At 60.3% G+C, this 57,671-nt stretch carries 51 protein-coding genes and 2 tRNA genes (1 of these 53 running past the window's edge); 5 read left to right on the top strand and 48 right to left on the bottom strand.

Annotated elements, in window-relative coordinates:
- Positions 1 to 52: 52 nt before the first annotated feature.
- The 7 genes from DWV58_RS04070 to ileS all read right to left on the bottom strand — a co-directional run bounded on the left by DWV58_RS04070 (position 53) and on the right by ileS (position 9,234).
- Positions 53 to 1,402: a replication-associated recombination protein A gene (locus tag DWV58_RS04070; protein WP_197032187.1), complete on the bottom strand. Its 1,350-nt coding sequence runs from the start codon at positions 1,400 to 1,402 to the stop codon at positions 53 to 55.
- A gap of 60 nt (positions 1,403 to 1,462) precedes the next feature.
- Positions 1,463 to 2,710 (bottom strand): deoxyguanosinetriphosphate triphosphohydrolase family protein, encoded by a 1,248-nt coding sequence (locus DWV58_RS04075; RefSeq protein WP_117776277.1) that lies wholly within the window; start codon positions 2,708 to 2,710, stop codon positions 1,463 to 1,465.
- Positions 2,711 to 2,741: 31 nt separating this feature from the next.
- Entirely contained in the window at positions 2,742 to 3,164 is a 423-nt protein-coding gene (locus DWV58_RS04080; protein ID WP_117776278.1) for a prepilin peptidase, read from the bottom strand.
- Positions 3,165 to 3,245: 81 nt separating this feature from the next.
- Entirely contained in the window at positions 3,246 to 4,541 is a 1,296-nt protein-coding gene (locus tag DWV58_RS04085; protein ID WP_117776279.1) for a glycosyltransferase family 2 protein, read from the bottom strand.
- An 82-nt stretch (positions 4,542 to 4,623) separates the two neighbouring features.
- Positions 4,624 to 5,637 (bottom strand): RluA family pseudouridine synthase, encoded by a 1,014-nt coding sequence (locus DWV58_RS04090; protein WP_117776280.1) that lies wholly within the window; start codon positions 5,635 to 5,637, stop codon positions 4,624 to 4,626.
- On the bottom strand, positions 5,637 to 6,164 hold the full coding sequence (lspA, locus tag DWV58_RS04095) for a signal peptidase II (RefSeq protein WP_233540501.1): 528 nt from the start codon (positions 6,162 to 6,164) through the stop codon (positions 5,637 to 5,639). Before lspA ends, DWV58_RS04090 begins: the two co-directional genes overlap by 1 nt.
- A gap of 292 nt (positions 6,165 to 6,456) precedes the next feature.
- Positions 6,457 to 9,234, bottom strand: a complete 2,778-nt coding sequence (gene ileS, locus DWV58_RS04100; RefSeq protein WP_370448360.1) for an isoleucine--tRNA ligase — start codon at positions 9,232 to 9,234, stop codon at positions 6,457 to 6,459.
- A gap of 510 nt (positions 9,235 to 9,744) precedes the next feature.
- On the opposite strand from ileS, the gene DWV58_RS04105 reads away from it, so the two are divergent.
- Together DWV58_RS04105 and DWV58_RS04110 are read left to right on the top strand one after the other, a co-directional pair.
- Positions 9,745 to 10,827, top strand: a complete 1,083-nt coding sequence (locus DWV58_RS04105; protein ID WP_117776282.1) for an iron-containing alcohol dehydrogenase family protein — start codon at positions 9,745 to 9,747, stop codon at positions 10,825 to 10,827.
- A 514-nt stretch (positions 10,828 to 11,341) separates the two neighbouring features.
- Positions 11,342 to 11,944 carry a Type 1 glutamine amidotransferase-like domain-containing protein gene (locus tag DWV58_RS04110; protein ID WP_117776283.1) on the top strand — a complete coding sequence of 201 codons (603 nt, stop codon included), beginning with the start codon at positions 11,342 to 11,344 and terminating at the stop codon, positions 11,942 to 11,944.
- Positions 11,945 to 12,059: 115 nt separating this feature from the next.
- Here DWV58_RS04110 and DWV58_RS04115 read toward each other — a convergent pair whose 3' ends face one another.
- From DWV58_RS04115 to ftsH, 3 genes are all read right to left on the bottom strand, one after another.
- Positions 12,060 to 12,248 carry an IS3 family transposase gene (locus DWV58_RS04115; RefSeq protein ID WP_099431656.1) on the bottom strand — a complete coding sequence of 63 codons (189 nt, stop codon included), beginning with the start codon at positions 12,246 to 12,248 and terminating at the stop codon, positions 12,060 to 12,062.
- A 246-nt stretch (positions 12,249 to 12,494) separates the two neighbouring features.
- Positions 12,495 to 12,956 (bottom strand): DUF523 domain-containing protein, encoded by a 462-nt coding sequence (locus tag DWV58_RS04125; RefSeq protein WP_117776284.1) that lies wholly within the window; start codon positions 12,954 to 12,956, stop codon positions 12,495 to 12,497.
- Positions 12,957 to 13,032: 76 nt separating this feature from the next.
- Positions 13,033 to 14,925 (bottom strand): ATP-dependent zinc metalloprotease FtsH, encoded by a 1,893-nt coding sequence (gene ftsH / locus DWV58_RS04130; RefSeq protein WP_195520463.1) that lies wholly within the window; start codon positions 14,923 to 14,925, stop codon positions 13,033 to 13,035.
- Positions 14,926 to 15,017: 92 nt separating this feature from the next.
- Here ftsH and DWV58_RS04135 point away from each other — a divergent pair, with 92 nt between their 5' ends.
- The gene (locus tag DWV58_RS04135) at positions 15,018 to 15,503 is read left to right on the top strand and encodes a cob(I)yrinic acid a,c-diamide adenosyltransferase (protein ID WP_117776286.1); all 486 of its coding nucleotides are present in this window, start codon (positions 15,018 to 15,020) and stop codon (positions 15,501 to 15,503) included.
- Positions 15,504 to 15,590: 87 nt separating this feature from the next.
- Here the strand turns inward: DWV58_RS04135 and DWV58_RS04140 are convergent, their stop codons facing one another.
- The 4 genes from DWV58_RS04140 to thyA all read right to left on the bottom strand — a co-directional run bounded on the left by DWV58_RS04140 (position 15,591) and on the right by thyA (position 19,466).
- A complete protein-coding gene (locus DWV58_RS04140; RefSeq protein ID WP_117776287.1) occupies positions 15,591 to 16,940 on the bottom strand; it encodes an MATE family efflux transporter in 1,350 nt (449 codons plus the stop codon).
- Positions 16,941 to 17,065: 125 nt separating this feature from the next.
- Positions 17,066 to 17,980 (bottom strand): RNA methyltransferase, encoded by a 915-nt coding sequence (locus DWV58_RS04145; protein ID WP_117776288.1) that lies wholly within the window; start codon positions 17,978 to 17,980, stop codon positions 17,066 to 17,068.
- Positions 17,981 to 18,089: 109 nt separating this feature from the next.
- Positions 18,090 to 18,608: a dihydrofolate reductase gene (locus DWV58_RS04150; RefSeq protein ID WP_117776289.1), complete on the bottom strand. Its 519-nt coding sequence runs from the start codon at positions 18,606 to 18,608 to the stop codon at positions 18,090 to 18,092.
- Positions 18,609 to 18,617: 9 nt separating this feature from the next.
- Positions 18,618 to 19,466 (bottom strand): thymidylate synthase, encoded by an 849-nt coding sequence (gene thyA / locus DWV58_RS04155; protein WP_117776290.1) that lies wholly within the window; start codon positions 19,464 to 19,466, stop codon positions 18,618 to 18,620.
- Between the two features lie 166 nt (positions 19,467 to 19,632).
- Between thyA and DWV58_RS04160 the strand changes: the two genes are divergently transcribed.
- Entirely contained in the window at positions 19,633 to 20,397 is a 765-nt protein-coding gene (locus DWV58_RS04160; protein ID WP_117776291.1) for a DUF134 domain-containing protein, read from the top strand.
- A gap of 119 nt (positions 20,398 to 20,516) precedes the next feature.
- Here the strand turns inward: DWV58_RS04160 and ffh are convergent, their stop codons facing one another.
- The 27 genes from ffh to DWV58_RS04295 form a co-directional block, all read right to left on the bottom strand.
- A complete protein-coding gene (gene ffh, locus DWV58_RS04165; RefSeq protein WP_117776292.1) occupies positions 20,517 to 21,992 on the bottom strand; it encodes a signal recognition particle protein in 1,476 nt (491 codons plus the stop codon).
- Positions 21,993 to 22,002: 10 nt separating this feature from the next.
- The gene (gene ftsY, locus DWV58_RS04170; protein WP_117564147.1) at positions 22,003 to 22,920 is read right to left on the bottom strand and encodes a signal recognition particle-docking protein FtsY; all 918 of its coding nucleotides are present in this window, start codon (positions 22,918 to 22,920) and stop codon (positions 22,003 to 22,005) included.
- Positions 22,920 to 26,456: a chromosome segregation protein SMC gene (gene smc, locus DWV58_RS04175; RefSeq protein WP_117776293.1), complete on the bottom strand. Its 3,537-nt coding sequence runs from the start codon at positions 26,454 to 26,456 to the stop codon at positions 22,920 to 22,922. The genes ftsY and smc overlap by 1 nt, the downstream gene beginning before the upstream one ends.
- A gap of 10 nt (positions 26,457 to 26,466) precedes the next feature.
- A complete protein-coding gene (rnc, locus tag DWV58_RS04180; RefSeq protein ID WP_117776294.1) occupies positions 26,467 to 27,192 on the bottom strand; it encodes a ribonuclease III in 726 nt (241 codons plus the stop codon).
- A gap of 3 nt (positions 27,193 to 27,195) precedes the next feature.
- On the bottom strand, positions 27,196 to 27,438 hold the full coding sequence (locus DWV58_RS04185; RefSeq protein WP_055309519.1) for an acyl carrier protein: 243 nt from the start codon (positions 27,436 to 27,438) through the stop codon (positions 27,196 to 27,198).
- A gap of 124 nt (positions 27,439 to 27,562) precedes the next feature.
- Positions 27,563 to 28,582 (bottom strand): phosphate acyltransferase PlsX, encoded by a 1,020-nt coding sequence (plsX, locus tag DWV58_RS04190; protein WP_117776295.1) that lies wholly within the window; start codon positions 28,580 to 28,582, stop codon positions 27,563 to 27,565.
- Positions 28,583 to 28,669: 87 nt separating this feature from the next.
- Positions 28,670 to 28,849 carry a 50S ribosomal protein L32 gene (gene rpmF, locus DWV58_RS04195; protein WP_022094017.1) on the bottom strand — a complete coding sequence of 60 codons (180 nt, stop codon included), beginning with the start codon at positions 28,847 to 28,849 and terminating at the stop codon, positions 28,670 to 28,672.
- A 64-nt stretch (positions 28,850 to 28,913) separates the two neighbouring features.
- Positions 28,914 to 29,468, bottom strand: a complete 555-nt coding sequence (locus tag DWV58_RS04200; protein WP_055309521.1) for a DUF177 domain-containing protein — start codon at positions 29,466 to 29,468, stop codon at positions 28,914 to 28,916.
- Positions 29,468 to 29,965: an ATPase gene (locus DWV58_RS04205; RefSeq protein WP_040358176.1), complete on the bottom strand. Its 498-nt coding sequence runs from the start codon at positions 29,963 to 29,965 to the stop codon at positions 29,468 to 29,470. The genes DWV58_RS04200 and DWV58_RS04205 overlap by 1 nt, the downstream gene beginning before the upstream one ends.
- A gap of 68 nt (positions 29,966 to 30,033) precedes the next feature.
- Positions 30,034 to 30,531, bottom strand: a complete 498-nt coding sequence (coaD, locus tag DWV58_RS04210; protein ID WP_117716044.1) for a pantetheine-phosphate adenylyltransferase — start codon at positions 30,529 to 30,531, stop codon at positions 30,034 to 30,036.
- Positions 30,524 to 31,180 (bottom strand): 16S rRNA (guanine(966)-N(2))-methyltransferase RsmD, encoded by a 657-nt coding sequence (gene rsmD, locus DWV58_RS04215; RefSeq protein ID WP_117776296.1) that lies wholly within the window; start codon positions 31,178 to 31,180, stop codon positions 30,524 to 30,526. Before rsmD ends, coaD begins: the two co-directional genes overlap by 8 nt.
- Positions 31,177 to 33,354 carry an ATP-dependent DNA helicase RecG gene (gene recG, locus DWV58_RS04220; RefSeq protein ID WP_117776297.1) on the bottom strand — a complete coding sequence of 726 codons (2,178 nt, stop codon included), beginning with the start codon at positions 33,352 to 33,354 and terminating at the stop codon, positions 31,177 to 31,179. Before recG ends, rsmD begins: the two co-directional genes overlap by 4 nt.
- A 10-nt stretch (positions 33,355 to 33,364) precedes the next feature.
- Positions 33,365 to 35,026: a DAK2 domain-containing protein gene (locus tag DWV58_RS04225; protein ID WP_117776298.1), complete on the bottom strand. Its 1,662-nt coding sequence runs from the start codon at positions 35,024 to 35,026 to the stop codon at positions 33,365 to 33,367.
- A 27-nt stretch (positions 35,027 to 35,053) separates the two neighbouring features.
- Positions 35,054 to 35,443, bottom strand: coding sequence for an Asp23/Gls24 family envelope stress response protein (locus DWV58_RS04230; RefSeq protein ID WP_187361832.1), 390 nt, complete (start codon positions 35,441 to 35,443; stop codon positions 35,054 to 35,056).
- A 161-nt stretch (positions 35,444 to 35,604) separates the two neighbouring features.
- Positions 35,605 to 35,679 (bottom strand) — tRNA-Asn (locus DWV58_RS04235).
- Between the two features lie 34 nt (positions 35,680 to 35,713).
- Positions 35,714 to 35,788 (bottom strand) — tRNA-Asn (locus DWV58_RS04240).
- Between the two features lie 188 nt (positions 35,789 to 35,976).
- Positions 35,977 to 37,326 (bottom strand): RNA polymerase sigma factor RpoD, encoded by a 1,350-nt coding sequence (gene rpoD / locus DWV58_RS04245; protein WP_055286388.1) that lies wholly within the window; start codon positions 37,324 to 37,326, stop codon positions 35,977 to 35,979.
- 110 nt (positions 37,327 to 37,436) lie between these two features.
- Complete coding sequence (gene dnaG, locus DWV58_RS04250; protein WP_117776299.1) at positions 37,437 to 39,545, bottom strand: DNA primase; 2,109 nt, start codon at positions 39,543 to 39,545, stop codon at positions 37,437 to 37,439.
- Positions 39,538 to 40,545, bottom strand: a complete 1,008-nt coding sequence (gene ribF, locus DWV58_RS04255; protein WP_233540502.1) for a riboflavin biosynthesis protein RibF — start codon at positions 40,543 to 40,545, stop codon at positions 39,538 to 39,540. Before ribF ends, dnaG begins: the two co-directional genes overlap by 8 nt.
- A complete protein-coding gene (truB, locus tag DWV58_RS04260; RefSeq protein ID WP_117635119.1) occupies positions 40,542 to 41,474 on the bottom strand; it encodes a tRNA pseudouridine(55) synthase TruB in 933 nt (310 codons plus the stop codon). The genes ribF and truB overlap by 4 nt, the downstream gene beginning before the upstream one ends.
- A gap of 15 nt (positions 41,475 to 41,489) precedes the next feature.
- Positions 41,490 to 42,533, bottom strand: a complete 1,044-nt coding sequence (locus tag DWV58_RS04265) for a bifunctional oligoribonuclease/PAP phosphatase NrnA (RefSeq protein ID WP_117776300.1) — start codon at positions 42,531 to 42,533, stop codon at positions 41,490 to 41,492.
- On the bottom strand, positions 42,526 to 42,936 hold the full coding sequence (gene rbfA, locus DWV58_RS04270) for a 30S ribosome-binding factor RbfA (protein WP_006234038.1): 411 nt from the start codon (positions 42,934 to 42,936) through the stop codon (positions 42,526 to 42,528). Before rbfA ends, DWV58_RS04265 begins: the two co-directional genes overlap by 8 nt.
- Positions 42,937 to 42,947: 11 nt before the next feature.
- On the bottom strand, positions 42,948 to 45,662 hold the full coding sequence (infB, locus tag DWV58_RS04275; RefSeq protein WP_117776301.1) for a translation initiation factor IF-2: 2,715 nt from the start codon (positions 45,660 to 45,662) through the stop codon (positions 42,948 to 42,950).
- Between the two features lie 91 nt (positions 45,663 to 45,753).
- Entirely contained in the window at positions 45,754 to 47,001 is a 1,248-nt protein-coding gene (gene nusA / locus DWV58_RS04280) for a transcription termination factor NusA (protein ID WP_006234042.1), read from the bottom strand.
- A gap of 1 nt (position 47,002) precedes the next feature.
- The gene (gene rimP / locus DWV58_RS04285; RefSeq protein WP_117639296.1) at positions 47,003 to 47,497 is read right to left on the bottom strand and encodes a ribosome maturation factor RimP; all 495 of its coding nucleotides are present in this window, start codon (positions 47,495 to 47,497) and stop codon (positions 47,003 to 47,005) included.
- Between the two features lie 258 nt (positions 47,498 to 47,755).
- A complete protein-coding gene (gene leuS / locus DWV58_RS04290) occupies positions 47,756 to 50,332 on the bottom strand; it encodes a leucine--tRNA ligase (protein WP_117776302.1) in 2,577 nt (858 codons plus the stop codon).
- 259 nt (positions 50,333 to 50,591) lie between these two features.
- On the bottom strand, positions 50,592 to 52,103 hold the full coding sequence (locus tag DWV58_RS04295; protein ID WP_117639292.1) for an IMP dehydrogenase: 1,512 nt from the start codon (positions 52,101 to 52,103) through the stop codon (positions 50,592 to 50,594).
- Positions 52,104 to 52,296: 193 nt separating this feature from the next.
- On the opposite strand from DWV58_RS04295, the gene DWV58_RS04300 reads away from it, so the two are divergent.
- Positions 52,297 to 52,641 (top strand): winged helix-turn-helix domain-containing protein, encoded by a 345-nt coding sequence (locus DWV58_RS04300; protein ID WP_117776303.1) that lies wholly within the window; start codon positions 52,297 to 52,299, stop codon positions 52,639 to 52,641.
- Here the strand turns inward: DWV58_RS04300 and DWV58_RS04305 are convergent.
- The 7 genes from DWV58_RS04305 to DWV58_RS04335 all read right to left on the bottom strand — a co-directional run.
- Positions 52,631 to 53,623, bottom strand: a complete 993-nt coding sequence (locus DWV58_RS04305; protein WP_158564517.1) for a PLP-dependent transferase — start codon at positions 53,621 to 53,623, stop codon at positions 52,631 to 52,633. The genes DWV58_RS04300 and DWV58_RS04305 overlap by 11 nt on opposite strands.
- Positions 53,624 to 53,751: 128 nt before the next feature.
- Positions 53,752 to 54,723, bottom strand: a complete 972-nt coding sequence (locus DWV58_RS04310; RefSeq protein ID WP_233540507.1) for a LacI family DNA-binding transcriptional regulator — start codon at positions 54,721 to 54,723, stop codon at positions 53,752 to 53,754.
- A gap of 230 nt (positions 54,724 to 54,953) precedes the next feature.
- Positions 54,954 to 55,403 carry a hypothetical protein gene (locus tag DWV58_RS04315; RefSeq protein ID WP_117776305.1) on the bottom strand — a complete coding sequence of 150 codons (450 nt, stop codon included), beginning with the start codon at positions 55,401 to 55,403 and terminating at the stop codon, positions 54,954 to 54,956.
- A complete protein-coding gene (locus DWV58_RS04320; RefSeq protein ID WP_055251172.1) occupies positions 55,400 to 55,792 on the bottom strand; it encodes a helix-turn-helix transcriptional regulator in 393 nt (130 codons plus the stop codon). Before DWV58_RS04320 ends, DWV58_RS04315 begins: the two co-directional genes overlap by 4 nt.
- Positions 55,793 to 55,831: 39 nt before the next feature.
- The gene (locus DWV58_RS04325) at positions 55,832 to 56,239 is read right to left on the bottom strand and encodes a hypothetical protein (RefSeq protein WP_117776306.1); all 408 of its coding nucleotides are present in this window, start codon (positions 56,237 to 56,239) and stop codon (positions 55,832 to 55,834) included.
- 147 nt (positions 56,240 to 56,386) lie between these two features.
- The gene (locus DWV58_RS04330) at positions 56,387 to 56,920 is read right to left on the bottom strand and encodes a hypothetical protein (RefSeq protein ID WP_118384690.1); all 534 of its coding nucleotides are present in this window, start codon (positions 56,918 to 56,920) and stop codon (positions 56,387 to 56,389) included.
- Positions 56,921 to 57,277: 357 nt separating this feature from the next.
- On the bottom strand, positions 57,278 to 57,671 hold the 3' portion of the coding sequence (locus DWV58_RS04335; RefSeq protein WP_117776307.1) for an Abi family protein. It continues 539 nt past the right edge of the window; only the last 394 of its 933 coding nucleotides appear in the window; its start codon lies beyond the right edge, outside the window — the gene reads right to left on this strand; the stop codon is at positions 57,278 to 57,280.

Consider the following 57,671-nt stretch of genomic DNA (forward strand, 5'->3'; position numbering starts at 1 on the left):
GAACGGCCTATTTGCTCAATGTGTTCGGCTGAGATTGGAAATCAACCATGGCCTACTTGGGAGCGTTGCCGCTACGGTCGCGCTCGCTTTGCTCCACACGCCACTCTTCCCAACCGCGGCCGGCAGGCTGCCAGAACGCGCCGCGCTCCAACCCCTCGGGCAAATAGCGCTGATCGACCCAGCCTTCGGGATAATCGTGCGGGTACTTGTATACACCGTACTCGTCGCTGCCGGGACGGTGACGATCGCGCAGGTAGCTGGGCACCTCGCGAAGACCACTGCTGTGGATATCGGCCAGCGCCGCATCGATCGAAGCCTCACACGCGTTGGATTTAGGCGCCAAGCACACATAGAGTGCAGCCTGAGCCAGGTTAATACGGCACTCGGGATAGCCAATGACCTCGGCAGACTTAAACGCGGCATGCGCCACCAAAAGCGCCTGCGGATCGGCGTTGCCAACGTCCTCAGAAGCCTGAATCATAATACGGCGAGCGATAAACTTGGGATCCTCCCCCGCATCAATCATGCGCGCGAGCCAATAGATCGTAGCATCGGGGTCGCTACCGCGCATAGACTTAATAAACGCACTGATAATGTCGTAGTGCATGTCGCCGTTTTTGTCGTACGAAAAGCCACGACGCGGGTTGGCAATCTTTACGTCATCCACGGTGATGGGATAGCGCTCCCCCGCCGCCGGCGCTGGCGTTCCCTCCGTATCGGGACGCGTGACGGCAATCTCGCTCGCCAGCTCAAGTGTCGTCAGGGCCGAGCGTGCATCACCCGCAGCCAGCGTACAAATGGTCTTGACCGTATCCTCATCGGCCGAGAACTTACCGTTCAGGCCCTGAGGTGCCTCGAGCGCACGCTCGATAAGCATGGCGATATCCTCGTCCTTTAAATGCTCAAGCTCCACGACTCGACCACGTGAGAGCAGCGCCGAGTTGACCTCGAAGTACGGATTCTCCGTCGTAGCGCCAATCATAATGACGGTACGGTTCTCAACTGCATGCAGCAGGGCATCCTGCTGCGACTTAGAGAAGCGGTGAATCTCATCGATGAATAGAATGGTGCGGCGGTCGTACGTATTCAGGCGCGTCTTGGCCTCGTCAATCACGCGGCGCAAGTCCTTTACGGTGCCCGTCACGGCGCTGACCTCGACAAACTCGCTCTTGGTATGGTTGGCGATAATGTGGGCCAGCGTCGTCTTGCCCGTGCCAGCCGGGCCGTACAGAATCACGCTCGACAGCACGTCATGCTCAATCGCGGCGCGCAGCCACGAGCCCTTACCGACGGCCTTTTGCTGGCCCACATACTCGTCGAGCGAATTGGGGCGCATACGCACCGCAAGCGGGGCATTCTGAAAAGAGCGCTCGCGCGTCGAAGCAGAAAAAAGGTCGTCCATAGCCATCCCGTGCATCAATCAAAATCGTTGTTGACCAACAGTATACCGAAAGGATACGAACTACCGTTCGTTAATATAGGTGCGGTGCGGAAACTTTAGACCTGGGAACAATTTGCTCGTCAGCTCGCAGAAATAACCATCCGTCATGCTTGCGATGTAATCGACGACAGTCTGATCCTTGTCGTCCTGCCAAGCATAGATGCGGCCATAATAGGAAAGCTGCTGCTCAATACGCGAAATGTGGTGCTTAAAGATGTAGGAGGACTCGTCACCCTCGTTTATATCCTGCAGGCAACGGTCGTAGAGCTTTTCGAACGCCTCACGCAGCTCCTCCTCGGAATCGCCTTCGATACCGCCCTTGCTATAGATCTTCTCGTAGTTCTCGCGCTTGGCTCGGCGGATCTCCTCAAACAGGTCCTCGCTCATCTCGATACGCGGTTTGCCGTAGCTATGCTCAACGATATCGATGGAAGCGTGCGTGAGAATCCAGCTGTTATAGGCGCCGCCCCGACCATCGTCAAAAGCGTCGGGCGACAGCAGGCCCGCGGCAATGGCGTCCTGACGATCACGACCGACGTAGGCGAGGATATCCGAGATACGCACCACACAGCCCTCGAGCGTCATGGGACGCAGGTGCTCAATCGCGCTATAGCCTGTGGCAATGCATTCCTCGACGGTTCGGTCGAACTGGTCAAAGGAACCCATGTCCGAAAGCTCAAAAACACGCTGTTCGTACTCGCCGTTGTGGCATAGCACGCCGTCGAGCGTCTGGAGCGACACGTTGCGGCCATACAGGGCGTCGAGCACGCGGACCGACTGAACGTTATGGAAAAAGTAGCGACCCGTGCGCTCATGATAGATATCGTTGAGAAAACGCTCACCGGCATGGCCGAAAGGCGTGTGGCCCAAGTCGTGGCCCAGGCCAATCGCCTCGATCAGATCGCAATTGAGCCCCAGGGCGCGACCGATATCGCGCGCAATGCGGGAGACAAGCTGCACGTGCAAACCGCGGCGTGACAGATCGTCATTGCTACGGAAGCTAAAGACCTGCGTTTTGCCTGCATAACGGGTGTACGCCGGAAGATGAAGTATCTTTTCGGTATCGCGCATAAACGCCGGACGCATAAGCGTGCCTTTGTCGGAGGCGCGATCAATACGACGAATGACCTGATCGTCGTTGCAACGATACGGGTTAACATAGCCCGAAGCACGATCGGCGGCAATGCGCTCGAAAAGTTCGGGCGACAACGCCGAGGGAATACGGTCCATGCGCGCCTTAATGACGGCCGTTTCTTGATTAGTTGCCATGGCATGCTCCTTAAGAAGGATGCGCAATCGGTTACAAAGTGCAGCCCACAACCTCGATTATGGCAAAAATCGGCACCAAAAACGGGAGCAATGGCAAGGAGCGCGATTTTGTGATGAGGCAGGAGAGGGCAAGGACCAGGAGCGCGGCGGCAAATGCCACGATGCCACCCATAGGGTCGAGCGTGCAAAGCGCGAAGAGTGCCTTGGCATCTCCCATGCCGATGCCCGGGATTTGGCGAAGACGACGCCAGAGGAACTCAGTCAGAACGAGGGCAAGATACACGATGACGGCAAGACCTGCGTGGTCAAGCGTTGTGTTCAAACCGAGGTCGAGCCAAACGCCCGCAAACGCCGCCACGGCGCACGCGCCAGCAAGCTCATTGGGAAACCGCCGCTCACGGACATCAATCACCGCACCGGCAAAGGCGCAGATCCAAAAGGGAATATAGACCATTGAACACCTCCCGGGGCAGTCACTCAAAAGCAAAAACCACCACAGAGGTGCCTGTCCCCTTCGTGGTGGTTTTGGTGGTGGTTATTTAGCGCCCTGCATGACCTCGTCGAGGGTAACGCTGACGGCATGCTGCGTCGGGACCCAGTCGACCTTCAGGAACAACGCAGCCACCGTAATGGGGATATAGCTGAACATAAAGATCGGGAAGGTAAACAGGTTGGTCACCAGGCGCCACTTTTGCGCGCAATGGATGTGCTTGTACTCGAAGATAGTCGTGAGCAGCGCCAGGATAAAGAAGGTCTGATACATCATGACGAAGGTCATGATGAGCGAAGCGGCACACGCCTGCATCTCGACCTCGGTAGCCAAAAAGCCATGCGAAAGACCACCGACGATCAGGAACGTGGCGTTGGCGAGCATCGAAATCAGCGATAACAGCATACCAGGGGCAATCGTCATAAACATATCGTAGGCGGCAAAACGATGATAGCGGAAGGTCGACTTGACCAGATGCTTACCGTAGGTAAAGAACACCTGGTAGAAGCCCTTGGTCCAACGCATACGTTGCTTCCAGGACGCCTTAAACGTCACGGGCTGCTCGTCAAAGAACTCCGCCGGCGCATAGCCAATACGAATGCCGTGAATAGCGCAGAACGTGGTGAACTGAATATCCTCGGTCAGCGTATGGAACTGCCAGCCGTGCATGCCCTCAATAACGCTAGCCGAGATAAGGTAGCCCGAACCCGAGACAGCACAGGACGTCTTGCAGATGTTGCGCGCGTTGTTGAGAAAACGCGCCTCGCGCAGATACCAAGTGGCATTCGCTGCCGAGATCCACGAGCTTCCGAAGTTCTTGGAGTTACGATAGCTCGTGACCACATGGAAGCCCTGGTCAAAGGCATCATTCATCTTGGACACGTAATCGCGGGCGATAACATTATCGGCATCGAAGATAAAGTAACCTTCAAAGGTGTCGGGATACTCGTTAAGGATACGGTCGAAACCAAAGTCCATGACCCAGCTCTTGCCTTTACGGGCCAGGTCGTTTCGCTCGTACACGACAGCGCCCGCCTCGCGCGCGAGCTGCGCAGTGTTATCGGTGCAGGCATCGGCGACCACGAAGACCTCGATGAGCTCGGACGGATAATCCTGGTCCTTGATGGAGCGAACGAGGTTGGCGATAACGGCCTCCTCGTTGTGTGCTGCAATAAAGAAGGCATACCGGTGGAGTTTTTTGGCCTTGGGAGGCGCGACCTCGCCGCGGAGAGCGCCGATGACAAAGAAGACCACCTGGTACAAGAAGCAGACCGTGAGCAGCGTGACGACAATCTGGTTGAAGATCACGATGGGTGTGTTGGTTTGTAAAAAGGCGAGCATGCAGGCTCCCAGGAACGTGTTACGTAAACAACCGTATATCTTACCGCAGGCTTACCGAGTTCAAGAAACCACCTAATACTGGCTAGGGTTCGAGCAGGCCGAGCTGCGGTACGATTTCGTCGCCGGCAGCAGTGCGACCAAGCGAACGCGGGGCTAAGTCGTCGAGGACGGCGGCGAGATCCCACGGCAGCTCGTCGCGGCACTCAATGCGCTCTCCCGTCACGGGATGATCGAACGCCACGCGCCAGGAATGGAGGAATTGCCTGGTCAGACCCTGATCGGCGCGCGCATCGCACTTACCGTAGAGCGGATCGCCCACGCAGGCGTGGTTGATATGGCGCATGTGCACGCGAATCTGATGCGTGCGACCGGTAAACAGATGACACTCAACGAGTGTGTAGCCGTCATCAAAGCGCGTGGAATCAAAGCGCTCAAGGACCTTAAAGGTCGTGATGGCCTGGCGTGCAAAAGGATCATCGGAAACCGCCATCTTGACACGGTCACGTGTAGAACGGGCAATGCCGGTGTTAATGGTGCCCTCATCCATGGCGATATGACCGTGAACGAGCGTAATGTAGCGGCGGTCGAGCGTGCGCGTACGGATAAGATTTTGGAGCGCGCGCTGGGTTTCGTCGTCCTTTGCCGCAAGCATAAGACCCGAGGTATCGCGATCCAAACGATGCACGATACCGGGGCGGTCCTCGCCCTGCACGGTGCCCAGATGGTCGATACCGCAGTGATAGACCAGCGCATTCGCGAGCGTACCGTTCTCATGACCATGCGCAGGATGGCACACCAGGCCGCGCTGCTTGGAGAGCACAATGAGATAGTCGTCCTCGTAGCGGATATCGAGCGGGATGGCCTCGGGAATCACGTCGGTGGGATCGTGCGGCTCGGGCAAATCGACCGAAATACGGTCGCCGGCTCGCACGGCGTACTTTTTGGACAGGCAGGTCTCGCCATTGACTACTACGGCCCCGCCCTCAATCAGATGCGCGCAGGCAGAGCGCGTGGGGCAGCCGTCGTTGGCGCCCAGATAGGCGTCGAGACGCTGGCCAGCGGCATCGTCGGCAACAAGGATATGGATGTCGGCCATTAGCGCTCATTCCTTTCGCGAATCTTGCGGGCACGCTCCCCACGCTGCTTGGCCTTACGTTTGGCCCGGGCCTCGTCACGGGCGTTGAGCTCGGCGGTCGCATCGACCTCACGAGCGGCAGGGCTCAAGAACATGTAGCCGATGAGCGCCAGCACGACACCGACCGTAATACCGATATCGGCAACGTTAAAGACAGGGAAATCAATGAAGGTGGTGGCAATAAAATCGGTCACGAAACCAAAGGCCAAACGATCGATAGCATTGCCGATAGCACCGCCCGCAACCATCGCCATGCCCACAACCTCAAGATGGGCGAGCTGGGGTGCACGAACGAGGTACACGGCAATAGCGATAATGACCGCCAACGCCAGCACGGCAAACGCGATGCCATGCCCCTCGCCCATGCTAAAGGCAGCACCGATATTGCGGACAAACATAAAGTCGATAACACCGGGGATGACGGTCACATGCAAGGCGTCGCCCACGGCACGAACCGCAAGCTTGGTCAGCTGGTCAACAAGCAGCACAACCAGCGCCACCCCACCAGCAACACCCAACCGCCAACGCATAGGCGGCGTCATATCCGCACCACGACCCAAAGAAATCCCCTACCCTCAGATAATCAAATTCCGTTAAACGCAAATAACCATCTTATATTGCCACACGCAGAGCGCACGACACATTCGCTAACGTCAGATAAATAACCAGCATAAAAGAAAGCGGCATTCCGGATAACGGAATGTCGCTTTTCTTCAGCGGAGCAAATGGGCCGAAGGCGCCTAAATTCTCCCTATAACTAAAATGCCGAGTTACCGTGCCTTAAAGGGCATTCGCGCAGCGCTTGCAAATGTGAGCGTGGCCGTTGTACTCGCCGACGGTGGTGCGGTAGTTCCAGCAACGGTCGCAGCACTCGCCCTCGGCCGCATCGATGGCAACAGAAAGCTCCTCGCCCTGGGTAAGCTCAACATCGGAGACGATGTAGAACTCGGCCAGGTCGACGGCCTTGTCGCCGGTCAGCAGCGCATACATTTCGGCAGGAACGACCGCCTTGACGCGGACCTGCTGGCTCTTGGTGAAGGTGCCGGCGGAGCGGGCATCCTCAAGGGCCTTGGTCACGACGCTACGGAGCTCGAGCGAAGCCTCGAGCACGCCCTCAAACTCGTTGGCCTCGTCGACCGTGATGGGCGACTTGTACCAATCGAGCAGCGCGGCGTACTTCTGGTTATCGACGCAGCCGGCGGGCGCATAGGCCATGGCCTCGTCGACCGTATAGGACAAGATCGGCTGCAGGTCGCGCATGAGCATCGAGAAGAGCTCGGCGAGCACGGTCTGGGCGCTGCGACGCTCGAGCGAGCCGGGCTTCTCACAGTACAGACGGTCCTTCAGGGCGTCGAGGTACACGTTGGAAAGCTCGGTAACCACGAAGTCGTAAAGCGCACGGTAAGCGCGCGGGAACTCGTAGCAAGAGTAAGCATCGTCGACCTCGGCCTGGACCTGGGTCAGACGGGCAACCATGAGCTTGTCGAGCGGCAGCAGGTCGGCAAAAGCGACGCCGTCGGTCTCGGGCTCAAACTGGCCCTCGAGCTCGGAGAGCAGGAAGCGCAGCGTGTTGCGGAAACGACGGTAGGCATCGGACGTACGAGCGAGAATCTCGTGGTCGATGGAAACGTCGGAGCTGGTGTCGACCGAGGCGACCCACAGGCGGATGATGTCGGCGCCCATCTCGTCACAGACCTTATTGGGGTCGATGACGTTGCCAAGCGACTTGGACATCTTACGGCCCTGGCCGTCGAGGGTGAAGCCCTGCGAGACGACCGCCTTGTACGGAGCGTGGCCGTTGGCGCCCACCGAGGTAAGCAGCGAGCTCTGGAACCAACCGCGGTGCTGGTCGGAGCCCTCGAGGTACACATCCGCCGGATACTCCAGCTCGGGACGGTACTCGCAGACGGCCTTCCAGGAAACGCCGGAATCCCACCACACGTCGAGGATGTCCTTATCGGCCTTGAGGTGATGGCCGCCGCACTTGGGGCAGACGCAGGCCTCGCCCAGGTAGCTCTCGGGAGCGTCGGTGAACCAGGCGTCGGAGCCCTCATCGTGGAAGAGCTTGATGACGGCGTCGAGCGTGGCGTCGTTCATGACCTTCTCGCCGCAGTCGGCGCAGGTGTAGCTGGGGATAGGCACGCCCCAGTTGCGCTGACGGCTGATGCACCAGTCGGGACGCTGCTCGACCATGGCGCCAATGCGGTTGGCGGCATGCGCCGGATACCATTTAACGTTCTCGCGGACCTCCTTGCCAGCCTGCTCGCGCAAGCCAGTCTTGTCCATCGAGACAAACCACTGGTCGGTAGCACGGAAGAGTACCGGGTGCTTGCAGCGCCAGCAGTGCGGATAGCTGTGCGTGATCTTCTTCTCGAGGACCAGGGTGCCGCGCTCGCGCAGGAACTCGATGATATGCGGGTTGGCTTCATCGGTATCCATACCGCTGAAGGGGCCACCGGTACCAAACTCCTCGCCGGTGTAGAACTTGCCGTCGTCATCGACCGGCATGCAGATGTCGGTGATGCCCTCCTTGAGGCAGGCAAAGTAGTCGTCGACGCCGTGACCGGGCGAGTTGTGGACGATACCGGTACCGTCATCGACACCGACGTAATCGGCCAGCAGCGCCACGCCCTCGACACCGTCAAAGATCGGCTGCTTGTAGTGGATGTGGTGGAAGGTCTCGGCGGGAACCACATAGGGCTTGCCGTCGACCATGACCGGGGTGTACTCCCAGCCAAACTCCTCGCAGCACTTGGGAGCCAGGTCCTCGAGTATGACCTCGGCACGGCCATCGTGCTCAACGGCGACGTAGGCGGCGCCAGGCTTGAGGGAAACTGCCTGGTCGGAAGGGATGGTCCACGGGGTGGTCGTCCAGATGATGAAGTCGACCGGGCCGTCGAAGTTCTCGAGGCCGGCGGGCTTCGAAGTCATCTCAAAGCGAACGAAGATGGAGGGGCTCGTCTCGTCGGAGTACTCGATCTCGGCCTCGGCCAGTGCGGTGTGGCAGTGCTTGCACCAGTGAACCGGCTTGTGGCCACGATAGATCATGCCCTTATCGAACATGGCCTTGAAGACCTCGATGTCGGCGGCGTCATGCTGGTGATAGAGCGTCAGGTAGGGATTGTCCCAGTCGCCGAGCACACCCAGACGACGGAAGCCGGCCTTCTGCAGCTCGATGTTCTCGACAGCGAACTTGTTGCAGAGCTCACGGATCTTAGCCGTGGGGGTCTGGTTGAACTTCTCGGTGCCGAGCTTCTCCTCGACCTTGTGCTCGATCGGCTGGCCGTGGCAGTCCCAACCGGGGACGTAGGGAACCTCATAGCCCTGCATCATCCAGTAACGATTGATCATGTCCTTGGAAATCTTGTTCATGGCATGGCCGATGTGGATCGGGCCGTTGGCGTACGGAGGACCGTCGTGCAGCACGAACTTCTTGTGACCCTCGTTCTTCTTCAGAACCTGCTCGTAGACTTTGTTGTCCTGCCAGTCCTTGAGTCGCTTGGGCTCGGACTTGGAAAGACCGGCACGCATGGGAAATCCGGTTTTGGGCAGATTCATCGTCTGCTTGTACTCGTTTGCCACGGTACCCCTTTCATGTCATGGGCGCGCACGCCCTCTGGGCACCAAAAAAGCGCCCGTCCCTACAAGCTGGGACGAAGCGCCGCAAAACGGACTGTACGCCCGCAAAAGCTCTTCGCTTAACCACCCAGCTTAGATGCCCTCGCCCGCGTATTCGCGCGCTCGCATCCGTTACTCGGCTGGCCTGTATCGACGACCATCTCGGCGATATCTACTAAGACGAACCTGCGCGGCACGTCCGTTGGGACCGCAGCTCCGGGGTGATTTTCATCGGTCGCATGCACGGGTTCTCAGCGCTCCCCGCTCTCTGTAGCATGCGGACGGCCGACTACTCGTCCCCATCAACGCTTATGCGGAGTATGCTAGCACGTTCCGCGCCAGCGAAAAACCCTCAACACTGGTTTTATACGTTCGAAATTTCTTGCGGCCGTGGACTTTCTCCTGGAGCAAAATACCTGTAAGCACTTTATCTAACGAAAGAAGGCTGCTATGCGCACGATTGGAATGAGCGACTACACCGTCGGCGAGGACTGCTTTGACGAGCTGCCCGGCGCACTGGACGAGTACGGAGCGACCAAGGTCGCGATTATCGGTGGTAAACGAGCACTGGCAGCGGCGCTTCCCGGTATCGAAGCGGCGCTGGAGGGCACCGACATCGAGATTCTGGAGACACGCGTCTACGGCACCAACAGTACGCGCGCCAATATCGCCAAGGTCGTAAACTCCCCCGCCTGCCAGGAAGCCGACGTGCTCATTGCCTGCGGCGGCGGCAAGGCGCTCGATACCGTCAAGACGGCGGCCATCGAGCTCAAGAAGATCGTCTTTACGGTACCGACGATCTGCTCCAACTGCTCGGCCGCGACCGCCATTGCCGTTGTCTACAACGACGACGGCTCGCTCGAGGGCTATTCGTACCCCAACCGCCCCGCGCACATCTTCATCAACCCCAAGATCATCGCCGAGGCTCCGGCGGAGTACTTCTGGGCGGGCGTGGGCGATGCCCTGTCCAAGCAGCCCGAGGTCGAGTACGCCACGAGCGCCGGCAACCTGGAGCACACCGCAGGTCTTGGCCTGGCGCTCGCACACACCTGCTCCGAGCCGCTGTTTACCTATGGCGTGCAGGGTCTTGAGGACGTTCGCCAGAACCTGTCGACCGAAGCCGTCAAGCAGATCGCGCTCGATATCGTGGTCAACACGGGCTACGTCTCCAACCTGACCAACCAAAACGATTACTACTACAACTCGAGCGTGGCGCATGCGTTCTACAACGCCACCTGCAGCATTCCGCGCGAGGGCACCTACCTGCATGGCGAGGTCGTGAGCCTGGGCGTGCTGGTGCTGTTTGCCTACACGGGCGATACCGAGAACCTTGAGCGCTACTCAGCCTTTAACAAGCAGATGGGACTGCCCGTGACGCTTGAGCAGGTCGGGCTTTCCGAGTCCGATATCCCCGCCCTGTGCGAGTATGCGCACGCCACCAACGAGTGGAAGCAGGGAAACCCCGAGCCCTTCACCGACGAAAAGTTCGCCACCGCCATCAAGGCTGCCAACACCTACGGCCACACGCTCTAGGACTGGCCCAAAACCACCACAAAGGGGACAGGCACCTTTCTGGTGGTTTTTTATTGCTCCAGCATTCAGTTCGTACTCGAACCCGATTCTTTACGAGGAAGGGTTCGGGTACGTTTTTTGTTTATCGGAAATTCTGCGGAAGGACTACTCGGAACGGTAAACAGGAACGAACAGAGGCAGGGTATCATCGTGGTGATGGTATCCTGCCTTTTATTTTGCGGGATCAAGGTCGCTTTATGCGAACTTGATCGCCACTTATATGGCACATTGATGGCAATTGCTTCGTACGTGCATACCGGGAGCCTGTACACCTCTGGCAAGGCGTAACACACTAGACTTTGTTCCAAAGTCCGTGTGCCAAGGGGGCAGGCCCCTTAGAATTCCTGTGGAGTGTGTACGCACGTACGCAGGAAAACGGCAAAATTTCGCTATATCAGGGCGTTCTTTCATTGGAGAGTATGGTATACACGGCTTAGTTCAACAAATAAGAATTTATATATAAAGGAGAATATTGATGAAACTGTTTTTATGTTCCCACTTTTCAAGTGTAGGAAGTCTGATAAAGGAAGAAATTGAAAATAAAAAAGTCGCATTTATTCCAACAGCCTCGCTGCGTGAAGGCTACACCGGTTATGTCGGCTCGGCTCGAAAATTATTCAAAAAGTTGGGAGCAATCGTAACTGAAATTGATATTTCAACGGAGGCTTATTCAACGATACAGTCTCTTTTTGAAGATGCAGATGTGATCTATTTTACCGGCGGAAATTCTTTTTTCCTTATAGACCAGCTCCGTAAAACGGGAACGGATGAGCTGTTGAAGAAAGAATTGGAAAAGGGAAAACTGATGATTGGTGAATCGGCAGGTGCGATTGTATGCGCTCCAAGCATCCAATATATCGAGCAAATGGATGAAAAGCCGGAGGACTACTCGCAAGAAGATGATTCAGGGCTTAATTTGATTGATTTCTATGTTCTTCCGCATTTTCTTACAGCACCATTTAAGAAAGTTACCGAGAAAATAATGACTGAGTTTTCGGATTTGAATCTATGCCCAATTAACAACCGTCAGGGAATTGTAATTGATGGTGAAGGTTCAAAGGTAATTTGCAAAGACTAATTTGAAAATTCCAGTTTGCTGTACTCGTTCCTAGCAGGGCTAGGGGCAGGCACGCCCCAACAAGAAGCTGTCCCAAAGGGGCAAGAATGGGGACTGCGGACGATTTCTTGGACCGTTACGCGGCCCTTCCCAGCGCGGAGCGGAACTCGGCCGGCGTGCGGCCACCGAGCGCATCGCTGCGCCTCTCCGTATTGTATCGACCGATCCAGCCCCCGAGCTCCTCGATGAAGCGGGCGGGGGTCCAGTCCGACCAGTCCCTGCCGTGCCAGAACTCCTTCTTGAGCAGGCCGAAGAAGCCCTCCATCGCCGCGTTGTCCGGGCTTCAGCCCTTGGCGGACTGAATTGGCTACACTGATGTGGACAGTTCCAGGAGGGGCGCAAGAGACGGGAAGGCCGTGTGCGCGTTCCTGCGCGAGGGCCGCGGGGAGGGGCTGCCTGGGTACAGCGCCTGTCAACTCGGTCTACGTCTTTGATGACCGGGTCGTACTCAATATCAACTTCACGGATGATGCCAAAACGGTCACCCGTGAGGAAGTGTTGGGTTCGAGTGCTATGGACAATGTTCCAGCATGCTGGGATCGAATTCGCTTGCCGGGATCACGCGGTAGCCGTGGCGCAGGAGCAGGTCAACGAAGACACCGTTACCCGTTGTGAGCGTGCCGCTGAAGGATCCGTCGTAGATATGGCCCACGCCGCACGACGGACTGCGATCCTGCAAAATGCACGCAACAATCTCGGACGGGCCGCCCGCCTGTTCGCACATATCGAGCGCACGTTGGGCACCCAGGCGAAACTCGCGATCGACCGAAATGCCCTCGCAGGTACGGACCTCGCCGTTCACAATCTCGGACGGCTTGCGCGGCGTGGGCAGGCCGCCAAAGACCTCAGGGCACACCAAGAGTACCTCGGTCCCCGTGCATTCGCACGCTTCGACCAGCTCGCGATGGTAGTTATCGAGCCCGTTATACTTGCAGCTCTCGCCCATCAAGCAGGCACTTACCACGATTTTCATATTCAACTCTCCCCACGCAAAACACCCCATTTGAGATGGACACTCAAATGGGGCGATAGACACTGCGCAACCAGTATTACTGCTGCTTTGGCATCAGCGGATTCTCGCGCGTGAGGAGATTCATGAACTCCTCGCCCGTGATCGTCTCCTTCTTGTACAGATAACGAGCCAGCTCATGGAGCTTAAACTTGTTCTCCTTGAGGATCTGCAGAGCGCGGTCGTGCGCATCCTCGATCAGCTTGGCGACGATCGCGTCCACGCGTTCGGCCGTACCGGGGGCGCAGGTGAGCGACGTATCCTGGTTGAGGTACGCATTCTGAACGGTACCAAGCGCCATCATGCCAAACTCATCGGACATGCCAAAGCGCGTCACCATGTTGCGGGCGAGCTTGGTGGCCTGCTCGATATCGTTGGCGGCACCGGTCGTCATCTCGCCAAAGATAAGCTCCTCGGCTGCACGGCCACCGCAATAGACAGCGAGCTTGTCCAGGACTTCCTGGCGCGTGGTCAGGAAGCGCTCATCCTCCTCGACCTGCATGGTGTAGCCCAGAGCACCGCTCGTACGCGGCACGATGGTGATCTTGGTAACCGGCGCAGAACCCTTCTGGCGGGCGGCAACGATGGCATGGCCGATCTCGTGATAGGACACGACCTGTTTCTCGTGGTCGGACAGAACCGTGGACTTACGCTGCTGGCCGGCGATGACGACCTCCACCGACTCCTCAAAGTCATCCTGAGTCGCGCGCTTGCGACCCTCGCGGACGGCACGCAGCGCGCCCTCGTTGATGATGTTGGCCAGGTCGGCGCCCGAGGCACCGGGCGTGGCGCGGGCAATCGCGGTCAGGTCGATCGGCGGCTCCGTCTTCACGCTCTTTGCATGCAGCTCGAGGATGTTCTTACGTCCGGTCAGGTCGGGCAGCTCAACGGGGATGCGACGGTCAAAACGACCGGGGCGCAGCAGGGCCGGGTCAAGGCTGTCGGGACGGTTGGTAGCAGCAAGAACGACGATACCCTTGTGGTTATCGAAGCCGTCCATCTCGGTCAACAGCTGGTTGAGCGTCTGTTCGCGCTCGTCGTTGCCACTAAAGCCGCCGCCATCGCGCTTCTTACCGATGGTATCGATCTCGTCGATAAACACGATGCACGGGGCCTTTTCCTTGGCCTGCTTAAACAGATCGCGAACCTTAGCGGCGCCGCGGCCAACGAACATCTCAACAAACTCAGAACCAGAAATACTAAAGAACGGCACGCCCGCCTCGCCGGCCACAGCCTTGGCGAGCAGGGTTTTACCGGTACCCGGAGGGCCGACAAGGAGAGCGCCGCGTGGCAGTTTGGCGCCGATCTCCTCGTAGCGCTGCGGCTTCTCCAGAAAGTCGACGACCTCCTTGAGGGACTCCTTGGCCTCTTCCTGGCCGGCGACATCCTTAAAGGTCACGCCCACGTCCTTGGAGGCGATCACGCGCGCGCCGGACTTGCCCAGTCCACCGCCGCCAAAACCACCGCCGCCAAAGTTCATCGACGGACCGTCATCACCCATGGCCTTCTTCATGCGTCGGTTGAGCCACCAGCCAATCAGGAAGAAAATCGCCATGGGAAGAATGAGGGTGAGCAGGTAGTAGGTCATCAAACCCGAGTTCTTGTCGGGAACGACCGATTCCAGGGACGCACCGGATTCAAGCACGCGATCGGTAAAACCCGCATCATTCGGCACACCGGTCGTCTTGTAGGCGATGTTCTCGTCCTCGCCCTTCTTGGTGTAATAAATCGTGTAATCGTCCGTGTTGTATTCGACCTTGTCGACACTCTTCTTATCGAGCGCTTTGACAAACGTCGAGTAATCGGTCTTCGTAATCTGCTGCGTGTGACCGATGTTGGGGAACAGAACGGTCGAGAGCACGAGGTAGACGACGAAGGCGATGAGCACGTAGAGGATCATATTCCGTCTACGTTTGTTGTCATCCATCTCCATCTGCTTGAACTCCATCTACTGGGGTTGATAATGCTATCTAGAATACCCAACCCGAACGGCGATAAACCGACGCCGGGCACGAAAGGACAGAGATGGCATCACTGGAAGTCGGCAAGGTTCAAATCTATACGGGCGACGGCAAGGGCAAGACGACGGCTGCGTTGGGGCTCGCGCTGCGCGCCACGGGCTATGGACTTAACGTGCTCATGCTTCAGTTTGCCAAGAAGCTGCACTGCGCCGAACATGACGCAGCACCTCGATTGGGGCTACGCATCGTACAAGCCGACCGCGATACGCCCGAAGCCTGTGCCGCACAGATCATGGAGCTGGCGCGCGAGCAGATTTGCCAGGTCGACGTGCTGATCTTGGATGAGCTGGGAGAAGCCATGCGACGGGGCTTTGTGACGCGCGAAGATGTCGAAGCGCTGATTGCGATGAAACCGACCACCACGGAGCTCGTGCTCACCGGCCGCGGATTGCTGCCCCTCGCCGACCTTGCCGACCTAGTAACCGAAATGCGCCCCGTCAAACACTACTTCGACGAAGGCCTCCTAGCCCGCCAAGGCATCGAATACTAATTGATCCGAAGGGGACGAAGGAAAACGAATCATCGACATCGCGACGGAGAGCAATGAGCCGTTTTCCTCCGTCCTCCCCAGGGATCATTAGGCAGTGGCGCGGCCTAGCCAGTTGCCGCTGTGGTGGTAGACGGTAAACATCGTGGCGGTTATTACCCAGGTTACGGGGTAGACCAGCAGAAGATGCTCGAGCGAGGGGTCGAGCGGCATAATCGCGAACACCCACGCCACGCGGAGCACGACCGTGCCGAATATCGTGAGCATCATAGGCTGGAAGCTCACGCCAGCGCCGCGGATGGAGCCGGACGCGTTTTCGATAATCGAGAAGATCGCGTAGAACGGCGCGATGAAATGAAGAATCGTCGTGGTGTAGGCCGAAATTGCGGCATCGTCGATAAACAGACGCGAAAGCGGGCCCGAGAATACCAGCAGCACGGCAGACAGGCCACCGATAAGCACAAATGAAAGCACGAGCGACGTGTGGTATCCCTTTCGCATGCGATCGTAATTGCGCGCACCAAAGTTCTGCGCCGAGAACGTAGTAATCGACACACCAAGCGCCTCGGTCACCATCCAGATAATGCCGTCCAGGCGACCGGAAAGGCCCCAAGCGGTCGTGACATCGGCTCCAAACGAGTTGACCGACACCTGAATCAAAACGTTGGAGATCGAATACGCCGCAGACTGAACGCCCAGCGGCAAACCGCACGAAAGCATGCTCTTGCAAATGCTGCGATCGATACCGAGCTTGGATAGCGACAACCGCCACGCCCCCGGAGCGCGCATCATGCGGATCACAATCATCGTGGCATTGGTGCAGATAGTCAGCGCCACCGCGATGCCGCAGCCCAGCGCTTCCATGTGCAGCACGGCGACAAAAAGAATGTCGAATGCCACATTGACGAAGCAGCCGGAGGCAATAATAACCGCCGGACCGCGCGTGTCGCCCACGGCGCGCAACAGCGCCGTCCCCATGTTGAGCAGCAGCGCCGCAAACATGGCGGCAAAGTAGCAACGAGCATACGCCACACCCTCGGCCAGCAGCTCATGCGGCGTATTCATCAGCACAAGCATCGGCTCGACAAACACCATGCCCAGAATGGAAATGACAATGCCGCCCACCAGCGCGAGCGTCATGGCCGTATGGACCGATCGGCTCAAGCGCTCGTCATCGTGCTGGCCAAAAAACTGGCCCGTAATGACCGCACAGCCAGCACCCACACCGACGCAAAAACCAATGCAGAGCTCCGTGAGCACCATCGTGGCCTGAATGCCACCCAGCGCGAGCTTGCCGCCAAACTGACCGACGATATAGGTACCGATAAGCGTGTAAGCCTGCTGAAAAAACGAGCTAAAGAAGATGGGAACGCACAGCGACAGCAGCTGCTGCCAAATAACGCCATGCGTTACATCGATAGCCGTAGATTTCTTAGCCACACGCCCTCCCCACCAGCGTACGTCATACAACAAAGCGGCATTTTAAGACCAAAGCCAATACCAGCTTAGCACCGACCGGCGTAGGCCGAAACGCCCCGAACCAGAGTCCGGTGCGAACTATCTGCCTAGTGATACAGCCCCGGCTGGTAGTGGTACTCGTTGCTCACATGCGGGCACAGCTGCCAAAAGGCGACAGCACTTGCCGCGGCCACGTTGAGTGAATCGACCCCATGCGCCATCGGAATACGCACGGCGCGGTCGCAGCCTGCAATGGTCTTGGCGCCCAAGCCAGCACCCTCGGTGCCCATAAAGATTGCCAGGCGGTCAATCTCCTGGAGCGCGGGATCGTCCAGCGACACCGAATCATCCGTCAACGCCATGGCAGCACACGAAAAGCCGGCATCGTGCAGCGCCGCCAGCCCATCATGCGGCCATACGCGCGCCTCGCTGCCAATGCGCGTCCAGGGCACCTGGAACACCGTGCCCATGCTCACGCGGGCCGAGCGGCGGTACAGCGGGTCACAGCAAGTGGGGCTCACCAAAATACCACCGACGTTCAGTGCAGCCGCCGAGCGGAAAATCGCGCCGACATTGGTGTGGTCGACAATGCCCTCGAGCACGCACACGCGCACCGGGCGCTCACCCGCCGCCTCGACGACGCCACTCAAGAACTCGGCTACCGGAATCTGTCGAGGGCGACGAAATGCCGCGAGCGCACCGCGCGTCACATTGAAGCCCGTCAGCTGCTCCATGAGCTCCATGGAGGCAACGAACACAGGAACCGGACCCGCGCCCTCGCGCACAACCAGGCGCTCAAACAGCGGCACCATCTGATCGAGCCAGCGTTCGCCCAAAAGAAAGCTCACCGGCTCGTATCCGGCGCGCACCGCGCGCTCGATGACCTTGGCACTCTCGGCGATAAAGATGCCCTTTTGCGGCTCCAGCACGCAGCGCAGCTCGCGCTCGGTCAGTCGCACGTAGGCATCGAGCCGCTCGTCCTCGAGCGAATCGATTCGCAGCACCTCAACGGCATCAGTCATAGCAGCCAGCCCGCACCCTTCTTTACAGCACATCTATACCAAACGAGGCGACGCTAAGCGCCGCCCCATGCATTCAAACAATCCGATGATACCGTTCACGCCGGACGATTTACGCCTCAACGCGACGATACGTTACGAACTCATAATCGACACCCTCGTCGCCCTCGCCCGAGGCAATCGTGGCAACACCGCCACGCCACGCAATCTCCCACGCGGGATCGGCATCCAGATCGGGAAAGTACGTATCCACGTCATGCACGCAATGGTTATGCGTAACCTCGGCCTCGGCGCAATACGGCAAAAACTGCCGATACACCTCGCCGCCACCGATCACCCACGCAACGGGCTCATCGGCTACCGCGGTGAGCGCTTCGTCGACGCTATGCACCACGTCGACGCCCTCGGGAGCAAAGTCCTCATCGCGCGTGAGCACGATATTACGACGGTTCTTGAGCGGACGCCCGCCGGGAAAACTCAGCAGCGTCTTGCGTCCCATAATGACCGGGCAACCCTTGGTGCATGCCACAAAATGACGCATGTCGGCACGGTTGGACACCACCATGTCGCCCTCGCACCCAATACCCCAGTCATCGCACACGGCGACAATGGCAGAAAGCTTACACGTCATGCGCGTCACCTACACCGCAATGGGGATGTTCTTGACCTGCGGGCCGTGCTCATAGCCCTCGACAATCAGGTCGTCGGTCGTAAACGCATAGAAGTCATGCACATCGGGGTTAAGCGATACCTTAGGCGCGGCAAACTGCGGACGCTCGATAAGCTCGCGGACGATATCGACATGACGGTCGTAAATGTGGGCATCGGCGATCACATGCAGCAACTCGCCGGGAATCATATCGACCGACTGCGCGACCATCATCAGCAAAATGGCGTACTGGCACACATTCCAGTTGTTCGCAGCCAAAATGTCCTGGCTGCGCTGGTTGAGAATCATGTTGAGCGTCGGTTTATCATCCTGCGGGCGCTGCGTCACGTTATACGTCACGCTGTAGGCGCACGGATACAGGTGCATCTCGGACAGGTCGCTAAACACGTAGGTATTCGTCATAATGCGGCGGCTGTACGGCGTGTTCTTAAGGTCGTACAGCACACGGTCCATCTGATCGAAGTCACCCTCGGTATAATGGCTCTTCTGACCAATCTGATACCCGTAGGCCTTGCCGATGGAGCCAGTCTCGTCGGCCCACTCATCCCAAATATGACTGTTGAGATCATGCACGTTATTGGACTTCTTTTGATAGATCCATAGGATCTCATCCATGGCAGATTTGAGGGCCGTACGACGCAGGGTAAGCGCCGGAAACTCCTCACGCAGGTCATAGCGTGCCGTGACACCAAAGTTTTTAATGGTATAGGCAGGGGTGCCATCCTCCCACACCGGGCGGACCTTTTGGCCCTCGGTGGTGGTGCCATGGTCCAGAATATCGCGGCACATGGTTAAAAACTGTTGATCAGCCTTGCTCATTGACCCTCCTGTCAGTCGCCTATAAGCGAGATTCATTGTAGCCCAGGCGCATGCGGCCCCACAGCCCAAACATAAGCCCTCATTTTCTGACATATGCCAAAAATACCTTGCTCTGCGGAGCACACGCGTTATTCTATTGTTGACATATATCAGATAAGGAGTGCACATGGCAGGAAGACGCGAGAAACTGCGCCGCGTCGGGATCATCCCCGAATACCGCGGCTTCACCCCCGACGGCCTTGCCAGCGGAAACGCCATCGATATGACGGTCGACGAGCTCGAAGTCCTGCGGCTGTGCGACCTGGAAGGCCTTAACCAAGAGGCAGCCGCACAGCACATGGGCATTGCCCGTGCCACGGTGGCGGCTATTTGCAGCCGAGCGCATCGCAAGGTGGCAAACGCGTTGGTCAATGGTCGGGCGCTCATCATCGAAGGCGGCAATATCGCGTACTCCCCCATCACCACAACGACGGCCGTATGGCCAGCAAAGGAGATCGGTACCATGAGAGTGGCAACCACGTATGACAACGGCAACATCTTTATGCACTTTGGCCGCAGTGAGCAGTTCAAGATCTACGACATTCAGGACGGCAAGGTGCTCAACGAGCAGGTCGTGGGCACCGGCGGCACCGGCCACGGTGCCCTTGCGGGCCTGCTCGCCAACGGCGGCGTGGACACGCTCATCTGCGGCGGCATCGGCGGTGGCGCTATCAACGCGCTTGCCCAAGCCGGCATCACGGTATACGCAGGTGCCCAAGGCAGCTGCGACGCTTGCGTCAAGGCCCTTATCGCCGGCACGCTCGCACAGAACGGCGAGGCCACGTGCAGTTGCCACGGCCACGACCACGAGCACACCCACGAGCATGGCGATTCCTGCGGCTGCCACGGCCACCACGAGCACGAGGGTCACGAGGGTTGCAGCTGCCACTAACGGCACGACACGCGACCTCGGGGCGCGACGCTGAACGCAACCCAACAATCAAAGCCAACAACAAAGGCCACCCGGTAGCTTCCGAGTGGCCTTTGCCATATCAAGCTGGAATTACAGCTCTATTTGTTATTACGCATCTGCGCTTCCATCTGGCGCAGCAGCTCCATATCGGACTTGGGACCGCCCGTACCCAGGCCGCCCATGCCGCCCAGACCCATAGCGTCCAGGCCAGGGATATTGGGCATGCGTATCTTCTTGCCCTTCTTTCCCTTTTTTCCCTTTTTGCCGCCGGCCTGCGCCTGATTGGCCATTGTGCGCATGCGGCCCATCATCTTATTCATCTCGCCCCACTGCTTCATAAGGCTGTTGACCTCGGTGGGGGTTACGCCGGCTCCCTTGGCAATGCGGGCGCGGCGCTGGCCGTTGATGATAGAGGGGCGCAGGCGCTCCTCCTTGGTCATCGACATGATGATGGCCTCGTTCTTATCGAAGATGCCCTCGTCCAGGTTGCCGCCCATCTGGTTGAGTGCACGCTGACCACCGGGGAGCATGCCCAGAATGCCCTTCATGCCGCCCATCTTCTTGACGGCCTTCATCTGGTCGAGCATATCGTTCATGGTGAAGCCCTCGCGCAGCATACGCTCGGCAGCCTCGAGCTGCTCGGCATCGGCGGCCTCCTGGGCCTTCTCGATGATGCCGACGACATCGCCCATACCCAAGATGCGCTTGGCCATGCGGTCCGGGTAAAACGGCTCAAGCGAGTCGGGCTTCTCGCCCATGCTCACGAACTTGATGGGCTTGCCGGTCACCTGGCGCACCGAAAGTGCGCCGCCGCCACGGGCGTCACCGTCGAGCTTGGAGATGATCACGCCGTCAAAGTCAGTGCGCTCGGCGAAGGTCGAGACGACGTTGACGATGTCCTGGCCGGTCATGGCATCGACGACCATCAGCACCTGGTCGGGCTTGACGGCCTTCTTGATGTCGACCGCCTCCTGCATCATCTGCTCGTCGATCTGAAGACGACCGGCGGTATCGACGATGACCACGTCACGCAGGTGGTCGACGGCCTCCTGGATGGCGCCCTTTGCGATGTCGATCGGGTGCGCTCCGTCACCGCGGAAGACCGGCACGCCGATCTCGCCACCGAGCGTGGCCAGCTGGTCGGCAGCGGCGGGACGGTAGACGTCGCACGCGGCGAGCAGCGGCGAGCGGCCCTGCTTCTTGAGCAGGTAGGCCAGTTTCACGGCCGCCGTGGTCTTACCGGAGCCCTGCAGGCCCACGAGCATGATGACATTGGGAATGCGGTTGCTAAAGACGAGCTTGCTCTCGGTTGAGCCAAGCATCTCGGTGAGCTCGTCGAGCACGATCTTGACGACGTTTTGCGCCGGCGACAGCGACTCCATGACCTCGGCGGTCATGCAGCGCTCCTTGGTCTTGGCGACGAACTCCTTGACGACCTTAAAGTTAACGTCGGCCTCGAGCAGTGCCATGCGAATATCGCGCATGGCCGAAGTAATATCGGCCTCGGTCAGCTTACCCTTGCCGCGCAGGCGGTCAAATGTGTCGTTGAGGCGATCGCTCAGGGAATCAAACACTGGTTACTCCTTAGTTGGACTCGCCCACCAGGGCGCGGCAGAAATCTTTGGCGTTAAACTCCTGCAGGTCATCGACCTGCTCGCCCACGCCGATGCGCAGGATCGGGAGCTTGAGCTTCTCGGCCACGGCCATGGCGATACCGCCCTTAGCCGTGCCGTCGAGCTTAGTCATGATAATACCGTCCAGGCCCAGCGCCTCGTTAAACTCGAGCGCCTGGTTCAGACCGTTCTGGCCAGTGGCGGCATCGATTACAAGCACGACCGAGACGGGCATGGGGCCGGCGGCCATATTGGCGGCGCGCTTACGCGTCACGTTGACCACCTTGGCGAGCTCGCGCATGAGCTCGGGGCTCGTGTGCAGACGGCCGGCGGTATCGATGAGCACCAGGTCGCTGCCGCGCTTATCGGCCTCGTCGAGCACGTCATAGCACACGCTCGCCGGATCGGAGCCGCGGTCACGCTTGATAACCGGTACGCCGGCACGCTGGCCCCACACATCGAGCTGCTCGATGGCGGCGGCGCGGAAGGTGTCGGCCGAACCGATCACCACGTTCTTGCCGCGGGCGGCCATGGCGCTTGCAATCTTGCCGACCGTGGTGGTCTTGCCGGCGCCGTTGATGCCGACAAACAGCACACAGCTCGGCGTATCGGAAAACGGATCGCGCTCAACAGGCACAAAATGGCCCTCGAGCTGCTCGGCCAGGGCGCGGCGAAGCTGCGGGGCGGTCTTGAGGTTCTTCTTGGCCGCGGCGTCGCGCAGGTCATCGGAGACCTGAATGGCGACCTCGGCACCCATGTCACCCATGACGAGGGTGTCCTCAAGATCCTCCCAAAAATCCTCGTCGACCTCGCCGCCAAAGTAGAAGACCTCGTTGAGGGCCTCGCGGCTGCGCTCAAGTCCGCGCGAGAGTGCATCAAAGAATCCCATTATGCATTCACGACCTTTCCGGTTTCGCGATCGAGTTTTTGCGAGACGACGCGACTGACGCCGTCGGCTTGCATCGAGACGCCATAGAGAACGTCAGCATCCTCCATAGTACGGCGCTGATGCGAGATTACCAAGAGCTGCGTATCGGAACGCAGCACATCGAGGGCGCCGATGAGCTTGGACAGGTTGGCGTCGTCGAGTGCCGCCTCGACCTCGTCCAGCACATAGAACGGCACCGTGCGCGTACGGTATACGGCAAAGAGCAGGGCGAGCGCCGTCAGGCTCTTCTCGCCGCCCGACATGAGCATCATCTTGGTGATGCGCTTGCCGCGCGGCTGCGCCACGACCTCGATGCCCGTCTCGGCCGGATGCTCGGGGTCGGTCATCTCCAAATGTGCCTGGCCGCCCGGGAAGAGCATGGCGAAGATCTCGCGGAAGTTCGCATCAACCTTCTCAAACGTCACTAGGAACGCCTTGCGCATCTTGCGATCGATCGCCACGGTGATCTTGGTAAGCGCCTTGCGCGCGCTCTCCAGATCGGCAAGTTGCTCCTCGATGTAATCGGCACGGCGCTTGAGCTGCTCGTACTCCTCCATGGCGACTTGGTTCACAGGGCCCAGGTTGTTGATCTGGCGCACGAGCTGGTTGAGCTCGCGCTCGGCGGCGTCGCGGTCGGTAGGCGCAGGAAGCATGAGCGCTTCCTCGAGCACCGTGGTGCCATCGGCGGTGATGGCCTTGATGGCAGCCTCGACCTGTACCTCGAGCTTGCCGCGCGCCACCTTGAACTCATTTTGCGTCGTGGCGGCAACATCGACCCGCTCTTTGGCGCGGGCGACCTCGGTCTTGGCGTCCTCGATGGTCTTCTTGAGCGAGGCCGAGTCCGCCTCCTCGAGCGACGCCTGGTCGCGCAGGCGCGCAGCCCAATCCGACGCGCGCTCCAGCAGGGCCGAATAGCGCTCGTGCATGGGATCGACGCGAAGGCGCAGCAGCTCGAGCGAGCGCGAGGCCTGACGCGTCCCGCGGATACGACGGTCGATACCCTCCATACGATGCTCAAGATCGGGCACGCGGCCCTTCAGCGAACGCAGGCGCTCGCTCGTCTGAGCCAGGCGTACCTTAGCGTCGGCGAGCTTACCGGCGGCCTCGGAATCGTCACGGCGCACGCGGTCGAGCTCGTCATTGGCCTCGGCAATCTGCAAGCCTAAGTCGCTCGCCTGCGCACGGGCCTCGTCACGCGAACGGGTAAGTTCATCCACGCGCGGGCGTGCGGCACGAACGGCCTCGGCAGCCTGCTCGCGGCGCTTGGAAATACGCACGCGCTCGACTTCGCCATTGTTGGCGCTTTGCTCCAGACGGCCGATCTCGGACAACAGGGAGCGACGCTCGCCCTCAAGACGGGCGATCTCGCCAGCGGCATCGCCCTCGGCGGCACGGGCCTCCTCGACGGCGACGTTGGCCTCAACGACTTGGTCCGAAACATGCTCAAAGATAGCAGCCAGATCGGGCTCCAAGCCCTCGAGCTCACGGATGCGGCGCTTGCGCTCCAAGGCACCCGAAGCCTCGCCGGCATCGAGCCCCACACGCACCAGGCCACCACAGCTCACGCGGGCGCCATCGGGCGTCACGTAGGTCACACCGTCAACGACGGGCGCGGCCAGTGCGGCAGCCAAGTCATCGACAACGTAATAGCCGCCGAGCAGTGCCTCGACGACCGGACCGTAGCCCGCACGCACGGACAGGCAATCGACCAGGCGGGAACCGGCAGCGCCCTTAGCGGCAGCAGAGGCGCTCACACCGCGCGCGACCAGCAGCGCCTCGCCCGAGGCCTTCTTCTGGTCCAGAGCGGCACGACCGGCACGCTCAAGCGCGGACGCATCGTCGAACAGCAGCGCATCGATATCGCCGGCGAGCAATTGCTCAACCAGGCCCTCAAGCTCACGCGGGGCCTCGAGCACGTCGCCCAGACGACCCGAGACATCGTCGCCCAGCGCACCCATCAGACGGCTCACCAGCGGCGAGCTGTCAGCCATGCGGGCATCGAGCTTCTTTTGGCTGGCAAGCTCCGAGCGCACCTCGGACAGTTTGTTGCGCGCCTCGCTCTCGCGGGCACGCAGGTCCTTAAGGGCTGCACGGGCGACCTCGGTAGCCTCGCGAGCATCAATCTGGGCTTGACGGGCCTGATCAAGTGCACTGTCGAGCTCCTCAGCGCGGTCGCGACGGCTCTCGAGTGAGGCCGTGACTTCCTCGAGCTGCTCGTCGATCTGCTCCAGGCGTGAGGCGTACATGTTGTCCTCGACCTCGGCGTTGCTCAGCGAGTCCTTCACCTTGGCGAGTTCGAGCGCCGCGTTATCGGCCACACGCTGCACATCGCGTTGCTCACGCGTAAGCTGCGAAATCTGATTGTCGAGCGCCACGCGCCGCTCGTGGAGCTGAGCGGCGGCAGGACCAGCGGCGTCAACGTCCTCCTGGGCCTGCATGTGCGCGCCGGTCACTTCCTCAAGCTGCGCACGCGCGTCCTCGAGCTCCTCTACCACGCGACGACGCTGATGCTCGGAGCTCGAGATCTGGCCGCGCATGTCGGACAGGCGCGACACCATGTTGTGGCCCTTTTCCTCGAGCAGGCGCATATCGGAGTTAATGCGGCCGACCACGTCTTGCATATGGCGGCGCTGCTCGCCCAGATCGCCCACAAACAGGCCCTTTTCCTCGAGCATGACCTGGAGCTTCTCGAGCTCGCGTTCCTTTTCGCCCAAGCGGTACTGCGCAAGCTCCAGCTCGGCGGCACCTTCCTTGGAGCGGCTCTCCAGGTCGTTCCACTGCGACTGCAGCGAACGCAGCTCGTCGACGGCTAGCATCTGCGTAAGCTCGTTCGCGCGCGAGGAAAGCTCTTTGTACTTGCGCGCGCGATCGACCTGACGCTCCAGGGGTCGCAGCTGACGGGCGATTTCCTTATTGATGTCGCGGGCACGCGTCAAGTGCTCGTCCATCGACTTAATCTTTTTGAGCGCACGCTCCTTGCGGCGCTTGTGCTTGGAGATGCCGGCAGCCTCCTCGATGAGGGCACGGCGCTCCTCGGGGCGGCTCTGCAAAATGGCGTCGAGCTTGCCCTGGCTGATGATGGAATGCGTATCCTTACCCAGACCCGAATCGTGCAGGATGTCCTGAATGTCCATCAGGCGGCACGGACTCGAGTTGATGAGGTACTCGCTTTCGCCCGAGCGATACATACGACGGGTGATGGCGACCTCGTCAAAGTCGACGGGCAGCATATGGTCCGAGTTATCGAGCACCAGCGTGACCTCGGCGACACCCACCGGCTTGCGCGCTGACGAGCCCGAGAAGATGACATCCTCCATGGCCTGGCCGCGCAGCTGCTTGGCGCTCTGCTCGCCCAGGACCCACAGAATCGAGTCAGAGATGTTCGATTTTCCCGAGCCGTTGGGACCGACGATGACGGTCAGGCCCGGCTCAAACGTCATATGGGCGCGGTCGGCAAACGACTTGAACCCTTTGAGCGTGAGGGACTTGAGATACACGGTTCCTCGCTTAAACAGGCTTCTTGTTGAGAATCACGCCGTTGGTGGTGTAGCCCATGCGGTCAAGTGCCTCGAGTGCAGCGGCTCCCTCGGCTTCCTTCTTTGAGGAGCCGGAGCCGCGACCCTGGCGAATACCATCGATCAACACCACGGCGGTAAAGGTGGGCGCATGCGCAGGGCCCTCGGAGCCGACCAGCTTGTACGCGGGAGGCTCGTGGCCGTCGGCCTGCACGCACTCCTGCAAAAACGACTTGGGGTTTGCAGGATGCTCGGCACGCTCGGAAGCCAAATGCGGCTTGAGCGTACGGTGGATAAACTCCGCCGCGGCATCCCAGCCGGCGTCCAGATACAGCGCGCCCACGAGCGACTCGTAGACGTTCTCGAGCGCCGAGTGCAGGCCGCGCGCGCCGGTACCGGTCTCGGAGGCACCAAAGATGATGATGTCATCGATACCCAGCTCGTGCGACACCTCGGACAGCGTGGCGCCCGAGACAAGGGACACCTTCAGGCGCGTGAGCTTGCCCTCGTCAAACTCCGGATAGGTCACAAACAGGGAGCGTGCGACAACGGCGCCCAAAATGGAATCACCCAAGAACTCAAGGCGCTCGTAGCTTGCCGAGACTGGCTGGCCTTCGACGGCCGAAGGATGCGTAAGGGCCGCGCGCAGCAGCACCTTGTCATTGAACTCGTGGCCCAGAATCTCCTGGGCGCGCGTAAGTCGTTCGGATAAAGCCAAGACCTAAGCCTCCCTGGCGTTTTCGATCGCGTCGACGGCGTCGGCGACAGAGTTGAGCGAGAGCAGGGTCTCGTCATCGATCTCGAGATTGAACTCGTCCTCGATAGCCGTAACCAGTTGCAGGCGCTCGAGCGAGTTGGCATCGAGGTCGTCAAAGGTGGTCTCATCGCTAATTTCGGCAACATCGACGCCCAGAACGTCAGCAGCGACCTCGGCGATCTTGTCGAAGATTTCGGAGCGGTCCATAGCGCTTCCTCTCATAGTGCATGAATACCAAAAGAATGGTACCGCCCGGGCGGTACCAAGACACGGTTCTGATTCTACCCCACGAAGCAGGCCGCGAGGCACATAACAGCGCTCTAACTCGCTCTTACAAAACGATGCCGTCCATGGAGTTGGCAACGTTCTCGACCAGCCCTGCGCGCACGGCTTCGGCCGCCGCGAGCGTACCGTTTTTAACAGCCTCGACCGAGGTGGCGCCATGGCCGATCAGGACCACGCCGCGCAAGCCCAAAAGAATCGCGCCGCCCTTGGCGTCGCCCGAAAGCTTGGCCTTTATCTCGCGCATCTGCTTTTTAATGAGCAGCGCGGCGATCTTGGTGCCAAGCGAAGACATAAAGACGCCCTTGAGTTCCTGCAGCAAGAACTTGGCAGCACCCTCGGTGGCCTTGAGCGCAATATTGCCCGACATGCCATCGGCAACGACGACATCGAAGTTACCGGAGGTGATGTCCGTTCCCTCGCAGTTACCCACAAAGCCGGGAACGGCGGCTTTCATGGCCGGGAAGCACGCCTTGGTAAAGTTGGAGCCCTTCTCGTCCTCGGTGCCATTGGCAAGCAAGCCCACGCGAGGATGCTCGATGCCCAGGACAACGCGGGCATAAGCGCTACCCATCTGGGCAAAACGCACCATGTCGTCCACCTCGACATCGGGGTTGGCGCCCATGTCGCACAGCACCGTCAGGCCGCCGGCACGATTGGGCAGCGTATTGGTCAAACAGGGGCGCACCGGCTGCTTCTTGCCTTCGGCCATATATCTAAACGGTGTGACGTAGGCGGTCGCGGCAGCGGTCATGGCGCCGGTGGAGCCGGCGGAGAAAAACGCGTCCGCGTTGCCCTTTTTGATGGCGCGGCAGGCAAGCACGATCGAGGACTTGCGCTTGGTCATCACGGCGCGAATGGGATCGTCATCCATGGCGATAATGTCAGGGGCTTCCAGAGCCTCCACACGCGCATGGGCCGCGGCAAAGGGATTGACGATTTCGGCGGGACCGACTGCCAGGACCTCGATATCGGGATCGGCGGCAAGCGCAGCCTCGATACCATCGAGAACAACCTGAGGTTTCTCGTCTCCGCCCACAACGTCTACACAAACGCGAACGTTACTCATATACATACTCCTTATACAAAAATGGCCGACTCATTGAGCCGGCCATTGTGGTTCCATTTGGAACGGCATCGCATCCAGAGTATACCGTTACTCGGTAACGATAACCTCGCGGTCCTTGTAGAAACCGCAGCTGGGGCACACGTGGTGCGGAAGCTTGACAGCGCCGCAACGAGGGCACGTGGACTGAGCCGCAGCCGAGATCTTCATGTTGGCGGAACGACGGGTGTGAGTGCGGATACGACCCTGCTTTTGTTTAGGTACGGGCATAGTGACCTTCCTTATGAACTATCCAGTGTGGCGATTACGCGCAAGTAGCGATACTACCACAGTTTTACTCGTCGAGCTTGAGATTCTTCAATGCTGCAAATGGATTTTCCGTGGCAGCGGCCCATTCTGCCTCTGCCTGGGCGGCGCAATCGCATTGCTCGACGTTGAGATTGCAACCGCAAGTGGGGCACAGGCCGCGGCAATCGGGCTTGCACAGAACGACAAACGGCGTGTCCATGACGACCGCGTCGTTGATGGGCTCACCCAGATCGACGATGCGGTCCTCACCCAGGAGCTCGTAGCCGTCCTCGTAGGCCTCGGGATCCTCGGGCTCCTCGAAGAGGTAGAACTCCTCGATCTCGCCAGCGATATCAAACGAGGCGGGCTCCAGGCAACGGTCGCACTCGCCGGTGGCGTGCGCGCGGACCATGCCCGTGAGCAAGACACCGGTACCGGCATTGGTAAAGACAACGTCGTAGTCGATGCCGTCCTGTAGCTGGTACTCCTTCTCGCCCACCGTGTAGGTGGCAACATCGACCTTGCCGGTCAGCGGATACGAATCACCAGGAAACTCGAGCTGCTCAGAAAGATCGACGGTAACGCTCGGGAACTCAGCCATTACCACTGACCATTCTGTTGGGCGGCACCCTCGTTGAGCTGCTGACGGCAACGGGTAACGGTGCCGGTCAGGCTCTTGAGGTTCTCCTCCAGGTGCGTAAAGACCTGCTCTGCGTAGTCCTCGGCAGCATAACGCGTCTCGCGCTCGTACTGCTGGGCACGATCGCGGATGTCGTCGGCCTGCTGCTGTGCCAAGCGGACGATCTCCTGCTCACCGGCAATGGTGAGGGCCTGCTGCTGAGCGTCGGCGATGATGGAATCGGCCTGAGCGGCGGCGGAAGCCATAAGCTCCTCGCGCTCCTTAAGGATACGGCGGGACTTCTGCCACTCCTCGGGATAGCTCATGCGGATCTCGTCGAGGATGTTGAAGAACACGTCGGCGTCGATGACCTTGAACTGAGCGTTCTTGCCGAAAGGCGGCTTGGCTTCCTCGATCAGCCCTTCGAGCTCATCGACCAAGCTGACGATCCTATCGCCAGGAAAATTCTCGCCCGGCATCCAGTCTCCTTTCATAGGTAACATATCATCGTGCTAGTTTACCACATGCCACCAGGCAATAAAAAACGTCACGAAAAGCGGTGTCTGAGCGCTTCGACCACGTTGGGCGGGACAAACGTCGATACATCGCTGCCGAGCGAGGCGATCTGGCGAACGACCGAACTCGAGATATAGCCGTACTGCGGCGCACTCATGACAAAGATGGACTCCAACTCGTTATCCAAGCGATAGTTGAGGTCTGCCTGCTGCAGCTCGTACTCAAAGTCGGTCATGGCGCGCAGGCCCTTGACCACGGCCCCCGCCCCCTGCTCGCGAGCGAAGTCGACCAAGAGGCCGGTAAAGGGCAGGACCTCGACGCCGTCGATATCACCGAGCGCCTCGCGAGCCAGCGCCACGCGCTCATCGAGCATAAACGTGGTGCCCACACCGTTTTTACCCTGCGACTCGGCGACAGCGACGATCACGCTGGGAAAGATGCGGCGGGCGCGGCGGATGACGTCGATATGGCCAAACGTGATGGGATCGAAGGTGCCCGGGACGATCACGCGGTTGATGGTGTCACTCATGGGCGTTCTCCTGAACCGTCATGGCATCGTTGTTGTAAGCATCGGTGCCGGCGCAATCTTCCTCACTATCGTCATCGCCGACCCAACGAAGCAGGTCGACCGAGGTAATGCCGTAGCGCTTCTCGCGCACGATCTCAAAGCCTGCCGGATGCGCGCCCGCATCGGCGGCGGCATGCTCAAACAGGGCATAAGCGCCAGGTGCAAGCAGGCCCTGCTGAGCCAGGTTCTGCAGCAGTATCTCGACCGGCTCGGCACCAAAAGCATAGGGCGGGTCGAGCAGGACCAGATCAAAGGGGCCGCCCGGCACACGACCGCGCGAGGCGCTCGCCAGCATGTCGCCCGTTACCACGCGCCAACGCGCACGGTCACGGCAGAGCGACTCGATATTCTTGGTAATGAGCCGCGCGGCATTCCGATCGACCTCGAACGTCGTGAGTGAGCGGGCACCACGTGAGAGCATCTCTAACCCTAAGGCACCGGAGCCGCCAAAAGCGTCCAGCACGCGGACCTCGTCCAGATCGAAGTCGAATGCCGACATGACCATAGATGCGCATGCCTCGCGCACGCGATCGGTCGTGGGGCGGGTGACATCGCGACCACGGGGCTCCTCGATCTTACGACCGCGCCATTCGCCGCCGATGATTCTCATCCTCCGCTGACCTCCTTAAAAATGTGTCGATATCGCATGGCGACCGCATCGCGCAGGGGGCGCGTCGCCACGGAGTCAAGGTTGCAAGCATACCGCAAGAGCTCGACCGCGTCCAAATGGGCCCACTCGATCAGCTCCTCGTCGGCATCCAGGTCGACAAAGCGCAGAGTCACACCGCCATGCTGGCGGTACCCCAGGATTTCGCCCTCGTGGCGCAGACGAAGGTCCATCTGGGCGAGCGTAAAGCCGTCCGAGGTCTTTTCGAGCGACTGGAGACGCTCTTGCGCCGCCGAAGCGCCGCCGTTGCCCTTGGAGTGCGTCATGACCAGGCAGGTGCCCGACACGCTGCCGCGGCCCACGCGGCCGCGCAGCTGGTGCAGGGCCGCCAAGCCAAAGCGCTCACCGTTCTCGATGACCATGACGGTGGCGTTGGGCACGTCGACGCCCACCTCGACCACCGTAGTCGAGACGAGCACGTCGATCTCGCCGCGCTTGAAGGCATCGATAACCTGGTCCTTCTCCCCCGCTGGCATACGGCCGTGAAGGCGCTCGATGGCAAGGCCCGGCAACGCCAGACGCAGGCGATCGAGCTCGGTCGCCGTATCGTGCAGCGGCACGGGAACCGTCACGCGGCCCTCATCGTCGCGGGCAATACCGGGCACGTCTTCCAGCTCATCGACCGAGTCACTCGGCTCCACGAGCGGGCAAATCACGTAGGCCTGCTGACCCTTTTCATGCGCCTCGCGGATGGCGCCATAGGCAAGGTCGCGGCTCGACTCGGTAAGCACGCGTGTCATCACGCCAGCGCCAGGGACGGGCCGATGGCGGATGATGCTCGTGTCCAGATCGCCGTAGACCGAAAGCGCCAGCGTACGTGGGATGGGCGTTGCCGTCATAACGAGCAGATCGGCACCAGGGCCCTTCGCACGCAGGGCGTTGCGTTGGCCGACGCCAAACCGGTGCTGCTCATCGATGACCACGAGCGACAGATGCTTGAACGCAACGTTATCCGAAAGCACCGCGTGGGTGCCAAAGAGGACATCGAGCTCGCCCGATTCCAGCTGCGCATGGATCCGCTCGCGCTCGGCCGCCGGCGTGGCGCCCGTCAGGAGCGCCCAGGTCATGCCAGCCTGCGAAAGCAAGGGGCCGGTCTTATCGGCATATTGACGCGCCAGCACGCCCGTGGGCGCCATAACGCAGGCCTGCGTGCCGCTATCGGCAGCCACAGCCAGCGCGCAGGCGGCAACAGCGGTCTTGCCGGTACCGACATCGCCCAGCAGCAGGCGGTTCATCACGCGCCCGCCATCGCACATATCGCGCAGGATATCTTGGAACGCGGCCTCCTGCTCGTCGCTCAGCGAAAACGGCAGGGCCTGCTTAAGCGCGGCCAGGTGCTCGCCCGCGGCGTGGGCATAGGGCACCACATCGACCAGGCCGCCGTCGTTGCGCAGGCGCAGCGCCAGCTGCAGGTAGAGGCACTCCTCGTAGGCAAGCCGTGCGCGCGCGATATCGCGCTCAGCCATGCTCGAAGGAAAGTGGATCGATCGAAGCGCACGGGCATTGCTCATCAGGCGACGTTTAACGCGCAAGCGTGCGGGAATCGGGTCGAAGGGATTGCCGACGACCTCGAGCGCGCCTCTTACGATGCGGCGCATCCATGCCTGGCTCACGCCGTCACTCACATAATGGACCGGCAAAATGGTGCCCGCAGCACGCCCCTCATCGAGCTTTTCAAAGTGCGGCGAGGCCATCTGCTTAAAACCGTAGGCAAACTCAACCTTGCCCATCACGGCCAGGCGGTCGCCCTGCTTAAGCTGCTGGGCAATCCAAGGCTGACGGAAAAAGGCGACCTGCAGCACGCCCGTCTCATCAACGAGTGAGACCTCGGTCACCTGCATGCGCGGACGCGGCTTCTTTTGAACGATACGGTCGACCGTGGCGATGATGGTGCACACGGTACCAATGGGCGCCATCTCGATGGACCAGGAGCGCGTAAAGTCGAGGTATCGATGAGGGATATGGAGAAGGAGGTCCCCCACCGTCCGAATACCCAGACGGCGAAGGGCCTCCTCACGTTTACCCGAAACATATTTGAGTCGCGCGATATCCTCGTCGAGCGCATTGCTCTGGGCAAAGCGCTCCGAGACGCGCGGCACGGAGCACAGCTCGGACATGGGCAGTTGCCTACTCGATCGAGAAGATCACGGGATAGAGCGGCTGCTCGCCACGATGGGCGTCGACCTCCAAATCGGGCTGAGCCTCCTCAATGGCGTCGACGATCTCCTGGAAGGCTTCATCGGACAGCTCCTCGCCGGCCAGAATCGTCAGCGCGTCACCCTCCTCTTCCTCCTGCATGCGGTTGATGCAATCGAGCGTGACCTGCTTCACATCGGAGCCGACCACGTCAATGGAACCGGCAATGATACCCATGACGTCACCGGAGTGAATCGGCGAGCCGTCGGAGGCGCTGGAATCGCGCACGGCACGGGTGACCTCGCCATCGCGGACCTCGCTGATGGCGTCGACCATAGCGGCGACGGCATCCTCGAGCTCGGAATCGGGCAGGACCGCGAACAGCGCGGAGAAGGCCTGCGGGACGGTCTTGGTGGGAACGACGGCGACCTTCTTGTCGGTGCAGGCGGAGGCAGCGGCCTCGGCAGCCATACGGATGTTACCGTTATTGGGCAGGATGATGACCGAGGTCGCGTTGACCTGGTCAACGGCGCCCAGCAGATCTGCAGTCGAGGGGTTCATAGTCTGACCACCCGACACGATCACGTCAACGCCGAGGGACTTGAGGATGTCTGCCTCGCCGGAACCGGCGGCAACGGCGACAAAGCCCAGGGCCTTCGCGGGCTCGGCGGCCTTCTCCTGGTCCTCGTGGATCTTGGCGGTACGGTCGTGGGCCTCCATCTCCATGTTGTGGATAAAGACCTCGTAGATCTGGCCAAGCTGCAGCATGTGCTCGAGCACCAGGTTCGGGGTGTTGGAGTGCACGTGGATCTTGTAGTCGGGATATGCGCCCACGAGCAGCTCACAGTCGCCCATGGAACCCAGGAACTTAAGGCACTCGTCCTCGTCAAACGGGGCGTCGGCCTTAAACAGGAACTCATTGCAGTAACGGAATTCCGAGCCCTCCCAGTCGTCGTTAGCCTCGATCTCAACGCGGCCAAGAGCGGCATCACGGGCAGAGCCGGCGGAGTCAAACGTAGCGGAGAAATACTCGACAACGGTGCTGCGGCCAAGAGCGGCAGCTACGAAGTTCTCGAGGAAGATGGCAAAGCCAAAGGCGCCGGAGTCGACCACGCCGTTCTCCTTCAGAACGGGCAGCAGGTCGGGCGTGCGAGCGACGGACTGGTAGGCCTCGACGACGATGGCATCGAGCGCGTCCTCGGCCGAGAACTTCTTCTTTTCGCACTCGTCGGCCTTGGTCGAGACATCGCGCAGCACCGTGAGAATCGTGCCCTCGATGGGCTTACGGACGGCCTGGAAGGCGACCTTGACGGCGCGGCGGAACGCATAGGCGATGTTGGCGGACGTGATGGGCTCATCAGCAGAGACGAGACCCTCGGCCACGCCGCGCAAGATCTGAGAGGTGATGACGCCGGAGTTGCCGCGGGCACCCATCAGGGAGCCGTGGGTGATGGCGCCGGCGATGGCCTCCATATCGGCATCGGCGGGAAGGGCGGAAAGCTCCTTGGTCACCGAGGCGAGCGTGAGCGACATGTTGGTACCGGTGTCGCCGTCGGGTACGGGGAAGACATTGAGCTTGTTGATCTCCTCGGCCTTGTCGGAAACAGCAGCCGCAGCGATCGGAAAACAGGTGCGAATGGTCTTTGCAATCATGGGTATTTGAATCTCCGTTTTCGGATGCTAGTTCAGACGGCTCTTGAGCGCGTCGATGTGAATGCCGATCTTAAGGCTGGCGGGATCGATCTGGGCGATCTCCTGCAGGGTGAAGGCAACGGAGCTCGAAAGATTGTGGCAGACGGACTTCATGTTGACGCCGTTCTCGAGCACGACGTGAAGATCGACCGTAAGGCCGTTCTCGTCGGCGGAGACAAGCACGCCCTTGCGGAGGCGCTGACCGGCAAGCAGGCGCACGCTCTCGGCGCCTTGGAGCTGCTCAGCCATACCGACGACGCCATAGCACGTCATCGCAGCATAACCGGCAATATCGGCAATAACGTCGTTCGAGACGCTCAGGCTGCCGTTAATGGTCTCAGACACAAGAATCTCCTTATCTGGTGCTCGCGGCACCATGTCGTGGGAGCAATCATTGCAATATTCTACAACGACCGCGCCATGTTGAGGTGGTGGGTCGCGGGATTACATCCTCGACACGAAATGTTGATATGGCAACGTTCGAGTCAAGTGGTCGCGGCATGAAAAAACCCGCCGCATAAGCGACGGGTTCTACAACCTGGCTCCCCGGGTAGGACTCGAACCTACAACAGCGCGGTTAACAGCCGCGTGCTCTACCATTGAGCTACCGAGGAATTAAAAAGCCCAGCGTAATGGGCTGAGAAATTCTGGCTCCCCGGGTAGGACTCGAACCTACAACAGCGCGGTTAACAGCCGCGTGCTCTACCATTGAGCTACCGAGGAATAGGTGCGTGCTCTCAAGCAACGAAATTTATTATACGGACGAATCAGCTCAGGGCAAGAACTTTTTTAAGAAATTTTCCGCCCTAGTCATTGGGAACGTTCTTAAACGACTAGTCATTCAAGAACGTCCCCAATGACTACATGAAAGCGCCCCCAAGCGAATGTGCTTGAGGGCGCCTCTTGCTTGACTAGCTTTCGATATAGTCCTTTAGCTTGCTCGAACGGCTCGGGTGGCGGAGCTTGGCCAAAGTCTTGGACTCGATCTGGCGGATACGCTCGCGCGTGACGCCAAACTCGCGACCGACCTCCTCGAGCGTGCGGGGATGCCCGTCGACAAGGCCAAAGCGCAGCTCGATAACCTTGCGCTCACGATCGGCAAGCGAGTCGAGCACCTGAGTGAGCTGCTCCTGCAGCATGGAGAAGCTGGCGGCATCGGGCGGAACGATAGCCTGGGAGTCCTCGATAAAGTCGCCCAGCTGGGAATCCTCTTCCTCGCCGATGGGGGTCTCAAGCGACACGGGCTCCTGCGAGATCTTCTGGATCTCGCGGACGCGGTCGGCGCTCATGTCCATCTCGGCACCGATCTCCTCGGGGGTCGGGTCGCGACCCAGGTCCTGAAGGAGCTGGCGCTGCACGCGGACGAGCTTGTTGATAGTCTCGACCATATGCACGGGAATACGGATGGTACGGGCCTGGTCGGCGATAGCGCGCGTAATGGCCTGACGGATCCACCACGTGGCGTACGTGGAGAACTTGAAGCCCTTCTGGTAGTCGAACTTCTCGACGGCGCGAATCAGACCGAGGTTACCCTCCTGGATCAGGTCAAGGAACAGCATGCCGCGGCCGACATAACGCTTGGCGATGGAGACGACCAGACGCAGGTTTGCGCTGATGAGTGCCTGCTTAGCTTCGAGGCCGACGTTCTCAATGCGCGTAAGACGACGCATCTCGGCACGCGTGAGCTCGAGCTCGCCGGCATCGGCGGCCTCGAGTTTCTCGGTGGCCTCGAGACCGGCCTCGATCTTCATGGCCAAATCGACCTCTTCGGAGGCGGTCAGCAGGTCGACCTTGCCGATCTCCTTGAGGTACATACGAACCGGATCGCCGGTCAGCATCACCGTGGAGGCATCGATGCCACGCACGCGGGAGCGTGAACGGGACGTGCGCACGGTGCGCTTCTTCTTGCTCTTGGAAGAACCCATCTCGGCGTCGGCCTGACGGGCCATCTTGAGCTCGTGATCGTCGAGCGAGCCGGAATCGTGCTCGTCGTCGTCATCGAAATCGTCAGTATCGGTATCGTTATCGTCATCGTCGACGTCCATGGGGGCGTCGTCGTTTCCGCTCGCGGAGATAATCTGGATGCCGCTGTTGCGCAGCGCGGAATACACCGCGGTGAGCTGCTCGTCAGAAACATCGATATCCTTCAGGGCGACCTGAATCTCGTCCTCGGTTACCGAAGTCCTGTTTGAGCCGTTGCCCATGAGCTTTGCAACGTAGGATTCCAGCCCAGTACCCGTGCTCTCAGTCTTTTTTGGCACAGATTCTCCCTTCATAGTCCACAGGACTCAATACTTTAGCACACACATAGGCGTCTATACCCAAAAAGAGGACTGGATATAGGCGAGAATACGCTGGTTGACCACAACATCTAGGCCTGTTCGGTGCCTGCGGCCTCCAGGCCGATCAAACGGAACGGGTCCGCCACGCCGCCGATAGACTTTTGCAGCTCGCGTTGACGCTGCGAATCCTGCGCGGCCTGCACGGTCAGCGCGCGACGGGCCTCATCATCGAGCGAACGGTCCTGGCGCAGCTTGGCCTGTGCGGCACGCATGCGGCGCTTGATGGTGTAGAGCTCGAGCGTATCGAGCATGAACACGATGTTCGTCTCGGTGGGGTGCTTGCTCGTCGCGGAGATGCGCCCGGCACTCACAAGCGTTGCCGCCTCGGGACAGACCGAGCGCGCCGCATCCATGCAGGCTGCAGGATCGGTTCCCGGCGGCGTTGCCAGAACGGCCCATGCGATGGACTCGTGACGTGGGTCAACCCACTCGATAGAGCAGATGCGGTCGGCATACGTGCGGAACAGGTCGGGGTAGCTCGTGAGCATCGTCAACAGCTCGCGCTCCCCTGCCAAGGACTTGCGCTCAAGATCAGTAAGAACCATCGGCGCCGCCGCAGCCGGAGCGCCCGAACCATCAGTCACAGGCACAGCACCCATACCATCAGGCACATCGATTGGCGGCAGATCGTCGACGACCTCCACGGGCGCGGCACCGTAGGCATCGAGTGGGACGTAGTCGTACGGCTCTTCCTCGACCGGCGCGGACACCGACGGCGTCGCGCCCGATGCCCAAGCGCCGCGACCGGCATCGCGAGAACTCGACGCCCGACTGCCCGTCCCGCCGGACCGCTCAGCCTGTGCCCGCTGGCGCTCAAAGCTCTGCTCACGACGTCGTTCCGCATCCTCGCGCTTGGCGACATCGCGAAACACACGGCCCGAGCTCGCACGCACGGTCTCCAAATCCAAACCCAGCAGATCGGCAATCTGGATAAAGTACGTATCGATCATATAGCTGTCACGAAGCGGATAGATGAGCGTGAGCGCATCCTCCAGCGCCTTGGCGCGACCGCCCGGCGTGGTGATGTCGCTCGACTCCTGCAGCGAACGGTACACGAAGTCCATGAGCGGCTCGGCGGCGTCAATGCGTTTCTGCAGCTCCTCTCCGCCGTGGGCCGTGATGAACTCCATGGGATCGTTGCCGTCAGGCAGCACCACGCAGCGCAGGTCCATCGAATCCTGCTCGATAAACTGAATCGCGCGACGGGCGGCCTTCTGGCCCGCGGCATCGCCGTCAAACATATACACGATGCGCTTGGCAAAGCGGGTGAGCGTCTTGACGTGATGCTCCGTGAGCGCGGTGCCCAGCGTAGCGACAACGTTTTTAATCCCCGCCTCCCAACAGGCGATGCAGTCGGTATAGCCCTCTACCACGATGGCGGTATCCTGCGCGACGATAAACTCCTTGGCCCAATTAAAGCCGTAGAGGTTTCGCTTTTTATGAAACACGCTCGTCTCGGCGGTGTTGAGGTACTTGGGTTGGCCGTCACCCATGATGCGACCGCCAAAGGCGATGTTGTGACCCTGCTCGTCAAAGATGGGGAACATCACGCGGTCGTAGAAGCGGTCGGCAAGCTGCCCGCGCCCTCGACTCACGGCAACGTTGGCGTCGATCATCTCCTGCGGAGTAAAGCCCGCCTGCGACAGATGAGCCACCAGCATATTACGACCCGGCGCAAAGCCCAGGCAGTAGCGGCGGCAGACGTCGCCACCCATGCCGCGGCTGGCAAAGTACTCACGTGGACGGCCATCCTTACCGCGCATAAGCATGGTGTGGTAGAACTGGGCGGTCTCGGCACACAGATCGTAGATGCGGGCACGCTTGGTACCGCGCTCGCGGCGATCTCCGGTGTCGTGCAGCTCAATACCTGCACGATCGGCCAAATAACGGATTGACTCGGGAAAGCTCAGGTTCTCGCGCTTCATGATATAGGTGAAGACGTCGCCACCCTCGCCGCAGCCAAAGCAATGCCACACCTGCGTGGCGGGAATAATGTGGAAGGACGGAGTCTTTTCGCCATGAAAGGGGCAGCAGCCCCAAAACTCATGGCCGCGGGGCTTGAGCTCAACCGTTTCCTGCACGATGGCAACTAGGTCGGACGCAGCGCGTACCTGGTCTTTTTCCTCATCGCTAATCACGGATGCCCACCCCCTGCTCACCCAAGTTGTGACGAATGTCCTCGATATTACCCTCGACGGTCGCAATCAACTCATCCAGCGAATCGAACACACGCGAGGGACGCAGCCAGCGCGTAAACGCCAGCGAAACGGAAGCGCCGTACAGGTCGCCCGTATAACCAATTAAGTTAGCCTCGAGATGCGATGAAGCGGCATCGTCGGCATACGTCGGCGGCAGGCCGACGTTAACGGCAGCAGGCCATACGGTGTCATCAACGAGCACCAGGCCCTCATACACGCCATCGGCAGGCACCTGAATGCCGTCGGGAACCTGCAGGTTAGCCGTGGGAAAGCCCATGTCAGAACCCTCGTGACGGCCACGAATAACACCGCCACGCAGCATATACGGGCGGCCGAGCAACTCAGCAGCAAGCTCCACATGGCCCTGTCCCAGCTCATGACGAATGCGGGTGGCGCAAATGGCCTCACCGCCCTCGCAAAGCAGGTCGTGCCCGTATACGTCAACGCCGCGCTCGGCACCCCAGGTGCGCATCTCGTCAACACCAGAAGCACCGCCACGACCCAGCCTAAAGTCGCTGCCAACGCGAATCGAACGAATGTCGACCAGACGCGACACCAGCGAGAGAAAAGCAACATGGTCGAGTGCCGCAACCTCAGGCGTAAAGGGAACGGCCACCACCGCATCGACCCCGGTCTGAGCCAAGGCATGTAGACGGTCGGCCGTCGTCATCAATTTTTGAGCGGGCGAAGGACTCACCACAACGTCCGGATCGGGATCGAAAGTGACCACGACCGCCTTGCAGCCATGGGCACGGGCATCACGGACAAGCGCTTCGATGAGTTCCCGGTGTCCACGGTGAACGCCATCGAACACGCCAATGGCGATCGAGGCAGCACCCAAGTGCTCGCACTCATCAAACGCATCGGCAGTGACGATGCGAGCCTCGTCCGACTCGCCTTCAAAAAAGATACGCGCGAGCTCGCGAGCGGACAACATCATCGAACACCGCCGATTGCCTGCGGAAACACGTGCTCCATGACAAAGCGGCCACTTTCGATGCGGGCGAGCGCCTTGAGTCCCCCATCGAGCACCAGCGCAAACGGCGCTTTCGAAGCATCGAAATCGGCAAGCGCACGCTCAACGGGAATGCGTCGGCCGCAGAGCAGGTCTTCGGCAAGATTGCCCGGCAAGTCAACACGCGTGGCGCCCAGGGCCGCAATGGGATCCAGGGCAAAGCCAGGCGCGGACTCGGGAGAAAGCTCCTCGACCGCATGACAGGCGCCAATGGAAACAACACCGGAGGCCGTGCGGCGCAGCGCGGAAATGTGCGCGGCGCTCTCGCAGGCGCGGCCCAAGTCGCGAGCGAGCGCACGGATATAGGTGCCCTTGCTCACCGAGAACGCCACGGTCCACACACACGTATCACCTTCGCCTCCCACGGCGATCAGGCCGGCGGCATAGACCTCGACGGGGCGCGGAGGTAGGTCCACCGCATTGCCCTCGCGAGCAGACTTGTAGGCGCGAACGCCATTGACCGAGATAGCCGAAAACGCCGGCGGCACCTGCATCTGCGGACCCAGCATAGCGGCCAAGCGCTCACGGGCATAGGCAGGATCGCGGAGCTCGTTGGCAACAGCCACCGTGCGGACCGCCTCGCCCTCCGCATCATCGGTATTGGTCTCGGCGCCAAACGAAATGTCGGCGACATAGCTTTTGGTATCGAGGGTTAGCATGCCCAGCAGACGGGTGGCCTGGCCCACACCCACCACCATGACACCCGATGCCATGGGGTCGAGCGTGCCGGCATGGCCGACGCGCCGCTCATGGAGGGCGCGCCGGCATTGCGAAACCACATCGTGGGACGTGCAGCCCACCGGCTTATCGACGGCGAGCAGCATATTCAGTTGAGAAGGTGTACGACGAGCCATGTACCATCCAAAAAGTTAAAGCTCGATGGTCACCGAAGTGCGATCCTCCCCTACCAGTTCGGCCAGCATGGGAAGTGCCACGGTGAGCGTCTCGAGAATCGTTCCGTTGTTGGAAAAACCGGCGGCAGCGGGATGTCCGCCTCCGCCAAAGGCAGCAGCGATCTCGGACACGTTGAGGTCACCCTTGGAGCGCAGGTTGCCGCGCACCTTGGTATCGCCCTCAATGCCCTTCAGGAACAAGCAGACCTCCACGCCCATCACCGAGCGCACCACGTCAACCAGACCGTCGCACTCATCCGAGGTGACACCGCAGGCCTCAAGATCACTCTGGTACGCGTAGCTATACGCGACGCGCCCGTGGGCCACCGTCTTAATGCGGCCCATAACGATGGACTTGAGGTGCAAAAACTCAACGCGCATGCTCTGGTAAACCTCGAGTGCCACACGCGCCGGATCGGCACCGTGGGCAACCAGACGCGAGGCTGCATGGAACGCGGCGGCATCGGCGTTTTGGTACTGAAAACGGCCGGTATCGGTAACCAAGCCACACAGCAGGCAGGTCGCAACGCCATCACGTGCGACAATGCCGCAATTGTCCAAGAAGCGGTCGATGATCATGGCGCAGGCTGCAGCTTCGACGCGCCTCAGGCTGAGCTCGGCAAACTCCTCGCGCGCCGGATGGTGATCGAAGCACACCACATGCTTGGAGCGACGAAGCACCTCGGCGGAGTTGTTCAGGCGCTCGACGACCGGTACGTCCACCGAGATGAACAGCTCCGGATTGCCGGTGTACGCAGATGCCGGCACCAGGCGATCGGCACCCTCCATAAAGCGGTAGATGCGCGGAACCGGGTCATCGTCTGCCAGCAGCAGCGCAATGTCCTTGTTGGGGAAAAACTTCATGAGCGAAAGGCCCAGACCCAAGACGGAGCCCAAGGCATCGCCATCGGGAGAAGTATGTCCCGAAATCGCAATGGAGGACGCACCCTCGATAAGCTCGAGGATGCGTCGTTGAATATCTGCAGACTCGCACGAGGCGAGGTCGGCGGAATTAGTCATCTAAAGCTGCCTCCTGGGCGGCATCCGCTATCGGATAGCCGTCCTCGTCCTTTTCGATCGCAAGCGTGGCGGGAACGTTTTCCAGCGCACGCGTGATGCGCTCGGCCTCATCGGTCGAGCGATCGATGCGAAAATCGAGCTCGGGCGTAACACGCCAATCGAGCGAGCGAGCCAACAGGCTGCGAATACGGCCCTTGGCGCTTGCGAGCGCCTCCATGACCTCGTCGTAGCGGCTCGCATCGCACGACACGTACACACGCGCGAACGAACGGTCCACCGCGACCTCGACCGCGGTCAAAGTAACCAGGTCGAGACGCGGATCGGAAACCTCAAAGAGCAGGATATAACCGAGCTTCTCGCGAAGCTGCTCGCCCAGACGGCGGGTTGCCTGCGTTTGCTTCATAGCGCTACCCCCTACTCGGTACGGGCAACCTGGTCGATGCGGTAACCCTCGATCTGGTCGCCGGGCTTGATGTCCTGGAAGTTCTCCAGGCCAATGCCGCCCTCGGAACCGCTCTTGAGGCTCTTGGCCTCGTCCTTGTAGTGGCGCATCGAGGCGATCTTGCCGTTGAAGACCACGATGCCGTCGCGCACCAGACGCACGGAATCGGTCGCGGCGATCTCGCCCTCTTCGACACGGACACCGGCGGCGATACCGACTTTGGGCACCTTGAAGGTGTCCAGGACGGTCGCGGTACCCGTGGAGACCTCGACCTCGGTGGGCTTAAGCATGCCGATACGGGCAGCGTCGAGTTCCTCGAGGCACTTGTAGATGACGTCGTAGCAACGGATCTCGACGCCCTCGCGCTCGGCAGCGGAGCGGGCCTTACCGTCGGGACGGACACCAAAGCCGATGATGATGGCGTTGGAGGCGTCGGCCAGAACGACGTCGGTCTCGTTGATGGCACCAACGGCGGAGTGGATCGTGTTGATGCGAACCTCGGACTGATCCATCTTGTCGAGCGAGTCCTGAAGGGCCTCGATGGAACCCTGGACGTCGGCCTTGATGATCAGGTTGAGCTCCTTGACCTCGGCGTCGGCAATGGTCTCGAAGAGGTTCTCGAGCGTGACGTGCTTGACGCGGCTCTGCTCCTCGATACGGGCCTTGAGCGAACGCTCGTCGGCAAGGGCACGAGCCTCGCGCTCGTCCTCGAACACGCGGAACTCGTCACCGGCGTTGGGTACGGACTGCAGGCCCAAAATCTCGACGGCGTCGGAGGGACCGGCCTCGGTGACAGCGCGGCCCTTGGGGTCGAGCATGGCGCGGACGCGGCCGTAGGTGAGGCCGGCGACCAGTGTATCGCCCACGTGCAGGGTACCGCGGGTCACGAGCACGGTAGCGACCGAGCCGCGGCCCTTGTCGAGCTTGGCCTCGAGGACGTTGCCGGAGGCAAAGGTGTCCGGGTTGGCCTTGAGCTCGAGCACGTCGGCCTGGAGCAGCACGGTCTCGAGCAGGTCGTCGATACCGATCTTCTGCTTCGCCGAGATGTTGACAAACATGTTCTGTCCGCCCCACTCCTCGGGGATGACACCGTACTCGGTGAGCTCCTGGCGCACGCGGTCGGGGTTGGCGCCCGGCTTATCGATCTTGTTGACAGCAACGACGATGGGTACGCCGGCGGCCTTGGCGTGGTTGATCGACTCGACGGTCTGGGGCATGACGCCGTCGTCGGCAGCCACGATCAGAATGACGATGTCGGTCACCTTGGCACCACGGGCACGCATGGCCGTAAAGGTGGCATGGCCCGGGGTATCGATGAAGGTGATCTTGCGGTCGTTGATCATGACCTGCGAAGCACCGATGGCCTGCGTAATGCCGCCCGCCTCGCCGGCAGCAACGCCGGTGTGACGGATGGCGTCGAGGAGGCTCGTCTTGCCGTGGTCGACGTGGCCCATGACGGTGACGACCGGTGCGCGCGGCTTAAGGTCGGCGGGATCGTCGTAGAACGAGAAGGTGTTCTCCTCCTCGGGGGTGATGATCTTGATCTGGCGGCCCAGGTCGTCGGCAACGAGCTCGACAAGGTCGTCGGACATGGACTGCGTCATGGTAAGCGGCGTACCCAGCAGGAACAGTCGCTTGATGATGTCGTTGGCCGGAACGTCGAGCGCCTCGGCGAGCTCCTGAACGGTAACGCCCTGGGAGACCTTGATGGCGTCGAGGTCCTCGGGGTTCACGCCCTGGGCCAGCGCCTCCTCTATCTTGCGCTCCTCCTGAGCCTTGGCAGCCTCGCGCTCGCGCTTCTCCTTGCGCTTTTTGCGGCGACCGGTGGACTCGCGAGAGGCCTCCTCGACGGCGGCACGAGCCTCCTCGAGCACCTTCTCGCGGCTGTACTCCTCGGCCTCGCGCGCCATGCGGCTGTAGTGGTCCTCTTCGTTGTTGTGACCGCCCTTGCGCTTCTTGCCCTTGCCCTGCTTGTCGGGGTTGGGGAAGTCCATACCGGCAGCGACGTTGTTGCTGGCATTGGTGCGATGGCTGTGGGGACGGCTCTCGGAGGCGTTGCGCTCGGAGTTGTTGTCGGAGGCGTTGCGATCGTTACGACGGCCACCGCGACGGTCGTTGTTGCCGCCACGACGGTTGCCGCGCTCGGCAGCGCGCTCGGCCTTGGCCTTCTGCTCGGCGTCCTTCTTCTCCTTGAGCACGGTCTCCTGTGCGGCAATCTGGTCAAGCAGCGAACGGAAACGCGAACCGGAGTCGGAAGCGGGAACGGCGCGGCGCTGGGCCTCGCGGGCAGCCTCCTCCTTCTCGCGGGCAAGGCGCTCCTGCTCGGCCTTCTTCTTGGCCTCGGCCTCGGCGCGGGCGGCCTCCTCGGCAGCCTGGGCGGCGGCGAACTGCCGGCGCTCCTCCTCGCGCGCCTTCTCGGCGGCGATGCGCTCGCGCTCTGCCTCGGCAGCACGTGCTGCCTCCTCGGCGGCAGCTGCCTGCTCCTCGGCCTGCTTGGCGGCCTCGACTTCCTGAGCGCGGGCCTCGATCACCGAGGCGAGCTGCTTGCGGACCATGGCGACATAGGCGTCCTCCAAGGTGGAGGAAGCGGACTTAGCGGGAATCTTCATTTCGGCGAGATGACCCATCAGTTCCTTGGAGGTCATGCCGAACTCTTTGGCCAGGGTGGACACACGGACTTTTGCCATATGACTTCACCTACCCTTTCTGGCACCTTGGGTGCCTAGAGACTGAACGAGCGTGGGGTATGCGCTGGGACCTGCCCGGCGCGACCGCGCGCTAGATCAGGTCCTCCGCATCATCGAAGGCGTCGGTGTCGTGGACACCGCAGAAACGGGAGCCGGGACGGGCCTGGTTGCGGCACTGGATGCCGTCCTCGGACACGTACTCGCAGCGACGGACGTCCTCGTCCTCCTCGTCACCGATCAGGTCGGCGGCGGGCTCCTCGTGAACGGGAACGTTCTTGAGGATGTCGGCGGCAAGCGTCTCGGACTTGATGTCGATGTGCCAGCCGGTCAGGCGCGCGGCGAGGCGGGCGTTCTGGCCCTCCTTGCCGATGGCGAGGGACAGCTGGTCGTCGGGGACGATGACGCCGGCGTAGGCCTTCTCCTCGTCAATGAGGACGCGAGTGACCTTAGCGGGCGACAGGGCGTTGGCGACGTAGACGGCAGGATCGGCATCCCACAGGATGACGTCGACGCGCTCGCCACGGAGCTCGCCCACGACAGCGCGAACACGGCTGCCCTTGGGGCCGACGCAGGCGCCCACGGGATCCAGACGGTCGTCGAGCGAGTGGACGGCGACCTTGGAACGCTGGCCGGGCTCGCGGGCGATCGACTTGATCTGGACGGTGCCCTCATAGATCTCGGGCACCTCCTGCTCAAACAGACGACGCATGAGCTCGGGGTGGGTACGGGAGATGACAATCGGCGGACGGCTGTGCTCGCCACGAACCGGCTGCAGGTTGGAGTTGGGGTCGCGAACGTCGATGATTACGGCCTTGATATGCTGGTTGTGCAGGTAGCGCTCACCCATCGGGCGCTCGTTGCGCTCGTTCTCGTAACGGCGCTGATCGAAGTGCGGCAGCTCGGCCTCGACGCCCTCACGAATCTTGACGATCGTGAAGTCGGGCGTGGACTGCAGCACGGTGCCGCTGATGAGGTCACCGATGCGGCCGGAGAACTCCTCGTAGATCTGCTCGCGGGCGGAGTTGCGCACGATGGCATTGATCTCGGCCTTGGCGTGCTGGGCGGCGATGCGGCTCGTGTTCTTGGGGGTGACGTCGATCTCCTCGAACTCGGTGAAGTTGCCCTCCTCGTCCATGGAATCGTCGATCGGCTCCAGGCGGTAGACGTAGATCTTGCCGGTGGTGCGGTCGATGGTCACCTTGGCGCCCCACTCAAGATGCAGGATCTCGGCATAGCTCTTGGCGAGCGACTGCTCCAGGCGGTCGATCAGGTAGAGCTGGTCGATGTGCTTCTCCTGGCAAAGCTCCATCAGGGCGGACATCATGTCGGATGCTGCCATCTTACTTTCCTTCCTTCGCGGGCTTGAAGTCGTAGGTGGGCTTCAACTTGCACTTTTTAACATCAGAGAAATCGAGGGTGACGGACTCGCCGTCCTCGAGCTCGAGGGTCACGTCGGTCTCGGTCGCAGCCGCAATCTTGCCGGCGTACTTGCGACGGCCCTCGGAGGCGGTGGAGGTGAGCTCACAGTTCTCGCCCACAAAGCGGGCAAAGTCGCGCGGACGGCGCAGCGGGCGCGCCATGCCCGGGCTCGACACCTCAAGCGTATAGCTCGAAGAGATAGGGTCGAGCTCCTCAATCACATCGCCGACCCACTTGGTGTTGGCCGTGACGTCATTGAGCGACAGGCTCTGACCCTCGGCACCCTCGATACGCACGCGCACGCAGGGGGCCTTGGTGGCACCCACGAGCTCAACGTCGACAATGTCGACATCGTGCTGGGGAGCAACGGCCTCGAGCGCGTCGATGATCGCCTGCTCGGTCTTGGTCTTGACCATTGCGGCACCTCCATCCATACAAAAAAGAAGCGGGGCCGAAACCCCACTTCTTTCAATTACAACTTCATTTGCAAGCAAACTATACCAATACCTGCGAAAACGTGCAAGCACAACAGAAACTCGCAGGTCAGCGCGCCCACAGCATCTCCACAAGAATAGAACAATTGACCGCGGGCGCCGCGAGCAGACAAAACAAAACGAGGGACGACCCAACCGGACCGCCCCTCGTTTATTGCATGTCAGCTTTACGCGCAGAGCTTATTTGACCACCAGGTTGACCAGCTTGCCGGGCACGCAGATGGCCTTGACGACCGTCTTACCCTCGGTCCACTTGGCGACGGCTTCCTCAGCGGCAGCCTGCATCTCCTCGTTGGAGGCGTCGCGGGCGACGTCGATGCGGCCGCGGACCTTGCCGAGCACCTGTACGACGATCTGCACCGTGTCCTCGATGGACTCGGCCAAGTCGAACTCGGGCCAGGCGGCGGTGTAGGCATTGCCCTCGCAGCCGAGCGCCTCATGCCACAGCTCGTCGGCCCAGAACGGGCAGATGGGGGCAAGGACGCTCACGATATCCTTAGCCACGCCGTAGCACATCGCCTTGTCACGGGAAGCGCCCTCAGTAGCATTGAGGTAAGCACTCGCGGCATTGACGAGTTCCATGACGGCCGAGATGGCGGTGTTGAACTGGCCTCGGTCAAAGTCCTCGGTGCACTTGGCGATAGTGCGGTGACGCTCGCGATAGAGCTTCATCGCGGTCTCGTCGAGCGCGGACTTGTCGAAGGCCACGTTGGCGTCGCCGGACTGGACGAGCTGCCAAACGATACGCCAGGCGCGCTTAATGAAGCGGTTGGCGCCCTCAACGGCCTTGGGATCCCAGTCGAAGTCCTTCTCGGGCGGGGCGATAAACAGGATCGCCAGACGCATGGTGTCGGCGCCGTAGGGCTCGATGACCGAGCTCGGGGGCACGACGTTGCCCTTGGACTTGGACATGGTGTCGCCGTTCTCGTCCTTAACCATGCCCTGGCACAGCAGGTTGGTGAAGGGCTCGTCCACACTCAGCAGGCCCAGGTCGCGCAGCGCCTTGGTAAAGAAGCGGCTGTAGAGCAGGTGCAAAATGGCGTGCTCGATGCCGCCGATGTAGTTATCGACGGGCATCCAACGGTCGGCGGCTTCGCGGGAGAAGGGCAGCTCGGTGTTGTGCGGGTCGGTATAGCGCAGGTAATACCAGCTGGAGCAGGTAAAGGTGTCCATGGTATCGGTCTCGCGCTTGGCCGGGCGGCCGCAGACCGGGCAGGTGGTCTCGTAGAAGTCCTTGCACTCGGCAAGCGTCTCGCCGGCGCCCAGGTCCAGGTTCTCGGGCAGCGTCACCGGCAGCTGATCCTCGGGCACGGGCACAATACCGCAGTGCTCGCAGTGAATGGCCGGGATGGGGTTGCCCCAATAACGCTGGCGGCTGATGAGCCAGTCGCGCAGGCGGAACTCGACCTTGCGACGACCGCAGCCCATGGCCTCGAGGTCGGCCACGATCGCAGCCTCGCCCTCGGAGTGCTTACCGCCGCGCATGCCGGTGTACTTGCCCGACTGGACCAGCGTGCCCTCGGCAGCGTGGGCGCATTCCCAGTCGACAGTCTCGGCATGGAAGGTATCGATGGTCTCGCCGCTGGCCTCGACGGCAGCGCGATCATCGTCGTCCAAGATGATCGGCACGATCGGCAGATCATACTTGCGGGCAAACTCAAAGTCGCGCTGGTCGCCGCAGGGAACGGCCATGACGGCTCCGGTGCCGTAGTCGGCCACGACGTAGTCGGCAACCCACACGGGGACCTTTTCGCCGTTAACGGGGTTCACCACGTAGCGGCCGGTAAAGGCACCGTGCTTCTCGAGAGTGCCCTGGGCACGCTCGACGGCAGAAATGTGCTTAGAGTCCTCAACGATCTTGGTGACGGCCGCCTCGTACTCCGTGCCCTCGACGAGCTCGTGCAGACGGGCGTACTCGGGAGCCAGGACAAAGAAGGAGACGCCAAAGAGCGTGTCGGCGCGCGTGGTGAAGACGGTGATCTTGCCCTCGTCGCCCTCGATGGGCTCGCCATCGGCGTCGCACAGGGTAAAGTCGACCTCGGCACCCTCGGAGCGGCCGATCCAGTTGGCCTGCATCTGCTTGACGCGCTCGGGCCAGCCAGGGAGCTTCTCCAGGTCGTCGAGCAGCTCCTGGGAGTACTCGGTAATCTTGTAGTACCACTGCTCGAGATCGCGCTTCTCGGGCTCGGTGCCGCAGCGCCAGCACTTGCCCTCGGTCACCTGCTCGTTAGCCAAAACGGTCTTGCAGGTGGGGCACCAGTTAACCGGATTCTTCTTACGATAGACCAGGCCCTTTTCCCACATCTTCTCAAAGATCCACTGACCCCAGCGATAGTAGTCGGGGCTGCAGGTCTTAACGGTGCGATCCAGGTCGTAGGAGAAGCCCATGCGCCTCATCGTGGCGAGCGCCTGGTCCATGTTCTTATACGTCCAGGCGGCAGCCTGCGTATTGTGCTTGATGGCAGCGTTCTCGGCGGGCAGGCCAAAGGCGTCAAAGCCGATGGGGTGCAGCACGTCAAAGCCGCGCATGCGGGCCTGACGGGCCATGGCATCGCCGATGGTGTAGTTGCGCGCGTGGCCCATGTGCAGGTCGCCCGACGGATACGGGAACATCTCGAGCACGTACTTCTTGGGCTTGCTGGCGTCGGTGTCGACGGCAAAGAGGTTGGAGTCCTCCCAGGCCTTCATCCACTTGGACTCAATGGCCTGTGCGTCATAGGCAGGGATCTCGTCCTTATGATCTGTGCAATCGCACATATCAGCTCCTTTAATCTTAGCTGGGGTCGATCGGCTTAGCTTGATTCGCTACTGCGGACAGTCCTGCGCAAGACGAAGAGCACATTAAGTGCTCTTCTTTGCGTGCGGAACTTGTAGCGAACAAAGTCAAGCCGCCCGACCCTAAGGTTAACTCGCATGATGATAGCAAATACGACAAGCGAGATGCCTGCGACTTGCAGGCATCTCGCTTTATCTAAATAACGTGGTTGAGGCTCAACCTTTATGTGCAGGTCTTATCTTATCGATACGTTACGCTCTGTTGGGAGTCCTTGACTACGACGTCGTGAGCTCCGCCTTCGACGATCGAGGTCGAGGAGACCAGGGTCAGGCGTGCCTTTTCCTGGAGCTCGGGGATCGAGAGGGCACCGCAGTTGCACATCGTGGACTTGACCTTGTAGAGCGTGCCGCCCACGCCGTCCTTGAGGGAGCCGGCGTAGGGAACGTAGGAGTCGACGCCCTCGACGAAGCTGAGCTTCGCGGCGCCGCCCAGGTCGTAGCGCTGCCAGTTGCGGGCACGCGCAGAACCCTCGCCCCAGTACTCCTTCATGTACTGACCGTTGACGTTGACGCGCTCGGTCGGGCTCTCGTCGAAGCGGGCGAAGTAGCGGCCCAGCATCATAAAGTCGGCACCCATGGCAAGGGCGAGCGTCATGTGGTAGTCGTAGACGATGCCGCCGTCGGAGCACACGGGCACGTAGACACCGGTCTCCTCGTAGTACTCGTCACGGGCGCGGCAGACATCGATCAGCGCGGTGGCCTGGCCACGGCCGATGCCCTTGGTCTCGCGGGTGATGCAGATAGAACCGCCGCCGATACCGACCTTGATGAAGTCGGCACCGCAGTCGGCCAGGAAGCGGAAGCCCTCGGCGTCGACGACGTTGCCGGCACCGACCTTGACGTCCTCGCCGTAGTTGGCGCGGATCCACTCGATGGTGCGCTTCTGCCACTCGCTGAAGCCCTCGGAAGAGTCGATGCACAGGACATCCGCGCCGGCCTCGATGAGCAGCGGCACGCGCTCGGCATAGTCGCGGGTGTTGATACCGGCGCCGACCATGTAGCGCTTGTCGTTATCGAGCAGCTCGTTGGGGTTGGTCTTGTGGCTGTCGTAGTCCTTGCGGAAGACGATGCCCATAAGGTGATCGTTGTCGTCGACGATCGGCAGGGCGTTGAGCTTGTTGTCCCAAATGACGTCGTTGGCAACCTTGAGGCTGATGTTCTTGTCGCCCACGATGAGCTGCTCACGCGGGGTCATGAACTCGGAGACCTTCTTCTGATGGTCATCGCGGCTGGGGCGATAATCGCGGCTGGTGACGATGCCCAGGAGCTTGCCCTTGGGGGTGCCGTCGTCGGTGACCGGCATAGTGGAGTGACCGGTCTTCTCCTTGAGCTCAATGACCTGCTCCATGGTCATGTCGGGGGTCAGCGTGGAATCGGACTGAACGAAGCCGGCCTTGTGATCCTTGACGGCCTTGACCATAGCGGCCTCGGACTCGGCGCTCTGGGAACCGTAAATGAAGGACAGGCCACCCTCGGTAGCGAGCGCGACACCCATGTCGACGCCCGAGACGGATTGCATGATGGCGGAAACCATGGGGATGTTCAGGGTGATTGCCGGCTTCTCACCGCGCTTAAAGCGGGTTAGCGGCGTCTTGAGAGAGACGTTGTTGGGGATGCACTGCGAGGACGAGTAGCCAGGGACCAGCAGATACTCCGAAAACGTGTGGGACTCACCGGGAAAGAACGTAGCCATGTTTCTCCTTTTTCCATGCGACCGGTCGGCTGCAGGCCTCGTAGGACCCAGCCCAACCTTGGGCGCCCAATACTGGGGAAGTATCTTAACGCACTTTGACTGCTACAATGCATGGTTTAGAAAGAGCACACGAGGGTTTGACGCAGGCTTTGCGTTTGCCCAGCAAACACTTTAGCGGGAAGACGTGGAGCACATGGAGTACAAGACGACGGCAAAGTTGGTCATTCAAGCGTGCGACAAAGATCTGCCGGGCGTGTTCGGCCACGGTTGTGTCTTGCTGCTGCAGGGCATCGCCCGGGAGCACTCGCTCAACCGCGCCGCCAAGAGCATGGGCATGGCGTATTCCAAGGCCTGGCGCATCGTGAACGAGGCCGAGGGGCAGCTAGGCTGCAAGCTCATCGAGCGCGACGGCGCCCGCGGATCCACCCTCACCCCCGCCGGCGAGCGCGCCATAGCGGTCTACGAGGAGCTGCAGGCCGACATCAACCAGGTCATCGCCACTAAAGCAAACGACCTCATCGCCAGCATCAAAGAGTAGCTAACTTGCGGAGGGCGGTGTCTAGGGTGGCAGCCACTACCAGGGGATCATCAGTGCCGGCGAAGAGGCGGATAGTGCTCCCCTGCTTGCCGCGTGGGGCCGAAAGGCGCGTTGTTGAGCCGCCGGCGGGTGATGCGCGGAATTCGTCCGGCAGCATGCTGAAGAATTCGCCCGCGGTGTAGTCCATCAGGTCAAACTCTACTGCCGGGCCAAAACCATGCTCCAGGATGCCGGTCGCGATGGCATGGTCGGAATGCGAGGTCAGCCCGGGATAGCGCACGTTACGCACCATCTCGTTGGCAGCAAGATACTCGGCCAGCGCACGGGCGCGGTCGAAGTGCGCCTGCATGCGGGTGTCGAGCGTTTCGAGCCCGTGCTCTAGAACCTCGGACTCAACGGAGGACAAGTCGAGCGCGGCCAATCCACACCCTTCGAGCAACGCGTGCGCGCACTCGGCAGCAGCATCCACACGATGACACTTCAGCTGCGAGCGCGCCACCGAAGCGGCAACGAGCTTGCGCGGAGCCTTACCGGAGCACACACGGTCGAGCGCCTCGAGCGACAGCGCAGCGCCCAGCCGCAGTGGATCGCAGCCAAATGCCGACGCCACGGTGTTGTCCACAACCAGCAGCGCGCGGGCCTCACGAGCCGCGCGTCCCAGGGCGCGCAGATCGGCTACACGCAGACCAAACCCGCCGATGGAGTTGACGAACCACCACAGGTGCGGCCCCTCGACATCAAACGAAGCATCAAAGCCCTCGGACGCGCCAGCAAACGCAGCAGCCGCGGGCTCCCCCACCAGCGTAACATCGCAGCCATCAAAGCCGCAGGCAAACGCATCGGCAAACGCAACCAGGCGGTCACCGGGGCGCACAATCCCCAATTGCGACAACGCTGCTGGCACATGCGAGGCCGCGAGCAACCGCGCTTCACGCGCGCCGGTCCTCAAAGCCCAGGCCTCTTCTAGCTGCTGTACGCCCATGCGGTACCGTCCCTTCAAAACAAAAACCCACGATGCGGGTGTTCCCCGCATCGTGGGCAACGGCTGCAGTATAGCGCCGATAGGCGACTGAACGCCTAAATGTTGAGCGCGCGGTAGATCACGTAAGCCTAGACATTCATCAGCTGATGGCCGAGCTTGAGCGTCTTTAAACCGCTCTCCCCCTCCACGCCATCGAGCGTATTGAGCAACATATTAGTCGCCTCGACGCCACTGGTCAGGTAGCCGTAATGCACGGTGGGAATGCCGCCCGTCAGCGCGCGCAAAAATGCGTTGTCGCCAAAACCGCTCACGCGACGCACACCCTCGCCCATGCCGCGAACCTCGTCAAGAGCGCGCAGGGCGCCGGCCGCCATAGTATCGGTCGCGCACGCGATAAGCGAAACATCGGGATCGACGGAGAGCAGTTCGCGTGCAGCGCGATAGCCCGAGTCGAGCGTAAAGGACCCCTGGCAAATCAGGCTCGAATCAAGTGCCACGCCCGCGGCGCGCAAGCCGGCCTCAAAACCACGACGACGGTCATAACCGGCGGCACGGTCTTCCTCGGCAACTCCGATGTAGGCGATCTTGCCCTCAGCACGCTTCGCGAGTGCCTGACCCAGCTCGAAAGCGGCCTCGTAATCGTCGTGATAGACGCACGCCGCGCCCTCGACATGTTGGCCGATCAACACAATGGGCACACGGCACGACTCAATCGCCCGGCGATGCTCGCCGGTAATCATAGTTGCCACCAGCACAATGCCATCGACCGGATGGTTTTGGAATAAATCGAGGTATTCGAGCTCGCGATCGGGGACGTTATCGGTATTGGCAAGAAGCATCTGGTAGCCGCGGCGGCCAAGCACCTGCCCGATGCCCGCCGTAATGCGGCTCACCGACTCGGAATTAATCTTAGGCACGATGACGCCGATGAGCTTGGTGGAACCGGTTCGCAGCGCGCGAGCCTGGCTGGATCGCACGTATCCGGTCAGCTCAATCGCCTGCTTAATGCGCTCGGCCTTGTCCGCCGAGATATACCCACCATTGAGGTAGCGCGAGACGGCGGCGCTCGAAACGCCCGCCAGCTCGGCCACATCTTTCATCTTTACCACGAGCACCCCTGTCGTTGAAATCGCTTTCACCATGATACCCGTGCGGAGCTACATGCGTGTCGCAAGACGGGACGTCACGGTCAATTTAGCTGTCGCAGCACGGGCATCGCAGGGCTTCAACTAGAAACTTCGAAATATAAATGCCGAATCAGTCAGACTACCGATTCGGCACCCCGTTACATTTGCACACAGCGGCAGGCAAAATCCAACTCGAGAACAACTTACTCACTTTGGAAAGATGCATCGCTGTCCGCTGCCAATTCCGAAGGAAGAATTGCCGGCAGCGTCAAAGCCCCCATGGGCGAAAGTCCAGTAACGACCATCAGATAGCTCTTAGCGTGACCATACGCCATGGAAATCGCATTAGAGAGAAGATAACGGCGCGCTTCATCGTCTGAAATGTCGAACGGCATTTTTGTTGACACCGAAATAGCAACCGTCACATCAGCGCGCATTTTTTTCTTTGCATCGTCCCTATCAATCAGACTGCCACACACATACAGCTTTAAGTCTGCACGCTCGCCCGCCTTGTTCCTCAATAGATGGACGTCCTGATAGCTAACGTCAACTTTTAAATCCATATTCTGGGAGGGCTCATTCTCGATATGAAAAGTTGAGTCGACAACAAACAAATGAACAACCTGAATAGGCGCAATGAAATCCTTGCTCATGCAGCCAAACCTCCCGGAATCATCTCAAAGTTCAATCGTTTCGCCGAGCAGTCGCTGTTAAATGAAGACCATTGTTCTCGGACAGAGTTATTAGACGAAGAAAACGGCGCCTCATTCGAATAACTGGAAATGACCTGAGGAATGATTTTGATACCCAACGCAAGCTCAAACTTTGCGATTGTTTTCAGCGTCATGTTGGGCTGAGAATTCAACAATTTCGAAAGCGACTGAAGACTCACGCCCATACGCTTTGCCAGCTCACTTTTACTCAAGCCCGAGCGCTGCATCTCGCGATGAACAATAAACTCAATATCTAGTGCGTGCTCATAGGCACGGGTTTCGCTCGTTTCCGTTTCCGCGTAAAAGTCTGATAAATCGACCTTAACCATTACAAGTCTCCGTTTCGTAAGCGGGCAAAAAAGCCGACGCTATGACTCCAAAAGCTGCTTTGCTATCGGGGCCAACTGTTTTGCGCGTTTAATTTCTTTGGAAATATTTCCCGAGCCTTGATGGCCCTTAAACCAAAAAAGCAAAACAATCTTGTCCACGCCTTGGCAAATCGCGTAGACCATTTCTCGATTAACCCCATCAAAACCCTTGAGTTCGTATAGTCCAATCTTAGGCTCGATACATCGAAGCTTTGACGTTCCACTGACATCCTTTAGCCCGTAGTCATAGACTTTTGAAATCTGATTGATCATTTTACGGGCGGTAAACTTCGTTTTAGGATCAGACATCATCTTCCGAAATTGAGAGTTCTCAGGGGAGGTGGTTAGTTCCCAAAAAGGTCGTCCCTCGGGATCAGCATATTCGACAAGTCCATAGTCACTAACCAAAGGCCACCCCCTCCGCCTCAGATAAAACCAAATGTGGTTAACTTATAGGTTAAGTTTAGCCAAATTCAAATACATGGCAAGCCCCAAGCCGAGTTCAAGCAATCTGCATTATTGACTCAGAGAAATGCGGGAAAGAGGCAGTAGAAACTACATTGGCACATAAGGCCCCCAGCGAAGAGCCCGAACTTTTATGGTGACCAATAACATACCTAGGAAGACGAAGGCAAGGCACGCAACCGCCCAGTCGCCGTGGCCGGTCTTAGGGAGCGCGGCGGCTTGCGTTGTTGTGGGCTTGGTCTTTTTGGTGGTCTTGGTCGCAGGCGTCTTGATGGACGCGGACGCGGGCCTGGCGTCCGACTTGGGCGACGAATCAGGCGTGGGGGCGGAATCTTCGCTGGGCTTGTTCTCGTCGCTATGCTTTCCTTCGCTTCCGGGCTTTGTATCCCCCGCGGGATTGCCACCGGCAGGTTCATCGGTACCGGGCTGGGTCTTCCCCGCCGGCGGCAGGGCGCCCGCGGGTTCAATTACCACACGCAGCGCTACGGCCCCGCTGGCGTCCATCACGCAGGCGGTACCAAAGGCCCCGCCCGCCGGCGTCACAAACTGCGCGGACGTAAGTGAGCCACTCTCGCAGACAACATCGGCTATGGCGCCGGTCGCGTACACCCAGGAGGCGTCCATGGCAAACTGGCCATCGGAGGCGTACACACCAAAGAAGCGACAATCATCGACCGATCCGTCGCCAGCAGCAACAACGTGCGCGCCACCCAGCCGGGGCCCGAGACACCCGGCTCGTCGAAGGTCTGCCCCACAATGGTAAGGCTATCCACACCCGCGGCATAAGAAGGCCCGCCTAGCAAAACGCATAGGCAGGCCAGGCGAGTCTCGAAGAAGCGCGAGACGGCCTCATGCTGGAGCTGCCGCATCACGTATAGCCAACGAAGCGCGGGCGGGACGCCACCAATGGGCAACGTCCCGCCCGCTCTGCGCAATCTCATGCGCATCCAACTTGTAGAGTAAATTCATCGCTCGCGTCGATTACGACCCCAATATTTCCCTAGGAAACACACTCGATAAATCGTTAACACCCATAGCGAAAAGCACCTTTGCGCTGGCATCGTTGCTGAGCTCGTCGCTCAACTTAAGTGCATCAAGCAGTATATTTCGTCGTAACATCTTATAGTCATCCTCAGTCAGCACTAGCTCAAGATCGCTTAAAACCCCTACTAGATTGACATCGTGAGACGGAGACACCCTGGCGCAGAATAGACGTTCGTCATGCGCACAGATATTTCGAAAATCTTTAATGTGATCGTATGCAAGTCTTAGCCTACGCGGGCTGATGCGCTTATCGACTTCATGCGTCTCGGAATAAAGATCAGAAAACGACTTGGCAATGGAATTTCTCATGCTTTCTGGCTGAAACTCATAG

Origin of the sequence: Collinsella sp. AF11-11 (assembly GCF_003465485.1) — a bacterium.
Lineage (GTDB): Bacteria > Actinomycetota > Coriobacteriia > Coriobacteriales > Coriobacteriaceae > Collinsella.

Bases quoted from the DNA above. Each gene is read 5' to 3' on its own strand.
- DWV58_RS04070 (WP_197032187.1), bottom strand. From the start codon at position 1,402: ATGGACGACCTTTTTTCTGCTTCGACGCGCGAGCGCTCTTTTCAGAAT.
- DWV58_RS04075 (WP_117776277.1), bottom strand. From the start codon at position 2,710: ATGGCAACTAATCAAGAAACGGCCGTCATTAAGGCGCGCATGGACCGT.
- DWV58_RS04080 (WP_117776278.1), bottom strand. From the start codon at position 3,164: ATGGTCTATATTCCCTTTTGGATCTGCGCCTTTGCCGGTGCGGTGATT.
- DWV58_RS04085 (WP_117776279.1), bottom strand. From the start codon at position 4,541: ATGCTCGCCTTTTTACAAACCAACACACCCATCGTGATCTTCAACCAG.
- DWV58_RS04090 (WP_117776280.1), bottom strand. From the start codon at position 5,637: ATGGCCGACATCCATATCCTTGTTGCCGACGATGCCGCTGGCCAGCGT.
- ileS (WP_370448360.1), bottom strand. From the start codon at position 9,234: ATGAATCTGCCCAAAACCGGATTTCCCATGCGTGCCGGTCTTTCCAAG.
- DWV58_RS04105 (WP_117776282.1), top strand. From the start codon at position 9,745: ATGCGCACGATTGGAATGAGCGACTACACCGTCGGCGAGGACTGCTTT.
- DWV58_RS04110 (WP_117776283.1), top strand. From the start codon at position 11,342: ATGAAACTGTTTTTATGTTCCCACTTTTCAAGTGTAGGAAGTCTGATA.
- DWV58_RS04115 (WP_099431656.1), bottom strand. From the start codon at position 12,248: ATGGAGGGCTTCTTCGGCCTGCTCAAGAAGGAGTTCTGGCACGGCAGG.
- DWV58_RS04125 (WP_117776284.1), bottom strand. From the start codon at position 12,956: ATGAAAATCGTGGTAAGTGCCTGCTTGATGGGCGAGAGCTGCAAGTAT.
- ftsH (WP_195520463.1), bottom strand. From the start codon at position 14,925: ATGGAGATGGATGACAACAAACGTAGACGGAATATGATCCTCTACGTG.
- DWV58_RS04135 (WP_117776286.1), top strand. From the start codon at position 15,018: ATGGCATCACTGGAAGTCGGCAAGGTTCAAATCTATACGGGCGACGGC.
- DWV58_RS04145 (WP_117776288.1), bottom strand. From the start codon at position 17,980: ATGACTGATGCCGTTGAGGTGCTGCGAATCGATTCGCTCGAGGACGAG.
- DWV58_RS04150 (WP_117776289.1), bottom strand. From the start codon at position 18,608: ATGACGTGTAAGCTTTCTGCCATTGTCGCCGTGTGCGATGACTGGGGT.
- thyA (WP_117776290.1), bottom strand. From the start codon at position 19,466: ATGAGCAAGGCTGATCAACAGTTTTTAACCATGTGCCGCGATATTCTG.
- DWV58_RS04160 (WP_117776291.1), top strand. From the start codon at position 19,633: ATGGCAGGAAGACGCGAGAAACTGCGCCGCGTCGGGATCATCCCCGAA.
- ftsY (WP_117564147.1), bottom strand. From the start codon at position 22,920: ATGGGATTCTTTGATGCACTCTCGCGCGGACTTGAGCGCAGCCGCGAG.
- DWV58_RS04185 (WP_055309519.1), bottom strand. From the start codon at position 27,438: ATGGACCGCTCCGAAATCTTCGACAAGATCGCCGAGGTCGCTGCTGAC.
- plsX (WP_117776295.1), bottom strand. From the start codon at position 28,582: ATGAGTAACGTTCGCGTTTGTGTAGACGTTGTGGGCGGAGACGAGAAA.
- rpmF (WP_022094017.1), bottom strand. From the start codon at position 28,849: ATGCCCGTACCTAAACAAAAGCAGGGTCGTATCCGCACTCACACCCGT.
- DWV58_RS04200 (WP_055309521.1), bottom strand. From the start codon at position 29,468: ATGGCTGAGTTCCCGAGCGTTACCGTCGATCTTTCTGAGCAGCTCGAG.
- DWV58_RS04205 (WP_040358176.1), bottom strand. From the start codon at position 29,965: ATGCCGGGCGAGAATTTTCCTGGCGATAGGATCGTCAGCTTGGTCGAT.
- coaD (WP_117716044.1), bottom strand. From the start codon at position 30,531: ATGAGTGACACCATCAACCGCGTGATCGTCCCGGGCACCTTCGATCCC.
- rsmD (WP_117776296.1), bottom strand. From the start codon at position 31,180: ATGAGAATCATCGGCGGCGAATGGCGCGGTCGTAAGATCGAGGAGCCC.
- recG (WP_117776297.1), bottom strand. From the start codon at position 33,354: ATGTCCGAGCTGTGCTCCGTGCCGCGCGTCTCGGAGCGCTTTGCCCAG.
- DWV58_RS04225 (WP_117776298.1), bottom strand. From the start codon at position 35,026: ATGATTGCAAAGACCATTCGCACCTGTTTTCCGATCGCTGCGGCTGCT.
- DWV58_RS04230 (WP_187361832.1), bottom strand. From the start codon at position 35,443: ATGGTGCCGCGAGCACCAGATAAGGAGATTCTTGTGTCTGAGACCATT.
- ribF (WP_233540502.1), bottom strand. From the start codon at position 40,545: ATGATGTTGTCCGCTCGCGAGCTCGCGCGTATCTTTTTTGAAGGCGAG.
- truB (WP_117635119.1), bottom strand. From the start codon at position 41,474: ATGGCTCGTCGTACACCTTCTCAACTGAATATGCTGCTCGCCGTCGAT.
- DWV58_RS04265 (WP_117776300.1), bottom strand. From the start codon at position 42,533: ATGACTAATTCCGCCGACCTCGCCTCGTGCGAGTCTGCAGATATTCAA.
- rbfA (WP_006234038.1), bottom strand. From the start codon at position 42,936: ATGAAGCAAACGCAGGCAACCCGCCGTCTGGGCGAGCAGCTTCGCGAG.
- infB (WP_117776301.1), bottom strand. From the start codon at position 45,662: ATGGCAAAAGTCCGTGTGTCCACCCTGGCCAAAGAGTTCGGCATGACC.
- nusA (WP_006234042.1), bottom strand. From the start codon at position 47,001: ATGGCAGCATCCGACATGATGTCCGCCCTGATGGAGCTTTGCCAGGAG.
- rimP (WP_117639296.1), bottom strand. From the start codon at position 47,497: ATGGTCAAGACCAAGACCGAGCAGGCGATCATCGACGCGCTCGAGGCC.
- leuS (WP_117776302.1), bottom strand. From the start codon at position 50,332: ATGTGCGATTGCACAGATCATAAGGACGAGATCCCTGCCTATGACGCA.
- DWV58_RS04295 (WP_117639292.1), bottom strand. From the start codon at position 52,103: ATGGCTACGTTCTTTCCCGGTGAGTCCCACACGTTTTCGGAGTATCTG.
- DWV58_RS04300 (WP_117776303.1), top strand. From the start codon at position 52,297: ATGGAGTACAAGACGACGGCAAAGTTGGTCATTCAAGCGTGCGACAAA.
- DWV58_RS04305 (WP_158564517.1), bottom strand. From the start codon at position 53,623: ATGGGCGTACAGCAGCTAGAAGAGGCCTGGGCTTTGAGGACCGGCGCG.
- DWV58_RS04310 (WP_233540507.1), bottom strand. From the start codon at position 54,723: ATGAAAGATGTGGCCGAGCTGGCGGGCGTTTCGAGCGCCGCCGTCTCG.
- DWV58_RS04315 (WP_117776305.1), bottom strand. From the start codon at position 55,403: ATGAGCAAGGATTTCATTGCGCCTATTCAGGTTGTTCATTTGTTTGTT.
- DWV58_RS04320 (WP_055251172.1), bottom strand. From the start codon at position 55,792: ATGGTTAAGGTCGATTTATCAGACTTTTACGCGGAAACGGAAACGAGC.
- DWV58_RS04330 (WP_118384690.1), bottom strand. From the start codon at position 56,920: ATGGACGCCTCCTGGGTGTACGCGACCGGCGCCATAGCCGATGTTGTC.